The sequence below is a fragment of the Azospirillum baldaniorum genome (assembly GCF_003119195.2).
Taxonomy (GTDB): Bacteria; Pseudomonadota; Alphaproteobacteria; order Azospirillales; family Azospirillaceae; genus Azospirillum; species Azospirillum baldaniorum.
Map to the genome: position 1 here is coordinate 2188558 of NZ_CP022253.1, position 55171 is coordinate 2243728.

52 protein-coding genes and 1 riboswitch (2 of these 53 running past the window's edge) are annotated in these 55171 nt (G+C 69.9%); of the genes, 18 read left to right on the forward strand and 34 right to left on the reverse strand.

What is annotated here, in order from left to right:
* The 3 genes from mog to Sp245p_RS10415 form a co-directional block, all read left to right on the forward strand.
* A protein-coding gene (gene mog / locus Sp245p_RS10405; RefSeq protein ID WP_014240048.1) for a molybdopterin adenylyltransferase crosses the window boundary here: on the forward strand, positions 1–88 show its 3' portion. Its footprint begins 452 nt before the window's first position; only the last 88 of its 540 coding nucleotides appear in the window; the start codon falls outside the window, past its left edge; its stop codon occupies positions 86–88.
* 129 nt (positions 89–217) lie between these two features.
* Positions 218–784 carry a hypothetical protein gene (locus Sp245p_RS10410; RefSeq protein ID WP_014240047.1) on the forward strand — a complete coding sequence of 189 codons (567 nt, stop codon included), beginning with the start codon at positions 218–220 and terminating at the stop codon, positions 782–784.
* Between the two features lie 128 nt (positions 785–912).
* The gene (locus Sp245p_RS10415; RefSeq protein ID WP_014240046.1) at positions 913–2121 is read left to right on the forward strand and encodes an NnrS family protein; all 1209 of its coding nucleotides are present in this window, start codon (positions 913–915) and stop codon (positions 2119–2121) included.
* Here the strand turns inward: Sp245p_RS10415 and Sp245p_RS10420 are convergent.
* Positions 2073–2831 (reverse strand): HAD family hydrolase, encoded by a 759-nt coding sequence (locus Sp245p_RS10420; RefSeq protein WP_014240045.1) that lies wholly within the window; start codon positions 2829–2831, stop codon positions 2073–2075. The two genes, Sp245p_RS10415 and Sp245p_RS10420, sit on opposite strands and share 49 nt — an antisense overlap.
* Positions 2832–2999: 168 nt before the next feature.
* On the opposite strand from Sp245p_RS10420, the gene Sp245p_RS34865 reads away from it, so the two are divergent.
* Together Sp245p_RS34865 and Sp245p_RS10425 are read left to right on the forward strand one after the other, a co-directional pair.
* A complete protein-coding gene (locus tag Sp245p_RS34865; protein WP_158310393.1) occupies positions 3000–3140 on the forward strand; it encodes a hypothetical protein in 141 nt (46 codons plus the stop codon).
* Between the two features lie 166 nt (positions 3141–3306).
* A complete protein-coding gene (locus Sp245p_RS10425) occupies positions 3307–4188 on the forward strand; it encodes a class I SAM-dependent methyltransferase (protein WP_014240043.1) in 882 nt (293 codons plus the stop codon).
* Here Sp245p_RS10425 and Sp245p_RS10430 read toward each other — a convergent pair.
* The 6 genes from Sp245p_RS10430 to Sp245p_RS10455 form a co-directional block, all read right to left on the reverse strand.
* Positions 4160–5155: a threonine ammonia-lyase gene (locus Sp245p_RS10430; protein ID WP_014240042.1), complete on the reverse strand. Its 996-nt coding sequence runs from the start codon at positions 5153–5155 to the stop codon at positions 4160–4162. The genes Sp245p_RS10425 and Sp245p_RS10430 overlap by 29 nt on opposite strands.
* Positions 5156–5158: 3 nt before the next feature.
* Positions 5159–5914 carry an SDR family oxidoreductase gene (locus Sp245p_RS10435; RefSeq protein WP_165359969.1) on the reverse strand — a complete coding sequence of 252 codons (756 nt, stop codon included), beginning with the start codon at positions 5912–5914 and terminating at the stop codon, positions 5159–5161.
* A gap of 6 nt (positions 5915–5920) precedes the next feature.
* Positions 5921–6787, reverse strand: a complete 867-nt coding sequence (locus tag Sp245p_RS10440) for an NAD(P)-dependent oxidoreductase (protein WP_014240040.1) — start codon at positions 6785–6787, stop codon at positions 5921–5923.
* Positions 6788–6898: 111 nt separating this feature from the next.
* On the reverse strand, positions 6899–7819 hold the full coding sequence (locus Sp245p_RS10445; protein ID WP_014240039.1) for a hypothetical protein: 921 nt from the start codon (positions 7817–7819) through the stop codon (positions 6899–6901).
* A gap of 92 nt (positions 7820–7911) precedes the next feature.
* Positions 7912–9030: an NnrS family protein gene (locus tag Sp245p_RS10450; RefSeq protein WP_109138488.1), complete on the reverse strand. Its 1119-nt coding sequence runs from the start codon at positions 9028–9030 to the stop codon at positions 7912–7914.
* Complete coding sequence (locus Sp245p_RS10455; protein ID WP_014240038.1) at positions 9027–9404, reverse strand: winged helix-turn-helix transcriptional regulator; 378 nt, start codon at positions 9402–9404, stop codon at positions 9027–9029. The genes Sp245p_RS10450 and Sp245p_RS10455 overlap by 4 nt, the downstream gene beginning before the upstream one ends.
* Before the next feature lie 131 nt (positions 9405–9535).
* On the opposite strand from Sp245p_RS10455, the gene Sp245p_RS10460 reads away from it, so the two are divergent.
* The 4 genes from Sp245p_RS10460 to Sp245p_RS10475 all read left to right on the forward strand — a co-directional run bounded on the left by Sp245p_RS10460 (position 9536) and on the right by Sp245p_RS10475 (position 12468).
* On the forward strand, positions 9536–10549 hold the full coding sequence (locus Sp245p_RS10460; RefSeq protein ID WP_014240037.1) for a zinc-binding alcohol dehydrogenase family protein: 1014 nt from the start codon (positions 9536–9538) through the stop codon (positions 10547–10549).
* A gap of 138 nt (positions 10550–10687) precedes the next feature.
* Entirely contained in the window at positions 10688–11107 is a 420-nt protein-coding gene (locus Sp245p_RS10465) for a winged helix-turn-helix domain-containing protein (RefSeq protein WP_014240036.1), read from the forward strand.
* 303 nt (positions 11108–11410) lie between these two features.
* On the forward strand, positions 11411–12067 hold the full coding sequence (gene rpe, locus Sp245p_RS10470) for a ribulose-phosphate 3-epimerase (RefSeq protein ID WP_014240034.1): 657 nt from the start codon (positions 11411–11413) through the stop codon (positions 12065–12067).
* A 143-nt stretch (positions 12068–12210) separates the two neighbouring features.
* Positions 12211–12468, forward strand: a complete 258-nt coding sequence (locus Sp245p_RS10475) for a GlsB/YeaQ/YmgE family stress response membrane protein (RefSeq protein ID WP_014240033.1) — start codon at positions 12211–12213, stop codon at positions 12466–12468.
* A 95-nt stretch (positions 12469–12563) separates the two neighbouring features.
* On the opposite strand, the gene Sp245p_RS10480 is transcribed toward Sp245p_RS10475, so the two are convergent.
* The 3 genes from Sp245p_RS10480 to Sp245p_RS10490 all read right to left on the reverse strand — a co-directional run bounded on the left by Sp245p_RS10480 (position 12564) and on the right by Sp245p_RS10490 (position 14765).
* Entirely contained in the window at positions 12564–13343 is a 780-nt protein-coding gene (locus tag Sp245p_RS10480; RefSeq protein ID WP_041810992.1) for a PhyR family response regulator anti-anti-sigma factor, read from the reverse strand.
* A gap of 194 nt (positions 13344–13537) precedes the next feature.
* Positions 13538–13939, reverse strand: a complete 402-nt coding sequence (locus Sp245p_RS10485; RefSeq protein WP_014240031.1) for a thermonuclease family protein — start codon at positions 13937–13939, stop codon at positions 13538–13540.
* 127 nt (positions 13940–14066) lie between these two features.
* Positions 14067–14765: an SOS response-associated peptidase gene (locus tag Sp245p_RS10490; protein ID WP_014240030.1), complete on the reverse strand. Its 699-nt coding sequence runs from the start codon at positions 14763–14765 to the stop codon at positions 14067–14069.
* 140 nt (positions 14766–14905) lie between these two features.
* On the opposite strand from Sp245p_RS10490, the gene Sp245p_RS10495 reads away from it, so the two are divergent.
* Entirely contained in the window at positions 14906–17224 is a 2319-nt protein-coding gene (locus Sp245p_RS10495; RefSeq protein ID WP_014240029.1) for a xanthine dehydrogenase family protein molybdopterin-binding subunit, read from the forward strand.
* A gap of 129 nt (positions 17225–17353) precedes the next feature.
* Entirely contained in the window at positions 17354–18142 is a 789-nt protein-coding gene (locus Sp245p_RS10500) for an EAL domain-containing protein (protein ID WP_014240028.1), read from the forward strand.
* Positions 18143–18147: 5 nt separating this feature from the next.
* Here the strand turns inward: Sp245p_RS10500 and Sp245p_RS10505 are convergent, their stop codons facing one another.
* Together Sp245p_RS10505 and Sp245p_RS10510 are read right to left on the reverse strand one after the other, a co-directional pair.
* Positions 18148–18444: a hypothetical protein gene (locus Sp245p_RS10505; protein ID WP_014240027.1), complete on the reverse strand. Its 297-nt coding sequence runs from the start codon at positions 18442–18444 to the stop codon at positions 18148–18150.
* 207 nt (positions 18445–18651) lie between these two features.
* Positions 18652–21999 (reverse strand): maltotransferase domain-containing protein, encoded by a 3348-nt coding sequence (locus Sp245p_RS10510; protein ID WP_014240026.1) that lies wholly within the window; start codon positions 21997–21999, stop codon positions 18652–18654.
* Positions 22000–22243: 244 nt separating this feature from the next.
* Here Sp245p_RS10510 and Sp245p_RS10515 point away from each other — a divergent pair, with 244 nt between their 5' ends.
* Complete coding sequence (locus Sp245p_RS10515; RefSeq protein WP_014240025.1) at positions 22244–23071, forward strand: polyphosphate kinase 2 family protein; 828 nt, start codon at positions 22244–22246, stop codon at positions 23069–23071.
* A gap of 116 nt (positions 23072–23187) precedes the next feature.
* On the forward strand, positions 23188–24150 hold the full coding sequence (gene ppk2 / locus Sp245p_RS10520; protein ID WP_014240024.1) for a polyphosphate kinase 2: 963 nt from the start codon (positions 23188–23190) through the stop codon (positions 24148–24150).
* 22 nt (positions 24151–24172) lie between these two features.
* On the opposite strand, the gene Sp245p_RS10525 is transcribed toward ppk2, so the two are convergent.
* The 6 genes from Sp245p_RS10525 to Sp245p_RS10550 form a co-directional block, all read right to left on the reverse strand.
* A complete protein-coding gene (locus tag Sp245p_RS10525) occupies positions 24173–25921 on the reverse strand; it encodes a chloride channel protein (protein ID WP_246119758.1) in 1749 nt (582 codons plus the stop codon).
* Positions 25922–26072: 151 nt separating this feature from the next.
* On the reverse strand, positions 26073–27278 hold the full coding sequence (locus Sp245p_RS10530; protein WP_014240023.1) for a hypothetical protein: 1206 nt from the start codon (positions 27276–27278) through the stop codon (positions 26073–26075).
* 148 nt (positions 27279–27426) lie between these two features.
* Positions 27427–28134: an ABC transporter ATP-binding protein gene (locus tag Sp245p_RS10535; protein ID WP_014240021.1), complete on the reverse strand. Its 708-nt coding sequence runs from the start codon at positions 28132–28134 to the stop codon at positions 27427–27429.
* Complete coding sequence (locus Sp245p_RS10540) at positions 28134–29873, reverse strand: branched-chain amino acid ABC transporter ATP-binding protein/permease (RefSeq protein ID WP_244439378.1); 1740 nt, start codon at positions 29871–29873, stop codon at positions 28134–28136. The genes Sp245p_RS10535 and Sp245p_RS10540 overlap by 1 nt, the downstream gene beginning before the upstream one ends.
* Positions 29866–30750: a branched-chain amino acid ABC transporter permease gene (locus Sp245p_RS10545; RefSeq protein ID WP_014240019.1), complete on the reverse strand. Its 885-nt coding sequence runs from the start codon at positions 30748–30750 to the stop codon at positions 29866–29868. The genes Sp245p_RS10540 and Sp245p_RS10545 overlap by 8 nt, the downstream gene beginning before the upstream one ends.
* Before the next feature lie 7 nt (positions 30751–30757).
* On the reverse strand, positions 30758–31912 hold the full coding sequence (locus Sp245p_RS10550; RefSeq protein ID WP_014240018.1) for an ABC transporter substrate-binding protein: 1155 nt from the start codon (positions 31910–31912) through the stop codon (positions 30758–30760).
* A gap of 69 nt (positions 31913–31981) precedes the next feature.
* A riboswitch (TPP riboswitch) is annotated at positions 31982–32079 on the reverse strand.
* A 160-nt stretch (positions 32080–32239) separates the two neighbouring features.
* Between Sp245p_RS10550 and Sp245p_RS10555 the strand changes: the two genes are divergently transcribed.
* Positions 32240–32617, forward strand: coding sequence for an STAS domain-containing protein (locus Sp245p_RS10555; RefSeq protein WP_014240017.1), 378 nt, complete (start codon positions 32240–32242; stop codon positions 32615–32617).
* A 4-nt stretch (positions 32618–32621) separates the two neighbouring features.
* Here Sp245p_RS10555 and Sp245p_RS10560 read toward each other — a convergent pair whose 3' ends face one another.
* Entirely contained in the window at positions 32622–33518 is an 897-nt protein-coding gene (locus Sp245p_RS10560) for a DMT family transporter (protein ID WP_014240016.1), read from the reverse strand.
* A 214-nt stretch (positions 33519–33732) separates the two neighbouring features.
* Here Sp245p_RS10560 and Sp245p_RS10565 point away from each other — a divergent pair, with 214 nt between their 5' ends.
* Positions 33733–35787, forward strand: coding sequence for a phytoene desaturase family protein (locus Sp245p_RS10565; protein ID WP_109138490.1), 2055 nt, complete (start codon positions 33733–33735; stop codon positions 35785–35787).
* A gap of 9 nt (positions 35788–35796) precedes the next feature.
* On the opposite strand, the gene deoA is transcribed toward Sp245p_RS10565, so the two are convergent.
* From deoA to Sp245p_RS10605, 8 genes are all read right to left on the reverse strand, one after another.
* On the reverse strand, positions 35797–37119 hold the full coding sequence (gene deoA / locus Sp245p_RS10570; RefSeq protein ID WP_109138491.1) for a thymidine phosphorylase: 1323 nt from the start codon (positions 37117–37119) through the stop codon (positions 35797–35799).
* Between the two features lie 37 nt (positions 37120–37156).
* Positions 37157–38047, reverse strand: coding sequence for a deoxyribose-phosphate aldolase (gene deoC / locus Sp245p_RS10575; protein WP_014240014.1), 891 nt, complete (start codon positions 38045–38047; stop codon positions 37157–37159).
* Positions 38044–38877: a purine-nucleoside phosphorylase gene (locus Sp245p_RS10580; RefSeq protein WP_014240013.1), complete on the reverse strand. Its 834-nt coding sequence runs from the start codon at positions 38875–38877 to the stop codon at positions 38044–38046. The genes deoC and Sp245p_RS10580 overlap by 4 nt, the downstream gene beginning before the upstream one ends.
* 15 nt (positions 38878–38892) lie before the next feature.
* A complete protein-coding gene (gene cdd, locus Sp245p_RS10585; RefSeq protein ID WP_014240012.1) occupies positions 38893–39321 on the reverse strand; it encodes a cytidine deaminase in 429 nt (142 codons plus the stop codon).
* Positions 39321–40295 (reverse strand): ABC transporter permease, encoded by a 975-nt coding sequence (locus Sp245p_RS10590; RefSeq protein WP_014240011.1) that lies wholly within the window; start codon positions 40293–40295, stop codon positions 39321–39323. Before Sp245p_RS10590 ends, cdd begins: the two co-directional genes overlap by 1 nt.
* Positions 40288–41436, reverse strand: coding sequence for an ABC transporter permease (locus Sp245p_RS10595; protein WP_014240010.1), 1149 nt, complete (start codon positions 41434–41436; stop codon positions 40288–40290). The genes Sp245p_RS10590 and Sp245p_RS10595 overlap by 8 nt, the downstream gene beginning before the upstream one ends.
* Before the next feature lie 115 nt (positions 41437–41551).
* Positions 41552–43087: an ABC transporter ATP-binding protein gene (locus tag Sp245p_RS10600; protein ID WP_014240009.1), complete on the reverse strand. Its 1536-nt coding sequence runs from the start codon at positions 43085–43087 to the stop codon at positions 41552–41554.
* A gap of 165 nt (positions 43088–43252) precedes the next feature.
* A complete protein-coding gene (locus tag Sp245p_RS10605) occupies positions 43253–44251 on the reverse strand; it encodes a BMP family lipoprotein (RefSeq protein ID WP_014240008.1) in 999 nt (332 codons plus the stop codon).
* Between the two features lie 230 nt (positions 44252–44481).
* Here Sp245p_RS10605 and Sp245p_RS10610 point away from each other — a divergent pair, with 230 nt between their 5' ends.
* The gene (locus tag Sp245p_RS10610) at positions 44482–45144 is read left to right on the forward strand and encodes a LysE family translocator (protein ID WP_244439389.1); all 663 of its coding nucleotides are present in this window, start codon (positions 44482–44484) and stop codon (positions 45142–45144) included.
* Between the two features lie 4 nt (positions 45145–45148).
* Here Sp245p_RS10610 and Sp245p_RS10615 read toward each other — a convergent pair whose 3' ends face one another.
* Complete coding sequence (locus tag Sp245p_RS10615; RefSeq protein ID WP_014240006.1) at positions 45149–45826, reverse strand: DedA family protein; 678 nt, start codon at positions 45824–45826, stop codon at positions 45149–45151.
* A gap of 254 nt (positions 45827–46080) precedes the next feature.
* On the opposite strand from Sp245p_RS10615, the gene Sp245p_RS10620 reads away from it, so the two are divergent.
* Entirely contained in the window at positions 46081–47742 is a 1662-nt protein-coding gene (locus Sp245p_RS10620; RefSeq protein ID WP_158310392.1) for a methyl-accepting chemotaxis protein, read from the forward strand.
* A gap of 23 nt (positions 47743–47765) precedes the next feature.
* Here Sp245p_RS10620 and mrdA read toward each other — a convergent pair whose 3' ends face one another.
* The 5 genes from mrdA to Sp245p_RS10645 form a co-directional block, all read right to left on the reverse strand.
* On the reverse strand, positions 47766–49643 hold the full coding sequence (gene mrdA / locus Sp245p_RS10625; RefSeq protein WP_014240003.1) for a penicillin-binding protein 2: 1878 nt from the start codon (positions 49641–49643) through the stop codon (positions 47766–47768).
* A 55-nt stretch (positions 49644–49698) separates the two neighbouring features.
* Positions 49699–50211, reverse strand: coding sequence for a rod shape-determining protein MreD (gene mreD / locus Sp245p_RS10630; RefSeq protein ID WP_014240002.1), 513 nt, complete (start codon positions 50209–50211; stop codon positions 49699–49701).
* On the reverse strand, positions 50208–51077 hold the full coding sequence (gene mreC / locus Sp245p_RS10635; protein WP_014240001.1) for a rod shape-determining protein MreC: 870 nt from the start codon (positions 51075–51077) through the stop codon (positions 50208–50210). The genes mreD and mreC overlap by 4 nt, the downstream gene beginning before the upstream one ends.
* A 90-nt stretch (positions 51078–51167) precedes the next feature.
* Complete coding sequence (locus tag Sp245p_RS10640) at positions 51168–52208, reverse strand: rod shape-determining protein (RefSeq protein ID WP_014240000.1); 1041 nt, start codon at positions 52206–52208, stop codon at positions 51168–51170.
* Between the two features lie 465 nt (positions 52209–52673).
* Positions 52674–53216 (reverse strand): TIGR00645 family protein, encoded by a 543-nt coding sequence (locus Sp245p_RS10645; protein WP_014239998.1) that lies wholly within the window; start codon positions 53214–53216, stop codon positions 52674–52676.
* A 183-nt stretch (positions 53217–53399) separates the two neighbouring features.
* On the opposite strand from Sp245p_RS10645, the gene phoU reads away from it, so the two are divergent.
* Positions 53400–54104: a phosphate signaling complex protein PhoU gene (gene phoU, locus Sp245p_RS10650; protein WP_014239997.1), complete on the forward strand. Its 705-nt coding sequence runs from the start codon at positions 53400–53402 to the stop codon at positions 54102–54104.
* A gap of 176 nt (positions 54105–54280) precedes the next feature.
* On the opposite strand, the gene ilvC is transcribed toward phoU, so the two are convergent.
* Positions 54281–55171, reverse strand: the 3' portion of a protein-coding gene (gene ilvC / locus Sp245p_RS10655) for a ketol-acid reductoisomerase (RefSeq protein ID WP_014239996.1). Its footprint extends 129 nt past the window's final position; 891 of the gene's 1020 nt are visible here — the last part of the coding sequence; the start codon falls outside the window, past its right edge; its stop codon occupies positions 54281–54283.

Below are 55171 nucleotides of genomic sequence, written 5' to 3' on the forward strand. Positions count from 1 at the left end.
GGCAATTCCGTACTGCCTCGATCTGATCGGCGCGGCGCGCATCGACACTGACCCATTGGTCTGCAAGGCATTCCGCCCGAAGTCCTGAGCTTTTGCCTATACCCTTTTTGCGCGTGCGGAGAGGAATACCATACGCATGGCCATGTTGCCTTGCGGGAACCCGTGCTCACCTTTTTCGTTCGAGGGGAGCGGGGTCCCCGATCAAGGTGAGCCAGCCATGCTGTTCGATTTCGAGCCTTCGGGCATCAACGACACCTATCTGCGCCTGACCCGGCGCGGTGTTTCCTGCATCGTCGCTCCGGCCGGGGCGTGGAACGGGTTGCTTCGGGTCAACTACATCGTCGCCGGGTCGCCCGGCGGCGCCGATCCGCACATGATCTACCGCTCCCTGGACATCGGGTGGGACGACGGGCGCTTCTGCTGGAAGGGCCGCGCCGCCCCGGTCATGACCACCTCCGCCATGGTGGACATCCTTCAGGAACGCGGGCTCGTCACCAGTGGCGAGGCCGAGCGGCTGCTGTTCGGCATCAACAGCCCGGCGTCGGGCGGGTCGTCGGACGAGGCGCTGATCGCCCGCGCCATGCTTCTGGGCTGCACCTTCTCGCCGATCTACGAGGACGCGCCGCTGAGCAGCGGCCCGCCGCGCGTGGGCGGTTTCGCCCTGCGCACCCTGGCCGATCCCGGCGCCTTCGTGCTGACCGCCCGCGACGGCCTTCCCGTTCTGGACGCGCCCGCCCGCGACGCGCTGAAGCGCCTGATGGCCGAGAACGGCATCACGGTCTGACCGCGGCTTTTCTCCAACGTGCCAGATTTTTGTTTGGAGGGTTTCTGTTTGACGGCGGTCAAAGAAGGGTGACCGCCCCCGGCGCAGTGTGGCGGCATGACCGATGCCTCAAACGCGCGGGGAACGCCATGACCAGTTCCGTTGCCGACCAGCCCGACCGCTCGCCGGTCCCCCTGATCTTCGCCTATGGGTTCCGGCCCTTCTTCCTGCTCTCCGGCCTTGCCGCACCCGTCCTGCTGGCCGCCTGGATCGCCGTGCTGGCGACCGGGTCCTGGCCGGACGGCGCCGTCCCGGCGGCCTCCTGGCACGCGCACGAGATGCTGTTCGCCTTCGTGGTCGCCGCGGTGGCCGGTTTCCTGCTGACCGCGGTGCCGAGTTGGACGGGCACCAAGGCGCTGTCCGGCCTGCCGCTCGCCGGCCTGACGGCGCTGTGGCTGGCCGGGCGGGTGGCGCTGCTGCCCGTCCTCGGCGTGCCGCTTCCGGTTGCGGCCATCCTCGACCTCGCCTTCCTGCCGGCGCTCGGCGTGGCGCTGGCCGGGCCGCTGGTGGCGGCGGGCAAGATCCGCAACACCGCCTTCCTCGCCCTGCTGGGCCTGCTGACCGCCGCCAACCTGCTGTTCCATCTGGACTGGCTGGGCGTGCTGTCCGGCGGCACCGCGCTGGGTGAGACGCTGGCCATCGGCGTCGTGCTGATGATGATCGCGGTGATCGGCGGGCGCATCGTCCCGGCCTTCACCCGCAACGCCCTGCGGCTGCGCGGGCTGGACGGCACCGTCGTCTCCCGCCCCTGGGTGGAGAAGGTGACGCTCGTCTCGACCCTGCTGATGATCCCCGCCGACCTCGCCCTGCCGGGCACCGCCGTCGCCGGTCTGCTGGCGCTCGTCGCGGCGCTCGCCCACACCCTGCGGCTGGCCGGTTGGCAGCCGGCGAAGACGCTCGACCAGCCGATCCTGTGGGTGCTGCATCTCGGCTACGCCTGGGTGCCGGCGGCGCTGACGCTGAAGGCCGCGCATCTGCTGGGGGCGGGCGTGGAAAGCTCCGCCTGGATCCATGCCCTGACCGCGGGGGCCTTCGCCACGATGATCGTGGCGGTGATGACGCGGGCCTCGCTCGGCCACACCGGGCGGATGCTGGTGGTGACCCGCCCGACCGTGGCCGCCTACATCCTTCTGACCGCCGCCGCCCTGCTGCGGGTGCTGGCCCCCGAGTTGCCGGGCGGCCTCTACTGGACCGCCCTGGAAGGGGCCGGCGCTGCCTGGATCGCGGCCTTCGCCTGCTACCTCTACGTCTACGCGCCTATCCTGCTTGCCCCGCGGGCCGACGGCCGCCCCGGCTGAGACCCACCGGGCTGCAAAAGGCCCATCGCGCGTGGGCTGCGTTTCCCGATGAGGCTGGTGGCGAAGCGGCGCTGGAGGTCTTCCGGATCACGGAAGATCTCCGCGCAGCCGGCCTTGCGCAGATCCTGCTCCGCAAAGCCGCCGCACAGAACCCCCACCACGGTCAGGCCCGCCCGCCCCGCCGCCTTGGCATCCCAGGGGCTGTCGCCGACCACCACCGCCTCCTCCGCCGGCAGGCCAAGCCTCTCCAACGCCGCCTCGAAGATGTCCGGGTGCGGTTTCGACCGCTCCGCGTCGTCGGACGAGGTCTCCACATCCACCAAGTCCGTGATCTCCGCCGCGCGCTTATAACACTCCAGCTCGTCCCCCTTGGCGGAGGAGGCGAGCGCGATGCGCAGCCCCTCGGCGTGGAGATGCTGGAACAGGCCGCGCACCCGGCGGAAGCCGCGGACCTTCGGCATGTATTTGCGGGCGAACAGCTCGTGCCGGAAATGGTCCAGCTCGTCCTCGATGCGGTCCAGATCCTTCTCCGGCACGAAGACCGGCATCAGTTGGTCGCCGCCCTTGCCGATCTGGGAACGCACCGCGTCGAACTCCGCGTGGTAGCCGAAATGCCGGATCGCCTCCACCCAGGCGTGGGCGTGCAGGTCCACCGAGTCGACCAGGGTGCCGTCCACGTCGAAAATGACGGCCTTCAGAACGCCGCTCATCGCCGCCTCCTCAGCATGCTGCATGCGTGTTTTTTGGGGGTATTCCTTCTCGAACAGGTGGCGCCGCCCGGCGTTCCTCGGGCCGGTGTGCGGTGCGATAGAATTTGTCACATGGACCCGTCATAGCTGTGATCCGTTCACCCCCTACACAGATTGGGAAGAACGGACATGCCCAAGACGTTGAAGAGCTACGCCGCCCTCTTCGGTCGCGCCCGCCACGCCGTGAAGCGCTTCGGCCGCCGCCGCGCCCGCCGCGTCCCGATGGAGCATCTCGACCTCGGCCTGTTTCAGAGCGACATCCGGCTCTAACGCCACCCTTTCGGATGACTCCCTATCAACCAGAGGCGCCTCCTTCACGCCGCGCGATCGCGCTCCGCCATAGGACTCCCCCTCCGTCCTAGGCGGGCAAGCTGAATGTTTCCGCCGGGACCGGCGCGCTATCGTCGCGCCGTCCATCCAGCGGAGCGCCAGCCCCATGACCGCCACTTTTGAAACCGCCAGCGTCGAGACCGCCAGCTTCGAAGATCGGTATTTCTCCGGCGCCGCCCTCTACGGCGACGACTTCGACGCGGCCCGGATCGCCGGCTGGTACGGTGTCGAGGCGCGGGACCCGGCGGAGGAGTTTGCGCGGACCGCGCCCGAGAGGCCCGGCTACCGCTACGAATACCACGCGCTGAACCACCGCCACGCCTTCCGCTTCCTGGCCGGACGGCGCTTCCGGCAGGCGCTGGCCTTCGGCTGCGCCGCGGGGGACGACGTGGCGCCGATCGCCGGGCAGGTGGACCGCTTCCTCGCCGTGGAACCCATCGAGCGTTTCTGGCGGACCGACATCGCCGGCACCCCCGCCGAGTACCGCCGTCCCACGCTGGGCGGGCGCATCGACTGCGCGGACGGGGCGAACGACCTGACCGTCTGCTTGCACACGCTGCACCACATCCCAAACGCCGGCGCCCTGCTGGCCGAATTCGCCCGCGTCACCGCCCCCGGCGGGCTGTTCATCCTGCGCGAGCCGATCAGCACAATGGGCGACTGGCGCCAGCCCCGCCGCGGCCTGACCGCCAACGAGCGCGGCTTCCCCGTGGCGTGGCTGGAGGAGCGTTTCGCCCGGTTGGGCTTCACGGTGCGGCAGCGCCGTTTCTGCTCCTTCCCGCTGACCGAGCGGCTGGGGCCGCTGATGGGCGTTTCCCTGCCCTACGGCAACCCGCTGCTGGTGCGGCTGGACGAGGCGGCCTGCGCGCTGACGCGGTGGAACATCGCCTACCACCGCGACTCGGTCCGCAAGAAGTTCGCCCCCGGCGCCGTTTATTACGTGCTGGAGCGCAACGCCGTCACGACGACAACGCCAAAGCGTCCGTAAAGGTCGCCGCGTCGACGTTGCCGCCGCTCAGCACCACGGCGACGGTGCGGCCCGCCGCCGGCAGCTTGCCCGTCAGCACGGCGGCCAGCCCGACCGCCCCGCCCGGCTCAACCACCAGCTTCAGCACGGTGAAGGCGTAGGCCATGGCGGCCTTCACCTCGGCGTCGGTGACGGCGAGGCTGCCGGACAGCAGGTCCTTCATCACCGGGAAGGTCAGGGCGCCCGGCGTCGGGGTCAGCAGCGCGTCGCAGATGGAGCGTTGCCCGGCGGCGTTCTCCACCCGCTCCCCGGCGGCCAGCGAGCGCGCCACGTCGTCGAAGCCCGCCGGCTCCGCCGCCCACAGGCGGGCGTCGGGGAAGCTGTGGCGGACCGCCGTCGCGACCCCGGACATCAGCCCGCCGCCGCTGCACGGCGCGATCACGTCGTCGGGAACCGCGCCGATGGCCTGCGCCTGCGCCGCGATCTCCAACCCGACCGTGCCCTGCCCGGCCATGATCTGCGGGTGGTCGTAGGGCGGCACGGTGGCCGCACCCCGCTCCTCCGCAATGGCCGTGGCGATGGCTTCGCGGCTTTCGGTCCAGCGGTCGTAGAGCACGACCTCGGCGCCGTAGCCGCGGGTGTTGGCGATCTTCAGGGCCGGCGCGTCGCTGGGCATGACGATGACCGCGGGCATGCCGAGCAGCGCCGCTGCTGCGGCGACGCCCTGGGCGTGGTTGCCCGACGACCAGGCGACCACCCCGCCCCGGCGCTCCTCCGGCGTCAGTTGGGAGAGCCGGTTGAAGGCGCCGCGGAACTTGAAGGAGCCGCTGCGCTGCAGGACCTCCGGCTTCAGCAGGACGCGCCCGCCGACCCGCTCGTTCAGCAGGGCGTTCTCCAGCAGCGGCGTGCGCACGGCGAAGCCGTCCAGCCGCGCCGCGGCCTCCACGATGTCCTGGTGGCCGATGGCAAAGGAATTCGACGCGGGCATGGCTCAGCGGCCTCCGGAGACGTTGAGAAGGGCGCCGGTCACGTAGGACGCGGCGTCGGACAGCAGCCACAGCACCGTTTCGGCGACCTCGTCCGCCGTCCCGGCGCGCCCGGCGGGCGGGATCAAGGCGGGGTTGTCGAGCCGGTTGCCGATGCCGGGGATGATCTGGATGTCGGTGTCGATCAGGCCGGGCCGCACGCAGTTCACGCGGATGCCCTCCTTCGCCACCTCGCGGGCGAGGCCGACGGTCAGGCTGTCCACCGCGCCCTTGCTGGCCGCGTAGCCCACATACTCGTTGGGCGAGCCCAGCACGGCGGCGATGGAGCCGACATTGACGATGCTTCCCCCCTTCCCGCCGTGGCGGGTGGACATGCGGCGCACCGCCTCCCGCGCGCACAAGACCGCGCCGGTCACGTTGATGTCCAGCATACGGCGCAGGTCGTCCGGCGCGGCCTCGTCGAGCCGTCCGTAGGGGCCGATGATGCCGGCGTTGTTGACCAGCCCGGCGACGGGGCCGAAGCGGTCCACTGCCGCGTCGAACAGGGCGCGGATGTCATCCTCATGCGCCACGTCGCCCCGCACCGCCTGGGCCTGCCCGCCGGCCTCGCGGATCGCCGCCAGCGTGGCCTCGGCCGCCGCCGCGTTGCCAATGTAGGAGAAAGTGACGGCGTAGCCGCGTTGCGCGGCCATGCGGGCGACCGCCGCCCCGATGCCCCGGCTGCCCCCGGTGACAACCAGGGAGTTGTGTGTCGATGACATGATCCGTCAGCCCTCCTGCGGATTGCCGGCCAGCCGGTCGAAGACCCGGGCGAGCGCGCCGTCGCCCTCGCGCCCCAGCCCGACCGCGGCGGCCATGGTGAAGAGTTGCAGGGCGGAGGCGGCCAGCGGAGTCGGCACGGTCAGCCGCCGCGCGGCGTCCATTACGTTGCCCAGGTCCGCCCCGACGATGCCCAGCGGCCGTTGCGACGGGATGTGGAAGGGACCGGCGGCGAGGATCTCGGCCAGCCGCTGCGGATCGACCCCGGCGCGGACTCCGAAGGCCGTGGCCTCAGCCACCGCGGCGGCGTGGATGCCGGTCAGCATCTGCTCCACCGCCTTCACGGCGGAGCCCTGCCCGTGCTCGGTGCCGACGCGGTGCAGCGTGCCCGACGCGGCGGCGATCAGATCGGCCGCCCGCGCGAAGGCGTCCTCGGGGCCGGAGGCCATCACCACCATGCGCCCCTCCGCCGCCCGCACCGGGCCGCCGCCGACCGGCGCGTCGAGCATCAGCAGGTCCCGCTCGGCGAGGCGGCGGCCGATGGCAGCAGCCATATCCGGCGGGACGCTGGTGGAGAGGACGACCACGCCGCCCTTCGGCAAAGTGCCGGCCACGCCCTCGGCGCCGAACAGCACCTCCTCAGCCTGCTCCGCCGTGGCGACCAGGACGATGACGCGGTCCACCCGGCGCCCGACGTCGGCGGGCGATCCCGCGGCCTCCCCGCCATGGGTGACGAGGCTCATGCATTTGGCGGCGTCGAGGTCGCAGCCGACGACCCGGAAGCCGGCACGGAGCAGCGACAGCGCCACCCCCATGCCCATGGAGCCGAGCCCGACGACGCCCGCGCTGCGGACCGGTTCCAACGCGTCGCTCATGATCCCCCCTTGCGGGTTTGCCCGCCTCTCATGGCCCTCGGTGGAGGCCGTTGCCCAGGAGTGTCGGGGGTTGGGGCGGGAACCGTCAAGCCGTTGCGCAAGGCTTGGCGGTCAGCCGACCTGGGCGTGCGGAGCCGCCAAGTGCGCGATGCCCTCCAGATAGCGCCCCCCGTCGTAGATCAGCCCCAGCGGCTGGTAGCGCTCCAGCTTGTCCGTGCCGGTCAGGTGCAGCAGATCGATCGGCGTGTGGGGGTAGACGGGCGAGCGCCACAGCCCGTCCGCGCCGCGCACCGGCACGGCCATGCTGCACATCCAGTTGGCCGTCGCCGGCAGCAGCAGCGTGTTCCTCACTTGGAACATCACGATGTTGAGGACGATCTGCTCGCACAGGAAGTGGAAGGTGGTCCGCGTCGCGTCGCGCAGGCTGTCCCGGAACAGGTCCCAATGGGGCGCGTCGTGGGGAAGCCCGTAGAAGCCCAGATTGTAATAGGGCAGCGAACCGGCCAGCGCGGCGACCTCCTCCCCGAAGAAGCGCGTGATGAGCTTGGCGCGCTCCGCCACGGACTGGGCGTTGGCGGTGTGTGACGCCAGGAAGGGATAGGCCGCATCGGCCTCGGGGACGATCACGGCGTGCCCGCCGCGCACGCCCGCGACGGCGGCGTCCAGCGCGGCGGAATTCTGAACCCAGATGTCGGCGTCCAGATGCAGGTAGCATTGGAAACCGGGGAAGTAGTCGCGCAGGAACGGGCGGCAGAGCATCGCCTTCCAGAAGGGGATCTGCCGGTCGAGCTGCGCCACGAGCTGCAGGTGCGGCCAGACCACCAGATCGTCCCGCACCGGCGCGATGCGGTCGCAGAGCGGCGCCACATGATCGCGCTGCGCGGCGGTCAGCCCGACATCGATCAGGCAGACCCGATAGCGCCGGCGGTCCAGCGGGCGCAGCGACAGCAGAAGCCCGACCAGAAGCTCGAACACGCCACGGTCGGCGCAGATCACGACAGCGGTCTCGGCCTCGAACGGCAAGGTTTCCATGGAACGCGCCGATCTCAGTTGCACCCGGCGCACCATAGCGATGGCGCTGCGCGAAGACCAGGATCAGAGCGCCAAAAATCAGGGCGCCGAAGTCACGCCCTGATCCGCTTCGGCACGCGCAACAGCACCCACAACACCAGAAGATGCGCCGCCATCCAGGCCAGCGCCGCCGCAGGCATCAGCAGGTCCGGCGCCGTGCTGGCCGCGGCGACGCGCAGCGCGGCGGACAGCCCGACCAGAGCGATGGCGGCGGTGGCGGGCCGGGAGAAATCCGGCGGCAGAGCCTCCCGCTGCAGGGTTGCGCGCACCATCATGGAGGCGGCCAGCGTGCCCAGCGCACCCGCCCCGATGACGTGCCAGCCCGCCCCGCCGGTCAGCGGAGCCAGCCGCTCCACCCCCAGGAACAGCCAACCGAGCCCGAGCCAGCCGTAACCCAGATGCAGGCTCCACAGGTCCGGGCGCTTCAGCACGGCGACCGTCCGCCAGCGCGCCAGACGTGCCCAGGCGGTCACCCCGGCCAGCGCGGCGCCCGCCGCCCCGATCCAGGCCAGCGGGCCGGTCGTCACCCCGGCGGCCACGGTCAGGGCGGCCAGCACCGCCCCGGCGACACCCGCCCATTCCAGGCGCGGCTGCACCCGCTCGACCAGCGTCCCGCCCTGCCTGCGGACTTCTCCCGCCGTGGCCGACGGGATGATTCGCCCGCCCATCACCAGCATCAGGATGCCGACGAGATGCAGCGCGAACAAAGCGCCCGTCCGTCCGCCGTCGCCGCCCCACCAGACCAGCGCCTCGGCCAGCGCGAAGGCGCCGATCACCGGGCCGAACAGCTTGTTGTGGCCGCTCTTGGCGGCGCGCAGGAAGGGCACGCCGGCCACCACGAACAGCGCCACCGGATAGGCCAGCGCCAGCGGTGCCGCGATCTCCGGCGGAAGCCCGGCCAGCACCGCCAGCCGCCCGGCCAGCCACGCGGCGAAGGCGACGGTCAGCGCCATCCCGGACGGTCGCGTCAGCAGAAAGCCGCCGACCACCGCCAGCGCGTAGCCCATCAGCATCTCGTGGGCGTGCAGCGCCGGGGTCCAGCCGATGCCGAGCCAACCGAAATAACCGGCCACCCACAGCGGCACGCTGAGCGCCCCATAGAGCGCGGCGGCGGGGAAGAACAGGCGGTGCCCCCACGGACGCTGCGGGGGCGGCGGAACGAAGGCGCTCATGCGGCGATGACAGCAGAAGCGGTGGCAGAAGCGGCGGCGGCGGGGCGCAGATGCTCCTCGCCCCAGGCCTTCAGCGCCAGGATGATCGGCTCCAGACTCCGCCCGCGCGGCGACAGGCTGTATTCGACACGCGGCGGCACCTCCGCATAGACGGTGCGGACCAGCAGCCCGTCCGCCTCCAGTTCGCGGAGCTGGGTGGTCAGCATGCGCTGGGTGACGTTCGGCACGCGGCGGCGGATCTCGTTGAAGCGCAGCGTGCCGTCCAGCAGATGGTAGAGGATCAGCCCCTTCCACTTCCCGCCGATGAGGGCGAGCACGCCCTCCACCGGGCAGCCCGGCGAGCAGTCCAGGTTGGCGTGGGGAACGCGGGCCATGACGGTATCCTTTTCGACACTATGTGCGTTTCATGTGCATTCTTGCGCCCCGGTGCTGCAAGGCGCAAGTCTGTCGGCAGAGCACACCACGCCGCAACAAGCACCCAACAACAAGCAAAGGACTTCAGGCCATGCGCGCCGTCGCCTTCACCCAATCCCTGCCCATCGACGCCCCCGACGCCCTCATCGACGTCGAGCGTCCCCGCCCCGAGCCCCAGGGCCGCGACCTGCTGGTCGAGATCAAGGCCGTCTCGGTCAATCCCGTGGACACCAAGGTCCGCCGCAACATGCCGCCCGCACCGGGCGCCATGAAGGTGCTGGGCTGGGACGCCGCCGGTGTCGTGGTCGCCGCCGGGCCGCAGGCCACGCTGTTCAAGCCGGGCGACGCCGTCTTCTACGCCGGGGCCATCGACCGCGACGGCACCAACGCCGAGTTCCATCTGGTGGACGAGCGCATCGTCGGGCCGAAGCCGGCCAGCCTCGACTTCGCCCAGGCCGCGGCACTGCCCCTGACCAGCATCACCGCGTGGGAAGCCATGTTCGACCGGCTGGACGTGCGGCGCCCGGTGCCGGGGGCGGCGAACGCCATCCTGATCGTCGGCGGGGCCGGCGGCGTCGGCTCCATCGCCATCCAACTCGCCCGGCAGCTGACCGACCTGACGGTCATCGCCACCGCGTCCCGCAAGGAGACGCAGGCTTGGTGCCGGGACCTGGGCGCCCATCACGTCATCGACCACCGCAAGCCGCTGGCCGCCCAGGTGGAGACGCTGGGCATCGGCGCCCCGGCCTTCGTCTTCTCGACCAACGACACCGGCGCCCACCTGCCGGAGATCGCCGCCCTGATCGCCCCGCAGGGCCGCGTCGCGCTGATCGACGATCCGGCGGGGCTGGACGTCATGGTGCTGAAGCGCAAGAGCGTGTCGCTGCATTGGGAGTTCATGTTCACCCGGCCCGTGTTCGGCACCGCCGACATCGACGCCCAGCACGCGTTGCTCAGCGAGGTGTCGCGCCTCGTCGACGCCGGCACCGTCCGCACGACGCTGGCCGAGACGTTCGGCACCATCAACGCCGCCAACCTGACGCGCGCCCACGCCCTGCTCGAAAGCGGGCGGGCCAAGGGCAAGATCGTGCTGGCCGGCTTCTGATCCGCGCCTTGCCTTTTGGGCGGGGGACGGTCAGTCTCCCGTCCCAAGGGAGCGGAGCGGAGAAGCGGAAATGGCCGGGGTGAAGTGGCTCGGATGCCGGAAGCGGGCCGGCGAGACCGGTGCGTCTTGGGCGGCGCCATGACCCGCCTGCGCATCCGCATCGACTTCGACACCGGCGGCTCGGTCGGGCCGGGCAAGATCATGCTGCTGGAGCGGATCCGGGAGACCGGTTCCATCTCCGCCGCGGCGCGGACCCTGGACATGTCCTACCGCCGCGCCTGGCTGCTGGTCGACGACCTCAACCGCATCTTTGCCGAGCCGGTGGTTTCCGCCGCGGTGGGCGGCAAGCACGGCGGCGGAACCGCGCTGACCGCCTTCGGCGAACGGGTGATCGAGCATTACCGCGCGGTCGAGCGCGACGCCTTCGCCGCCACCACCCCGCGGCTGGAGGCGCTGGAGGGGATGCTCAACGCCGGGTACGGCACGGGAAGCGACCCGGCGGACGATGGGAGCTTCTCCGGCGATCCCGGGCTGAAGCCCGGCTGCAAGCCGGCCTGACGGTTCTTCCGGAACGGCGGAGCGATCGCCGTTGATTCCCCCTCTCCCGCCCCAGGAGAGGATGGCGCTGAAAGCGCCGGGTGAGGGCCGCACAAGGATCAAGGCACCGATTCTCGACGGCACCCTCACCTTTCCCACGCTTTGCGTGGGTCCCTTCCCTCTCCCGGGGCGGGAGAGGGACCATCAAGCGGCTTGGCCCTGAACGGAACGGCGAGAGGGGTTGGGGCGGCGGGGGAGCCGTGGTATGGGAAGGCGGATTTTCCACCGCCCTTTCCCGCATCGCTCACGCCAAGGATTTCCGCCATGCGCCCGGTCAAGATCGCCCCGTCCATCCTCTCCGCCGATTTCGCCCGGCTGGGCGAGGAAGTGCGCGCCATCGATGCTGCGGGCGCCGACTACATCCACATCGACGTGATGGACGGCCATTTCGTCCCCAACATCACCATCGGCCCGGCGGTGGTGAAGGCGCTGCGCCCGCACACGGCGAAGCCCTTCGACGTGCATCTGATGATCGCCCCGGTGGACCCCTACATCGCCGCCTTCGCGGACGCCGGCGCCGACATCATCACCGTCCATGCGGAGGCCGGCGCGCACGTCCATCGCACCATCCAGCTCATCAAGTCGCTGGGCAAGAAGGCCGGCCTGTCGCTGAACCCGGCCACCCCGCTGGAGGCCGTCGATTATCTGCTGGAAGACCTCGATCTGGTTCTGGTCATGACGGTCAACCCGGGCTTCGGCGGGCAGAGCTTCATCGCCAACCAGCTTCCCAAGATCCATGAGCTGCGCCGCCGCATCGACGCGCTGGGCAAGCCCATCGACCTCCAGGTCGATGGCGGAATCAACGGCGAGACCGCCCGCATCGCCATCGAGGCGGGCGCCGACGTTCTGGTCGCCGGAACCGCCACCTTCACCGGCGGGCCGGACCGCTACGCCGCCAACATGCGCGCCCTGCGGAGCTGATCTCCGGCCCTGCCCTCTCCCTCCCGGCCATGCTCCAGGTGGGTTTATCCGCAAGAGGGTCCTCCTTCGGGCAGAACCAAACGCCGTTCTGGGCGTTATGGCTGCGTGGGATCGAGGACATCGATACTGGAGGGAGAGAGGTTATGGGTATTCTGTGGACGATCATCATCGGCTTCCTGGCCGGCATCGTCGCCAAGTTCCTGATGCCGGGCCGTGATCCGGGCGGCTTCATCATCACCACGCTGCTCGGCATCGCGGGTGCCTTCGTCGCCACTTATCTGGGCGAGGCCGTTGGCTGGTACCGGGCGGGCGAAGGGGCCGGCTTCATCGGCGCCATCGTCGGCGCCATCATCATCCTGGCCATCTACCGCATGATCGCCGGGCGCCGGACCACCGTCTGAGACAGCGGCACACCACACCGCACACGCAAAGGGCGGCCCGACGGGGCCGCCCTTTCGCTTTTCCATCCGGACCGCAGATCACCGGACCACAGTCGTTACGCCAGGGCCACCGGGCTCGGCATGAAGACCGCGCGCGAGATCGCCGCCTGGATCGCCTCGTTGGTGAAGGGCTTGCGGACAATCTGGCCGAGATGGCGGGCGTCCGCCTCCTCCAGGTCGCCGTCGAAGGCCGTGACAAAAATGGTCCGCATGGCGCGCTTCTGGCGCAGCCGGCGGGCGACCTCGACCCCGCTGCCGCCATCGGCCAGCCGGACGTCGAGCAGGGCCAGCGTCGGCTTCTCGGCCTCCAGCAGTTCCAGGGCCTCCTGCTCGTTGTTGGCGGTCCCGCAGACGACATGGCCCATGTCTGTGACCAGCGAGCCGATCTCCATCGCCAGGATCGGGTTGTCCTCGACCACCAGCACCCGCTGGGTCAGCGCGTTGCGCACCTTGTCGCGGGCGATGGTCAGCCGGTCCTGGCCCTCCGGCGCGGGGATCTGCAGCACCTGGGCGGCTTCGGGAACCGTCAGCCCCTCCAGCGTGATCAGCAGATACATGCGCCGCTCGCCTTCCGGCAGGGACGCCAGCGCCCGTTCGATGGGGTGCGGCGACGGGGTCGGCAGCCCGCCCCCGTCCTCGTCGAACAGCAGATTCAGCAGGGCGTAGAGCGGTACCCGCGCCCCGGCTTCCAGCCCGAAACGGGACGGGGCCATCACGGCGACCTCGACGCAGCGCGTCACGAGATCGTCACCGCGTTCGGTCGCTCCAGTCAGCGCGCGCGCGTAGCGGCGCAGGTAGGGGAGATGATCGTAAAGCTGGCGTGCGTAGACTCGCATGACCCGTTCTTCCGCGCCGGTGGGTGGGTCCGTCCGGCCTTCGGCACCGAAGGGCGCTGGCCGGTCGGCTTGATTCATAACTTGTTAACACTCTGAAACACTATCACGCCCCCCAAGGAGGGCGAACCGAAAAAAAGGCCGAGTCCCCCTTCCCCCGTTGGCAGAGGCCACATGGCCGAGCCGCATCGCTGGGCCTACCGCGCCTGCTCCCGCTGCTGGCGCGACCGCCACTGCCAGGGCTTCTCCACCTGCCCCGCCCACAGGCCCAGCCGGCGGCTCTGCGCGAAGGCCTCGCTGGAGGCGTAGGCCGGCGACAGGCTGCGGTAGGCGAAGGCCCAGCCGCGCGCCACCATGGCCGCCCCCAGATCGACGCCGAGCACCCGGCATTCGCCCAATTGCTGGCCATTGCGGTCGCGTTCGGCGATGGTGCAGGTCACCTCCTGGTCCTTGATCAGGCTGGCCAGCACCGCGGTGGCGATGCGGAAGCAGTCCAGCTCATGCCCGTAACGGTTCCGGCATTTCTGCCCGACGTCCGGGGCGTCGATCCCCATCAGGCGAACCGGCGTGCCCTTGATGGACAAGGTATCGCCCTCCATGGCGACACCCTGTCCTTTTAACGTTTCATTGGGGGTGTTGGCGACCTTGCCTTTGGTCGTCCCTCCCTGGGCATACGCCGTTCCGGTTGAACACAGGACGAGAAGCGCCACCAAAGGAGCGAGCCACTCAGAACAAGGTCGGCGCGTCATCGGGCGGTGCATCGTCCAAGGGAGCCGCGCACGCCTCGTCGTCGTTGCGCACGTTGTTGACGCGCGGTCCCACCGGGTGGGCCTCCAGCAGCGCGTCGGGTGCCGGCTTCAGCAGCCCTTCCAGCACCGGCAGCGGGGCGGCGGGGTCCAGCCACAGGTCCCAATTCGTCTCGTCGAGGATCACCGGCATGCGCTCGTGCAGCGGCTTCAGCACCGCGTTCGCCGTGGTGGTGACGATGGTCAGCGTCTCCAGGGGCTCCGCAGGGGCCGGGCCGCCCTTCGGGCCGTTCCAGCGCTCCCACAGGCCGGCGAAGGCGAAGGGCGCGCGGTCGCGGCGGCGGATGGCGTAGCCCTGCTTGCGCTTGCCCTCCGCCTTCCACTCATAGAATCCGTCCACGGGAACCAGGCAGCGCCGCTTGCGGAACGCCTCCCGGAAGGACGGCTTCTCGGCCAGCGTCTCCCCACGCGCGTTGATCAGCCGCGCCCCGATGGACGGCTCGTCCGCCCAGAAGGGCACAAGGCCCCAGCGCAGGCTGACCAGATGGCGCCCATCCTCCTCCCGCCGCACGGCGGGCACCGGCTGGGTGGGGGCCACGTTCCAGCGGGGCTGGAGGTTCGGCAGTTCGGGGAAGCCGAACAGCCGCTGAACCTCCGCGGCCGGCGTGGCGAGTATCATGCGTCCGCACATGGCCTAAGAATAGGTGGCCCGGCGCCCCCACGCCACCGCCGGCTTATGCCCAACCGAGGGTTTTCGCCGGCCAAGGCTCCGCCTATCTTCTCCGGGTGTCTCTCCACGCGATAGGAAAGCCCCGCCCCATGATGAAGTTCGGCATCGGCCAGCCGGTCCCCCGCACCGAAGACGCGCGCCTGCTGACCGGCGGCGGGCGCTACACCGACGACGTGTCGCTTCCCGGCCAGACCCACGCGGTCTTCGTGCGCTCCCCCCACGCCCACGCCGACATCCGCGGCATCGACGCGGCGGAGGCGGCGGCGCAGCCGGGGGTGCTCGGCGTCTTCACCGTCGCCGACCTGGAGGCGGACGGCGTCCAGCCGATCCCCTGCGCCGCAGCGCTGACCCAACGCGACGGCTCCCCCTACGTCGCCCCGCCCCGCCCGGCGCTGGCCAAGGGACGCGTGCGCCACGTCGGCGATCCGGTCGCCGTGGTGGTGGCCGAAACGCTGGACGCCGCCCGCGACGCGGCGGAGCTGGTGATGGTCGATTACGACGACCGGCCCGCCATCGCCGGCACGGCCGAGGCGCTGGAGGCGGGCCGACCGCAGGTGTGGGACGAGGCGCCGGGCAACCTCTGCTTCGACTGGGAACAGGGCGAGGAGGCGGCGGTGGAGTCGGCGATTGCCAAGGCCGCCCGCGTGGTGGAGTTGGAGATCGTCAACAACCGCGTCGTCGCCAACCCGATGGAGGGCCGTGCCTGCCTCGCCGCGGTGGAGGCGGAGACCGGGCGGCTGGTCATTTACGTCACCAGCCAGGGCGTGCATGGGCTACGCAAGCAGTTCGCCCAGCTCTTCGGCCTGCCGGAGGAGAAATTCCGCGTCATCACCACCGACGTCGGCGGCGGCTTCGGCATGAAGCTGTTCAACTACCCGGAATACATGGTCTGCCTGTTCGCCGCGCGCCGCCTGAACCGGCCGGTGAAATGGGCGGCGGAGCGGACCGAGGGCTTCCTCAGCGACGACCACGGGCGCGACCATGTCAGCCGCGCCCGGCTGGCGCTGGACGGCGACGGGCGCTTCCTCGGGCTGCGGGTGGACACCGTCGCCAACCTGGGGGCCTACCTGTCGAACTATGGCCCCTTCATCCCGACCGACGCCGGGTCGGCGATGCTTGTCGGCTCCTACACCACCCCGGCGGTCTATGTGCGGGTGAAGGGCGTCTTCACCAACACCCAGCCGGTGGACGCCTACCGCGGCGCCGGCCGGCCGGAGGCGGCCTATCTGCTGGAGCGGCTGATCGACCATGCCGGGCGCGTCACCGGCCTCGGCCCGGCGGAGATCCGGCGGCGCAACTTCATCCCGCCCGCCGCCATGCCCTACGCCACGCCAATGGGCCAGACCTACGACACCGGCGAGTTCGAGCAGAATCTGCGCGACGGGCTGGAGCTGTCCGACCACGCCGGCCTGCCCGCCCGCAAGGCGGCGGCGAAGGCGCGCGGGAAGCTGCGCGGGGCCGGGATCGCCACTTACATCGAGGCCTGCGCGGGCGGCGGCGCGGAGCAGGCGACGGTGCAGGTCAACGGCGACGGGCGCATCATCCTGATGATCGGCACCCAGACCAACGGCCAGGGCCACGAGACCGCCTACAAGCAGATCATCGCCGACCGGCTGGGCGTCCCGCCGGAGGATGTTGAGGTGATCCAGGGCGACACCGACCGCGTGTCCTGGGGAGCCGGCACCGGCGGTTCCCGCTCCGTCCCGGTGGGCGGGGCGGCGCTGGCCGAGGGTGCCGCGCGCGTGGTGACCAAGGCGACCGAGGTCGCCGCCGACCTGCTGGAGACCGCCGCAGTGGACGTCGAGTTCGTCGAGGGCCGTTTCAGCGTCGTCGGCACCGACCGCAGCGTCTCCTTCAAGGAGGTGGCCGCCAAAGCCGCCGCGCAAGGTCCCATCGCCTTCACCGAGGTCGCCCGTTGGACCCCACCGGCCAACACCTTCCCCAACGGCTGCCATATCGCGGAGGTCGAGGTCGATCCCGACACCGGGGTGGTCGAGGTCGTCGGCTACACCGTCGTGGACGATTTCGGCACGGTGGTGAACCCCTTGCTGGTCATGGGACAGGTCCATGGCGGCGTCGCCCAGGGCATCGGGCAGGCGCTCCAGGAGCGGGTGGTGTTCGACCCGGACAGCGGCCAGCTGCTCAGCGGCTCCTTCATGGACTACCAGATGCCGCGCGCGGTGGACGTGCCGGACATCCGCATCAAGCTGAACTGCGTGCCCAGCACCACCAACGCGCTGGGCATGAAGGGCGCCGGCGAGGCCGGAGCCATCGGGGCTCCGCCCGCGGTCATCAATGCCCTGGTGGACGCGCTGTCGGACTATGGAATCGAGCACATCGACATGCCGGCGACCCCGCTGTCCGTATGGACCGCGATCCAGACGCGTAGTAAAGCCGCTGCGGAATGATGAAGAACGGAGTAACGACGTCATAGGCCCTATTTCCAGACCCGATGTCACAGCTTGCATCGAATAAATTTGAGACAATATACGTGTTATAATGAATTAACATAGAATCACCCCACGAAAGAAACGGGCATGACGGCGGAGCGGATCAAGGGCGGCGGGTGCGGCGGGCAGTGCACCGAGGGATTGGGGTTCGACTTCACCATGGCCTTCCAGCCGATCGTCGATGTCGGCGGCGGCGGACGGCCGTGGGCGCACGAGGCGCTGGTGCGCGGCCTCGACGGCCAGGGGGCCGGCTGGGTGCTGGGCCAGGTGACCGAGGCCAACCGCTACGCCTTCGACCAGGCCTGTCGGGTCAAGGCCATCGAGCTGGCCGCCAGCCTCGGCATGGGCCAGCAGCCTGACACCCGGCTGTCGATCAACTTCCTGCCCAACGCCGTCTATCAGCCCGAAGCCTGCATCCGCGCCACGCTCGCCGCCGCCAAGCGCACCGGCTTCCCGCCGGAGCGCATCATCTTCGAGGTGACGGAGAACGAGCGGGTCGTCGACGGCGCCCATCTGAAGTCGATCTTCACCGAATACAAGCGCCAGGGCTTCCACACCGCCATCGACGATTTCGGATCGGGCTATTCCGGCCTGAACCTGCTCGCCGAGTTCCAGCCGGACATCATCAAGCTGGACATGGAACTGACCCGCTCCATCGACACCGACCGCGCCCGCCGCAGCATCGTCAGCGCCATCCTCACCGTGTGCCGCGACCTCGGCATCACCCCGGTGGCCGAGGGCATCGAAACGCCCGGCGAGGCGAAGGCGCTGCGCGATCTGGGGATCACGCTGATGCAGGGCTATCTGTTCGCCCGTCCGGCGGTGGAAACGCTGGTGGCGACGCCCGCCATGGACTTCGAATTGGCGGTGGCCTGAGCGGACTACAGCATCCGCGGGCGGCGCACCGTCCGCGGCCGGGGGGCGGCGTAACGGCCCCTTTGCTCGGTCGCGAGGGTCAGCGCCTCGTGCGCGATCAGGCGGCGGTAGTCACCGTCGACCCGCGAGAACATGGCGAAGGCGAATTTGACCGCGTCGGGGGTGGGGCTGGTGGCGGCCTCGCGGAGCGCGTTGCGCAGCATGCGCAGTTCCAGCACGCCTTTGACGCAAATGCGCTCGACCGCCTGAGCCAGGATGTCGATCGAACACAGGGACGCCTCGTCATCGAGTCGGTACTGCACCCGTCCCCGCCAGGAAGAACCGTCACGGACCGGCGCGGTTCTAACTTGGGCTGGGCGGGAATGCCAGCGTTTCGGTGGGGTGGTGGGGTGGGGAGTGGTTGCTACGAGCCCCCCTCCCGACCTCCCCCCGCTGCGCAGGGGGAGGAGTTAAGCCCTCCCCTGCAAAGCGGGGGAGGGTTTGGGTGGGGGCCCTACGCTCCCCCCTTCTCACCGCCCCGGCGGGCGGATGCGCCAGATCGCCGCCGGGTTCTGCTGCGGGTCCAGCCAGACGTGCTGGAACTTGCCGATCCAGGTGAAGCGCTGGCCGGTGAACAGATCCTCCACCTGGACATGCGCGCCGTCGTCCAGCCCCAGTTCCCACAACGGAACTTCGATGGTGCCGCCATGGCCGTTGTGCGGGTCGAGGTTCACCGCGATCAGGATCACGTTGTCCTTGCTCTCCGTCATCTTGCCGTAGAGCAGGATGTTGTCGTCATAGGCGTTGTAGAACTTCAGGTTCGTGAACTTATGAAGCGCCGGGTTCTCCGCACGGATCCTGTTCAGCCGCGTAACGTAATCGACGATGTTGCCGGGCTTGTTCCAATCCCAGTGCCGGATCTCGTATTTTTCGGAGTGGTTGTACTCCTCCTTGCCCGGATAGGGGTCGGCCTCGCAGACGAAATACGGGGCATAGAGGCCGTAGACACCCGACAAGGTCCCGGCCAGCACGGCACGCATCATGTGGGCGGGCCGCCCGCCATGGACCAGGATCGGCGGCAGGATGTCCGGCGTGTTGGCGAAGAAGTTGGGCTGCATGTAGTCCTTGGACTCGCCCTGGGTCAGCTCCGTCAGATACTCGGTCAGCTCCGCCTTGGTGTTGCGCCACGTGAAGTAGCTGTAGGACTGGGTGAAGCCGATCTTCGCCAGCCGCCGCATCAGCTTGGGCCGGGTGAAGGCCTCAGCCAGGAACAGCGCGTCGGGGAAGCGGTCCTGCACCTCGCGGATCATCCATTCCCAGAAGGGGAAGGGCTTGGTGTGCGGGTTGTCGACGCGGAAGATGCGCACCCCCTCGTCGCACCAGAACAGCACCACGTCGCGCAGCGCGTACCACAGGTCCGGGTAGGATTCGCGGTAGAAGCTGACGTTGACGATGTCCTGGTACTTCTTCGGCGGGTTCTCGGCGTAGCGGATCGTGCCGTCGGGGCGCCAGTAGAACCACTGCGGGTGCGATTTGATCCAGGGATGGTCGGGGGAGCACTGGACGGCGAAATCGAGCGCGATCTCGATGCCGTGCCGCCGCGCCTCCTTGACCAGCCGGCGGAAGCCCTCGAAATCGCCGATCATCGGGTCGATGTCGGCGTGCCCGCCCTCCGAGGCACCGATGGCGTAGGGCACGCCGGGATCGTTCGGGCCGGGGTTCAGCGTGTTGTTGCGCCCCTTGCGGAAGCTGCGACCGATCGGGTGGATCGGCGGAAAATACAGCACGTCGAAGCCCATGCCCCGGATGAAGGGCAGCATGGTCGACACGTCGTCGAAGGTGCCGGGCCGCGACGGGTCCGGCGAGGCCGAGCGCGGGAAGATCTCGAACCACGCGGAGTAGCGGGCCGCGGTGCGGTCCACATAGACCTCCAGGTCGCAGCCGTAGCGGGACAGATACTGCCGCTCGCCATACGTCGCCATGGCTTGGCGCGGTTCGTCCGACAGGGCGTAGGCGGTCAGCTCCGCTCCCTGGAGGCTGTTCATCCGCTCGACCACCCGCTCCAGCGCGGCGCGGCCCTCCCCCTCATTCAGCCCGACCGCGTGCTCGACGAAGCGTCGGCCCTCGATCAGCTCCAGCCCGACGTCCAGCCCGGCGTCGTTCTTCTTCTTGAAGTCGGCGCGCCAGCTCTCCCACACGTCGCGCCACGCCAGGATGCTGTACTGGTAGCGCGTGTTGCGGGTCAGCGGCAGCTTGCCCATCCAGCGGTCGTTGTCGACGAAGGTCATGGGCACCTCGCGCCATTCCTCCTCGTCGACCGGGCGGTAGGTCACGGCGGCGCCCAGGACGAAGGTGCCGTCGGTGTAGATGTCGGCCCACACCTCCATCACGTCGCCGACCACCCGCTTGACCGGGAAGCGCCCGCCGTCAAGCTCGGGATAGACGTTCTCGATGGTGACGCGGCGGGAGGCCAGCTCGTCCATCCAGGCGCGGGTGGCGGAGTCGTGCTCCGCTCCGCGCTCGCCCAGATGGTTCAGCTCGATGGGGCGGCTCTGCGCCGGTCGGGCGCGGAAGACGCGCATCTCCAGCGGGCGCAGGCGCAGGTCGCGGCCCGGCTCGAAGGGCAGCGGTGCCGCCTCCGGGGTCACGTCCTCGAAGTCGGCGAAGCCGCCGCCGGTGCTGGCCAGCAGCGGGCCGGGGTCGATGGCGTGCGGCTGGTTCTCGTCGGGGTTGATGAGCAGGACGGAGCACCCCTCCCCGCTCCCGTTGGCCCAGCCGCTGGTCTCGCGGATCAGCCCGATCACCGGGTTGTGGGGCGAGGTCACGCGGCGTTGCGGCCCTTCGACGTTCAGCGCCGGGCTCTCGGCCTTCATGGCGTTGACCGCGCCGATGAAGCCGGTCAGGTCCAGCTTCGGCTGCTCCCAATCGTCCGGCGTCGTGTTCACCACGTCGAGCTTGCGCGTGAAGCCGTATTCGAACCCCACCGGCATCATTACGCCGGTCGAGAAGGAGGCGGCGAACAGGTAGTGCATCTTCAACTGGGCGGCCAGCCGCTCGGTGTCCTGGCTGCCGACCTCCGCCGCCAGACGGTCGGTGTCGTGGCTTTCCGGAAAGGCGATCGACGGAGCGATCCAGCGGAACTCGTCGTACTGGTCGAGCAGCCAGTCGGACTTGAAGTCCCACCATTTGGCGCTGTTGAACAGGAAGTCGAAGCCCGCGCCGCAGAGGTCGCGCACCTGTTCCACCGTGCAGCCCAGCGTCTCGGCGAAGAACTTGACCTGCGGGTCAACCTCGCGGGAGCGCTCGATCAGCGTCTTCCACACCTCCGCCGGGATCTGGTAGGCGGCGTCGCAGCGGAAGCCCTTCACCCCGAGCCCGATGTAATGGCGCAGGTACCGCGTCCAATAGTCGGTCAGCCCCGCCCGGACCTCCGCCCGCTCGTAGTCGAGCATGGCGAGGTCGCCCCAGATGGTCACCCGCGACGGGTCCACCGGGTCGACGGCGCGCGGGCTGTAGAGGTCGCCGTTGGCGTCGCGCCGGTACCAGTCCGGATGCTCGCCGACCAGGATCGCGTCCTTGGCGGTGTGGTTGATGACGAGGTCGAGCATCACCGACTGGCCGTGCCGCCCCGCCTCGGCGATGAAGCCGCGCAGCAGCTCGTCCGGATGCTCCGGTGCGCCGCCCTGGATGCGGTCGTGCAGCCGGTAGTAGTCCTTCACGGCGTAGAGGCTGCCGGAAAAGCCCGGATAATGGATCGGGTTCAGGAACAGCCAGTCGAAGCCCATGCCCTGGATGCGGGGCAGATGCCCGGCCCAGTCGCGCATCGGGCCGACGAGCGTGGGAAACAGGTTGTAGATGCGCGGTCCGGCGGTGGCCATCGGGGAATTCCTCCTGGTCGGCAGCGGCACGCCAGCCGGTCGCCGCTGGTTGACAAGCGTGGCGCCTCCCGTGGATCGTCCAGAAGACCGTCACCGGCCGAAGGACCATCACCGGAAGGACCATCGCGAGGTTGCAACGCGCGCCCTGCGGGGCGCACGCGCTCAACCCCTGCGAAGCGCGAAGGTTCCGAAACCTGACACTTGGGCCAGAACACTTGGGCCAGACATTTCGAAAGGTGCGTGCATGGGCAACGGAAACGGCAAGATCCGTCTCGACAAGCTCGATATGACGGCGGAAGGCATCGGCAGCAAGGACGACTACGAACGCCGCCTCGCCAAACTCCAGAAGGACCTGCTGCACATCCAGCAGACCTATTGGCACGAGAAGCGCCGGGCCATCCTGGTGTTCGAGGGCTGGGACGCCGCCGGCAAGGGCGGCTGCATCCGCCGCCTGACCGAGCCGCTCGACCCCCGCGGCTTCCACGTCTGGCCGATCGGCGCCCCGGCGGCGGACGAGCAGGGCAAGCACTACCTCTACCGCTTCTGGACCAAGCTGCCCGCCCCCGGCACCTTCGCCATCTTCGACCGCTCCTGGTACGGCCGCGTGCTGGTGGAGCGGGTGGAGGGCTTCGCCGAGAAGGAGCAGTGGAAGCGCGCCTACGACGAGATCAACCAGTTCGAAAAGATGCTGACCGACGACGGGGTCCGCATCATCAAGATCTTCATGCACATCACGCCGGACGAGCAGCTCAACCGCTTCCGCGAGCGGCTGAGCAACCCCTACAAGCGCTGGAAGCTGACCGAGGAGGATTTGCGCAACCGCGCCCGCTGGGACGACTACAGCAAGGCCATCGAGGCGATGTTCGAGAAGACCTCGACCGAGGCGGCACCCTGGCAGGTCGTCCCCGCCAACTCCAAATGGCACGCCCGCCTGAAGGTGATGGAGATCGTGACCGAGGCGCTGAGCCGCGGCGTCAACGTCGCGCCGCCGCCCATCGACCTGACCGTCGCCCGGATCGCCGCGGAGGTGCTTGGCGTCCATCTGACCTTCGACGCGAAGGAGAAGGACTGACCGCCGGTGCCCTTAGCCTCGGTCACTTCGTCGCGGTGGGCGTGCGGGCGGTTGCCTGACGCGCCGGCATCTCCTAGCGTTGGTTCGCGGGTAAAACAATAAGCAGGGTGCGTTCGATGGACGAGGTCAAGACGGGTGCCGAGGCCGGGGCGGAGGACAAGCCGCGGAAGAAGCGCAAGGCGCTGAAGCTGAAGGACCTCGGACTCGGGGTGCCGGCCACCGGCGGCGAGGTGCTGCGCGACGCCAAGGAGGTCGCGGCCATCGAATCCCACTGGCGCGACCTCGGTGGCGGCAAGGCGGCGAAGGGCGGCAAGAAGGTCAAGTACATCGACGAACTGGCCCGGCTGCAGTTCGAGCTGATCAAGCTGCAGGAATGGGTGCGGGTCAACGGCCTGAAGGTCTGCGTGCTGTTCGAGGGGCGCGACGCCGCCGGCAAGGGCGGCGTCATCAAACGCATCACCGAGAGCCTCAACCCCCGCGTCTGCCGGATCGTGGCGCTCGGCACGCCGACCGAGAAGGAGCGCGGGCAATGGTACTTCCAGCGCTACGTGGCGCAGCTTCCCGCCAAGGGTGAAATCGTCCTGTTCGACCGCAGCTGGTACAACCGCGCCGGCGTCGAGCATGTCATGGGCTTCTGCACCGACGCGGAGTACCAGGAGTTCCTGCGCGCCTGCCCCCTGTTCGAGGAGATGCTGGTCCAGTCGGGCATCATCCTGATCAAGTATTGGTTCTCGGTCAGCGACGAGGAGCAGGAGAAGCGCTTCACCGAGCGGATGCGCAATCCAATCAAGCGCTGGAAGCTCAGCCCGATGGACCTCGAATCACGCAAGCACTGGGTCGAGTATTCCAAGGCCAAGGACGCCATGCTGGAGCACACCGACAAGAAGCTGACGCCCTGGTACATCGTCGACGCCGACGACAAGAAGAAGGCGCGGCTGAACTGCGTCCACCATTTGCTGCAGCAGATCCCCTACCAGGACATCGCCCCGGTCGAGCTGGATCTGCCGCCGCGGCAGAGCGACGACGGCTACAAGCGGCCGAAGAAGTCGAAGCAGAACTGGGTGCCGGAGGTCTACTGACCACCGCCCCAAGGGACAGCGGTCAGTCCCGCCCGTAGAGGCTGCGTTCGCCCAGCTCCTCGCCGCGCTGCCGCTCCAGCTCCTGGCTGTAGCGGCGCAGGGCATAAGCCTCGGTGACGTAGCCGACGATCCGGCGGTCGGTGGGCGACGTCACGACCGGCAAGGCCTCCACCTCGGCGCTGCAGAAGCGCTGGAGCACGCTGCGCACGTCGTCGCTCGGCCGCAGGAAGTCATCGGCGTGCTTGGCCAGTTCGCCGACCGGCGTCTTCGCGTCCTCGTCGCCGAGCGACGGGTCGTGCACGGCGCCCATGTCGATGATGCCGGCGTAGGACCCGTCCGGCTCCACCGCGAAGACGGTCTTGGCGGCGCCCAGCGGGTGCAGGCGGCGCAGCGTGTCCAGGGTCTGGGTGGTCAGGATCGTCTTCACGTCGCCGCGCATCAGCCGCATCGCCGTCAGCTCCGATACCCAGCCGACGTCGTAGGCGCCGCGGATCGGCACGCCACGCAGGTGGAAGCGCCACGTCGCGAAGGAATAGCCGAAAGCCTGCCGGACCACGGTGGTCGACACCACCACGCCGATAAGTACGCCGGACGCCGCCCAGAAATCCTGCGTCGCCTCCAACACCAGAAGCACCATGGTGACCGGCGCGCCGATGATGCCAGCGGCGACCGCCCCCATGCCGGCCAGCACCAGCAGCATCCGGTCGAGCCCCAGCCCCGGCACCAGCAACTCGACCACCCCATAGGCCAGCCCGCCGAACAGCCCGCCGAGAAGCAGCGAGGCGCTGAACAGCCCGCCGCGGAAGCCCGAGCCGAGCGACAGGGCCGACGCGACGATCTTGGCGACCAGCAGGATCGCCATGGCCTCCAGCCCACGGGCGAGCTGCGACGGATCGGCGCCGGGTCCGGCCCCCAGCACCTGCGGCACCACCAGGGCCAATGCTCCCAGAGCGAGCCCGCCCAGCGCCGGGCGCGCCCAGACGGGGATGGGCAGCGCGCGGAAGCCGCGCTCGGCCACCGTCACCGCCTGCATGGCGAGGATGCTGAGCCAGCCCGCCAGGAAGCCGAGGACCCCGCAGGCCACATAGTCCCAGCCCTCCACCGCCACCGGGCGGCCGAAGAACAGGACCGGGGACGGGTCGGTCAGCCAGTGGGCCACCGCCACCGCGGCGACCGAGGCCGCCCCGATCGGGGCCAGCGTGGCGATGGTGTAGCCGCCCATGACCAGCTCGAAGGCGTAGAAGGCGCCGGCCAGCGGCGCGCCATAGGCGGCGGAGATGGCCGCCGCGGCCCCGCAACCGACCAGCGTGCGGAGGTCCGCCCGCCGCAGACGGAGCTTCTGCCCGAGCGTCGAGGCGATGCCCGACCCCGCCTGGGTGTAGGCCGCCTCCATCCCCACCGACGCGCCGGAGCCGTTGGACAGCAGGGTCGCCAGGGTCAGGCGCAGGCTGTCGATCAGGGACATCTTCCCGCCGTAGAGCGCGTTCGCCTCGACCGGGTCGACGATGTCGTTGGAGCGCCAGCGCCGCACCAGCTTCACCATCACGCCGAGCAGCAGGCCGCCAACGGCCGGGACCAGCAGGGTCCGCCAGGGGTCGGACAGCGCGGCCTCACCAAGATCCTGCCCATGGGCGACCGAAAAGACGAAGGACTGCGTCCAGACCACGGCCTCGTGCAGCATGGCGACGGCCAGCCCGACCCCGGCGCCGATGGCCCCGGCGAGCATCAGCACGCCCAGGACGCTGTCGCGCAGGCTCCGCCGTGTCAGCACCCTGAGGAACCGCCGGCCGGGGTTTCGTGCTCTGGTCAGGGCGCCCGCCGCATCCCCTGCGACGCCCCGGATTCCCGTCATGTCGTCCGGCATGCCGGTCAATGTGTGCCCTGCCTCCGCCCCGTCAACCGCGCGGCGCGGACCTACCCCCTTAGGGCTTGCCCGTCTGGGCCGGCGCCGGAGAGGTCGGCGCCTGAGCCGAAGGCTGGGCCGACGGCGGGTTGACGGCGAGGCGCCGCAGCACCTCCGCCAGATTGTCGCGCACCTTGTCGGCCAGCCCGATGTCGGCCTCCTGCGCCTCGTGGAACAGGATCGTGAACAGGCGGCCCGGCGACAGGAAGAAGGTCAGCGAGACGTGCATCTTGCCCTCCTTCAGCGCGCAATCGACCGATCCGGTGCGCAGCATCAGGCCGGGCAGGTCCTCGACGGCGCTCAGCGACGCGGCCGGCGTGCCGCCCTCGCAGCGCTTCTTCATCGCGTCGACGTAGCCGGCCGACAGGTCCTCCAGCTTGGAGCCCTCCTCGACCATCCGCTCGCGGATACCGCCGACGATCGGGCCGATGCGCCAGGCCATGTCGGCGGGGCGCTCGCCCTTCGGCACATTCTCCAGCGACACGCGCTTGACGTCGCGCACGCCGGCCGCCTTCAGCAGGTCGGCCAGCCCTTCCGGCAGCTCGTCGGGGCGGGTCGCGACCTTCTTGGTGCGGGTGTCGATGGGCGGGACGGCGCCGGCCTTGTCCACGCAGGTCTTCAGGTCGGTGAGCACCTTCTTGGTGCCCTTCAACGCGAAGGCCATGCGGTCAGCGTCGGAGGAGAACACCACCTCCTTGCCGTTCATCAAGGCAGTGTAGAGTTCCTCGTCCTTGCCGTTGGGGATGACCAGCATGTCCGGCTTGGGCGCCAGAGCGCGGCGCTCGCGCGTCAACTTGCCGTCCACCACGACCTTGACCTTCCACTGCTCGCTGCCCGGCAGCTCCGCGCCCGGGATGCCCATGCCGAGATTGACCTCGCCCTTGACGTTGCGCGCGATCATCAGGACATGGCCGGTGTCGAAGCGGCCCTCGATGGCGCAATAGGCGAACTTGCCGTCCCGGTCGCGCGACGGGCCGCCTTCCCAGCCGTCCTCAAGCTCGGCCGGTCCGGTCTTCTCGGTCGGATCGGCGGCGGCCGGAGCCGACGGCGCCGAAGGAGCGACGGTGCGGGGCGCCGGCGCGGGTCCGGAGGACGGCGCCGGGTAATACATGGTCGGCGGGTTCACGGGGACCAGTTCCGCCACCTGCGCCCCATCGGCGTGGGCGGCGGCGGCGCCCAGCAGAAGAAGGGAGGAGAGTGCAGCAGCGACGGCTTTGTCCAGCATGGCAGAGGTAATCCTTACGGGCAGGGCGACGCCGGAAGCTAGCCCCACCATCCGGGATCGGCAAGCGCAAGACGAGAAAGTCACGACAAAGATCCCGGCCTGTTGCCGCAATGCCGAATTGCGTCCGGCGCCACCCGGCGAGCGCGGATCAGCCTCCCAGAAAGGCGTCCCGCAGCGCGTCGGCGGGCAGGCTTTCCACCGGCCCGTCATGGACCGACCGACCGAGGCGCAGCAGCACGACGCGCCCGGCGGCTGACAGGGCGCGGGCGGCGCTCTGCTCGGCGACCAGCACCGCCGTTCCGGCGGCGGCGATGGCGCGGACGGCGGCGAAGACCTCCCCGGCCAGTTTGGGTGACAGGCCGAGCGACGGCTCGTCGAGCAGCAGGACCCGCGGGCGGCCCATCAGCGCGCGGCCCACCGCCAGCATCTGCTGCTGCCCTCCGGACAGGCGCCACGCCCGTTCCTCCGCCTTGCCCTCCAGCGCCGGGAACAGGGCGAAGACGCGCTCCAGGTCGCGGGCGCGCCCGGCCCGGCCCAGCCGGCTCGCCACCTCCAGATTGTCGCGCACGCTCATGCCGGGGAAGACGCGCCGGCCCTCCGGCACATAGCCCAGGCCACGGCGCACCCGCTGCTCCGGGGCAAGGGCGCCGATCTCCTCGCCCGCCAGCCGGACCCGGCCGCCCGTCGCCGGGACGAGGCCGAGGATGGCCTTGAGCAGCGTCGACTTGCCCGCCCCGTTGGCGCCCAGCAGGGCCACCGCCTCCCCCGCCGCCACGGACAGCGACAGCCGGTCCACCGCCACCGCCCCGCTGTAGCCGGCGGTCAGCCCCTCGACCTGCAACAGGGGTTCGTTCATCACGCGCCCTCGCCCAGATAGGCGGCGACCACGGCGGGGTCGCTGCGCACCCCCTCCGGCGGGCCGGCGTAGAGCGGGCGCCCCTGGTCCAGGCACAGCACATGACCGGCGAGCGGCAGCAGGAAGCCCATGTCGTGCTCCACCACCAGCAGCGCGGTACCTGTGGCGGCGATGGCGTGCAGGTGACTGGCCAGTTCCGCCTTCTCCCCGTCGGTCAGCCCCGCCGCCGGTTCGTCGAGCAGCAGCACGGCGGGCTGGCGGGCCAGCGCGCGGGCCAGTTCCACCCGGCGGCGCAGCGCCGCGGGCAGACCGGCGCAGGGCTTGGCGGCGAGGTCCGCAGCACCCAGCCGCTCCAGCGCCCACAGGGCGTGCGCCTCGGCCTGGGCGATCGAGCCGTCGCGCTCCAGCCGCGCCGCGGCCACGGCGGCCAGAACGCTGGCGCCCTCGGGCAGGCTGACGGCCTGGAAGGTGCGGGCGATCCCGGCGCGGGCGATGCGGTCTGGCCGCTTTCCAGCGAGATCCGTCCCGCCCATCAGCACCCGCCCGCCGTCCGGCGTCTCAAGGCCGGAGATCAGATTGACCAACGTCGTCTTGCCGGAGCCGTTGGGGCCGATCAGCCCGGTGATGGTCCCGGCTTCCAGCGTCAGCGACACCCCATCCACCGCCCGCACCCCGCCGAAGCCCTTGGTCAGCCCTTCCACCCGCAGCAAAGGCCCACCTGGAATGGCCATTTCCGGCGGAGCTTCGGGCTTCGGCAAGGGCACCGGGCGGGCCGGGAACAGCCGGTCGAGCAAACCGGTCAGCCCGTGCGGCGCCAGCACGATGGTGGTGAGCAGGGCCACCCCATAGACGATCAGATAGCTGCGCTCCAGGAAACGGAACCACTCCGGCAGGTGGAGCAGCAGCACCGCCCCCAGGATCGCCCCGGCCACCCGCCCCCGCCCGCCGACCACGGCGATGGTCAGGACGGAGACCATGACGGGGAACTCCAGCACCTCCGGCGAGACGACGCGCTGGGTGTGCACGGCCAAGGCGCCTGCCGCTCCGGCATAGACGGCGCTCAGCGCGAAGGCGGCCAGGCGCAGCCCGCCGACGTCCAGACCCAGCGTGCCGGCGGCCAGCGGGTCGTCGCGCACCAGCGTCAGCGCCCGCCCCCAGCGCCCGTGCGCCAATCTCCAGGCGAGCAAACCGCCCAGCGCCACGAAGCTCCAAACCACCGCCGCCAGCGGCAGACCGCGCGGCACCGCCCAGCCGAACAGGACGATGCCCGGCACCCCCGGCAATCCGTTGGCGCCACCGGTCAGGCCGGGGCTGTTGACCGCCAGCAGATGGACGACTTGCGCGATGCCCAGCGTCGCCAGCGCGAAGTAATGGGATTCCAGCCGCAGCACCGGCAGTCCGACCAGCAGGGCCAGCAGCAGCGGCACCAGCAGCGAGACCGGGAAGGTCGCCGCGAAGCCAAGCCCCCACTGGCTGCCCAGGATGCCGGTGGCGTAGGCCCCGATTCCGAAGAAAGCGCCATGGGCCAGCGACAGCGCCCCGCCCAGCCCGAAGACGATCTGGAAGCCGATGGCGGCCAGCGCGTACACCCCCGCCACGGTCAGCACGCGCAGCCCGTAAGGCGACGCGTACAGCAGCGCGTACGCCACCAGCACCGCAAGCATCATTCCCTCCCCCGCCCAGCGGGGGAGGGTCAGGGTGGGGGCCAGCGCCCGCAACTTGCGCACGCCCTTACGCACGGCGCCGCGCCGCCTCCCCGAACAGCCCCTGCGGACGGGCGACTAGGATGACCAGCAGCGTGGCGTAGAGCAGCCCCAGCGCCACCGGATAGGACAGCACCGACGACACCCCCACCTCGAACAGCGCGATCAGCAGCGCGCCGGCCACCGCTCCGGGGACCGAGCCCCAGCCGCCGATGGTCACGGCGATGTAGGCCTTGAGGATCAGATCGCCGCCCGCCGTCGGCGTGACGAAGTAGCGGTTGGCGAGCAGCAGCCCCGCCGCCCCGGCGAAGGCGGTGCCCAGCGCGAAGGTGATCAGGATCATCGCCGTCACCGGCACGCCACAGGCCCGCGCCATCTCGGGGTCCTGCGCCGTGGCGCGCAGGCGGCGGCCGAGCTGGGTCCGCCCGAACAGCCATTGCTGCCCGGCGATCAGCAGAGCGGCGACGGCGATGATCGCCAGCGACTGCTCCGCCACCACCAGCCCGCCGAGGTCCAACGTCCCCCCGCTCAGCAGCGGCGGGGCCGCCCGCGGTTCCGGTCCGAACAGGACGGAGGCGCCGTTCTGCAGGATGATGCCCGCCGCGATCGTGCTGATGAAGACCGCCACCGGCGGGCGGCGGCGCAGCGGAAGATAGGCCGCCGCCGCCAGCAGCAACCCAAGCCCGGCCATCAGCACCAGCACCACCGGCAGCAGAAGCAGTCCGGGCAGCGGCAGATACCCCGGCAGATGCGGCGCCAGCGCCACGCCGAGCAGACCGCCGGCCATCACGAGATCGCCCTGCGCAAAATTCACCGCCGCGGTGGCGTTCAGCACCAGCACGAAGCCGAGCGCGACCAGCGCGTAGGCCGCACCCAGGGCGAGGCCGTTGACGAGAAGCTGCAGGGTGATCAAGGCTTGCTCACTTCACCATGCCGGTCACCACGCCGGTCAGGTTGTCGTAGCGCTTGGCGATCGCCGGCACGCGCGAGGCGCCGTCGTAGCAGACGATCACCGCGGAATGCGCCATGTTGCCCTTGCCGTCCGATTTGTAGGTCATGGCGAGGCCCTGGTGAGTCCCGCCGGACAGGGCCTTGCGCACCGCTTCCGCGTTGTCCGCACCGCCCTGCACCGCCGCCAGCACCATGCGGATGCCGTCATACTGGCCGAGCGCGAAGGCGTCCGGCTCCGCGTTGAAGGCGGCGCGGTAGGCGGCGGTGAAGGCCTCCACCTCCGGGCTGCCGCCGGAGATCGGCGAGGCCGCCGTCTCGGCGCAGACGCCCTTCAGCTCGGCCGGTTCCAGAAGCGCCGCCGTGCTCGGCTGGTGCATGGCGGAGCCGGCGACGATCGGCACCGCCACCCCGTTGGCCGCCGCCTGCCGGATGAACAGGGCGGTCGGGCCGGAATGCAGATGCAGCACCAGCACGTCGGGCTTGGCGGCCAGCGCCTTGGTCAGGACGGGCAGCAGATCCTTGGCGGCGGGGTCCACGCCCTCCTCGAACACCGGCTCGACGCCGAGCTTCTTGAAGGCCTGCTCCAGATGGGCCTTGCCGCTCTGCCCGTAGGCCGTCGTCTGGTAGATCACCGCCGGGCGCTTCTTGCCCAATTCCTCCGCCACGTAGCGGGCATGGGCCTCCTTGGTCACCGCGTCGCCGGGGAAGAAGCGGAAGACCCAGGGGTTGCCCTGCTCGGTGATGCTTGCCGTACCCGACACGGTGACCAGCGGAATTTTGTAGTCCTGGGCCAGCGGCAGCATCGCCAGCATCTGCGTGCCCAGCATGCTGGCCGCCACCGCGGTGACCTTGCCGCCCGCCGCACGCTCCAGCGCCGTGACCGCGGCCTCCGGAGAGGTGCCGGTGTCGATCACCTCCGACCGCACCGCCACACCCGCGGGCGCGTCCTTCAGCGCCAGGACCGCGCCGTTGCGCTGGCTCGTGCCCTCCAGCGACAGGAAGCCGGTCAGCGGCACCAGCACGGGGACCGACGCCTCGCCCGCCCGCGCCGCGCCCGGGAGGAGCGACGCCGAAAAGACCGCCGAAATGGCCGTTGCCGAGAGGATGGAAAGGAAGCGCCGCATGGATGTGTCTCCTCCTGCCCGGCGAAGAACCGCGCGAGGACGAGGAGGCCAGGGAAGTAGCGGCGGCACAGCCTCGAACGCTTGGCTCCCTTCGCTGGCATGACCCAGATCAGGTTCGATGGGTGTGGTCTCAGCCCGCCTTGCGGCAGGCACCCCAGCCGTTCGTGTGCACAGTGTGAGCCCGGCGCGCGGCTGTCAAGCGGCGGCCCGGCGCCTTTTCACAATTTCGCAACGCAACAGACACCGGAGAGTCGTGCTTCCCGTGGTTCCTTCCGCCGCCCCCGGCCCGCGCCGGACCGTCGCCCCAACCGGAAGTCGCCCCGAAGCATGCGGCCCACCCCGTCGCACAGCACCGTCACCCTCAACCCCTTCGCCACGGCGCAAGGCGGATGCGAGTTGCGCGCCGTCCTGTCAGGGCGGATCGACCACGCCGCCCTGCCCGGCCTGACGCCCCTGCTCCGCCGCGTCGCGGAGGCACGGGCGCTGACCCTGCGCGTCGATCTGGGACGGGTGGAGTTCCTCGATTCCTGCGGCATCGGCATTCTGCTGGCGCTGCGCAACGCGGTGCTCGACTGCGGCGGCGCTATCGCCTTCGAGAATCACCCGCCGCGGATCCGGCGCGTGCTGGAGCGCAGCCGGATCATCGCCCTGACGGCCTCCCCGCACGCCGTCGACGGCGGGTTGACGCTTCCCGCCGCCGCCTGACCCGTCAGTCGCCGCGGCGCAGCGTTTCCCGATAGAGGATGTAGAGCCCGCTGGCGATGATGATCCCGGCACCGGCCAGGACCGTGGGAGTCGGCACGTCGCCGAAGACCAGGAAGCCGAGCAAGGTCGCCCAGATCATCCCCGTGTATTCGAAGGGCGCCACCACCGCGGCACGGCCCAGGCGGAAGGCCTGGGTCATCAGCACCTGCGCCGCGCCGCCCAGCGTGCCGACCAGAAGCATCAGCCCGAGGTCGAACCCGCCCGGCTGCACCCAGTCGGGAATCGCCGCCACGCCACTCACCACCGTGGTGGTCAGCAGCAGATAAACGACAATGGCGGTGTTGCTCTCCGTCCGCGACAGGCCACGCACCGCGATCATCGCCAGCGCATAGAAGAAGGCCGCAGCCACGCCGACGACAATCGGCAGGAGCGGTGCGTCGGCCTCCGGGCGGGCCATCACCACCACGCCGCCGAAGCCGACCAGCACCGCCGCCCAGCGCCGCCAGCCCACCGGCTCGCCGAGCAGCGGCATCGACAGCGCCGTGATGAACAGCGGCCCGGCGAAGCTCAGCACATAGACCTCGGCCAGCGGCAGATGCTTGAAGGCGTAGAAGAAGCAGCCCATCGACAGCAACCCGGCCAGCGAACGGAAGACGTGGGCGACCGGGCGCCGCGTGCGCATCCCACCCCAGCCGCCGCGCGCCACCGAAATGCCGCCGACCAGCACCACCGCCACCAACGACCGCGCGAACATGAGCTGCGCCACCGGATAGCCGCTGCTCAAGTATTTGATGAGCGTGTCCATGCCCGCGAACAGGAAGATGGCCAGCACGAAGCAGCCGATGGCACGGCGGGTGTCGTCGCTGGCGGCAGCGGCGGGAAGAGCGGCGGCTTGGGTCATGATTGCACAGTATATGAGCAGCCCGGACGCTGCCCAATGCCGCAACCGCAGGTCTGGCCCGCGCCGCATCGCCTGGAGAGTGCGTCGGCGATTCACGCTTCGTGAATCGCCGGGCGGACGTTTGGCGAAGCGACCCCGGCCTTTCGCGGATCGGCGCTGGCCCCGGCCGATGCGGTGGACAGTCTGGCGGGCGTCACCACCGCAAGGGTCCACCATGCTCCTGTCAAAGCCGATACCCCAATCGATCCGCATCCTCGTCGGCTTCTCGCCCTGGATCGCTTTCGGCGCTCTGCAACCGGCGGGCCATGCGGCGGCCGTGCTGGCGGCGCTGCTGCTCAGCCTGACGCTCTGCGCCCATGATTGGCGTGCCCGATCGCCGAAGGCGCCGGAACTGGTCGCCGCCGTCTTCTTCGCCCTGTTGCTCCTCATCGGACCGCTGGAGCGTATGGGGATGACCGTTCATCTCGCCCTGGCCGGCATGGCCTTCGCCTCGCTCGCGCTCGGCCGTCCCTTCACCCTGCCCTACGCCCGTGAGACGACACCGCCCGGCCTGTGGCACTTGCCGCAGTTCGTCGCCGTCAACAAGGCGGTCACCGCGCTGTGGGGCGTGGTCTTCCTGGCCGGCGCTGCCGGCTTCGCCGTCACGACGGAGGTCGGCGTCGTCACCTCCGCCCTCGCCACGCTGGCCGGCATTCTGGGGAATCGCCACTTGCCGGACTGGCTGGTCAACCGGGCCGTCGCCCGCCGTCTGGCCGAACGGGAGCCTTACCCCTGGCCCGCGCCCGCCGTCCTCGGACAAAAGGACGGTGTCGTCGTTGTCGGCGCCGGCATCGGCGGGCTGACCGCGGCGGCCCTTCTGGCGGAGGCCGGGGTCCGCGTCTCCGTCCTGGAGGCGCACGACCGCCCAGGTGGCTATTGCTCCTCCTGGGACCGCAAAGTGCGGCTGCGCGACGGGACGGTGGGGCGTTTCACCTTCGACGCCGGGGTGCACGACGTCAGCGGCACCCATCCGGATGGCCCGGTCGGGCATTTGCTGCGCACGGTCGGCGTGGCGGACCGCGTGTGCTGGCAGCCGGTGCACCGCGCCATCGTCCGAAACGGCGTCCCTCAGCCGTTGCCCGGCGACGCCGCGGGTCTGGCCGCCCTGATCGCGCGGGAGCATCCCGGCAGCGCCGCCGGGGCCGCCGCCTTTGTGGAGGAGATGCGCGGCGTCTACCGCGACCTCTACCGCGGCTGCGCCGAGACCGGCCTTCCCCACATCCCGCGCGACGTCGCGGCGATGCGCGCCTACCCGCTGGAGTGCCCGCAGGCCTTCCGCTGGCAGGACCGCGGCTTTCTGGAGATGCTGGAGCATTACGTGCCCGACGCCGGGGCCCGCGCCCTGCTGTCCAGCCTGACCGGCTACCTGTCGGACCGCCCGGAGCGGCTGGGTGCCACCCGGATGGCGCCGATCTTCGGCTACTTCTTCGACGGCGGCGCCTATCCGGAGGGCGGATCGCAGCGGCTCGCCGACGCTCTGGTCGAGGCGATCCGCGCCAAGGGCGGCGAGGTCCGGCTGCGCACCCCCGTCCGCCGCATCCTGGTCGAGGACGGCCGGGCCGCCGGGGTCGAGACCCTGGACGGCAAGCGCATCGCCGCCGCCGCGGTGATTTCCAACGCCGACACCCGGCGGACCCTGCTGGAGCTGGTGGGGGAGGAGCATCTGCCCGCCGGCTGCGCGGAGCATTATCGCGCACTGCGCCCCTCGACCTCCGCCTTCCTGGTCACACTGGCGCTGGACATCCGCCCCGACCTGCCGGCCATGACCTTCCTGAGAGATGACGGGATCGCGCTGGCCCTGCCTTCGGCCCATGACGCCAGTCTGGCGCCGCCGGGCTGCGCCTCGCTGACGCTGATGCGGCTGGAGCCCGCGGGCGGCACCTGGGACCGCTCCGCCCCCGACTATCGCGAACAGAAGACGCGGGAGGGCGAAGCCATGATCGCCACCGCCGCGACCGTGATCCCGGATCTTGAGCGCCACATCCTGCACCGGCAGGAGGCCAGCGCCGCCACCTTCGCCCGCTACACGCTCACGACGGACGGGGCGATCTACGGCACCGACCCCGCGCTCCCCGCCAAGTCGCCGGTGCCCGGCCTGCTGTTGGCCGGCGGCGGGGTCTTCCCCGGTCCGGGGGTGGAGGCTTGCGTCATCTCGGGCCGCCTTGCCGCGGAGGCTCTGGTCGGGCCGGTGCGGGCGCGGCAGGCCGAGGACGGACGCCGCGCCGCGTGAAGCCGCCTCCTACAGCCGGATGCGGTCGGCGATCAGCGGCCCGGCCGGCGGAGCGCTGTCGGCCACGGTGAAGGCGCGGCGGAGCAACGCCGCCGCGTCCTCCGCCTGCGCCGCGCTGCGGGCGTGGACGACGGCGAGCGGGCGCTCCGCCGGCCCCACCGAAGCGCCCAGCCCGGCGACGTCGGCCAGCCCGACCGCGAAGTCGATGGGATCGGTCGTCTTGGTCCGCCCGCCGCCCAGGGCCACCACGGCGATGCCGACCGCCCGCACGTCGATGGCTGCCACCACGCCCGCCCGCTCGGCGAAGACCGGCTGGACGACGGGGGCGGCGTCCAGATAGCGGTCCGGCGCGTCCAGCAGGTCCGCCGGGCCGCCCAGCGCGTGGACCATGCGGGCGAAGCGCTCGGCGGCCTGCCCGCTCGCCATCGCCTGGTCGAAGCGGGCGCGGCCGGCGTCGGCGTCGGGGACCAGCCCGGCCAGCACCAGCAGCTCGGCGGCCTGGGCCGCGGTGACCTCGTAAAGCCGGGAGTCGGGCTTGCCGCCGCGCAGGATGTCGATGCACTCCCGCATCTCCAACGCGTTGCCGGCGGTCAGGCCCAGCACCTCGTTCATGTCGGTCAGCAGCGCGACGGTGGGCAGCCCGGCGCCCTCGGCCACGGTGACGAGGCTGTCAGCCAGTTCCCGCGCCTTGGCGATGTCGGGCAGGAAGGCGCCGGAGCCGAACTTCACGTCCATCACCAGCGCGTCCAGCCCCGCCGCCAGCTTCTTCGACAGGATCGAGGAGGTCAGCAGGTCGATGGTCTCCACCGTCGCCGTCACGTCACGGATGGCGTAGAGCCGGCGGTCGGCGGGGGCGATGTCGTCGGTGGCTCCGATCACCGCGCAGCCGACCTCCTTCACCACCCGCTCCAGCGTCGCCCGGTCGGGCTTGGCGCGGTAGCCGGGGATGCTCTCGAACTTGTCGAGCGTGCCGCCGGTGTGGCCCAGCCCGCGCCCCGACACCATCGGCACGAAGCCGCCGCAGGCGGCCAACGCCGGGGCGAGGATCAGGCTAACCTTGTCGCCGACGCCGCCGGTCGAATGCTTGTCGACCACCGGTCCCGGCAGGTCGAGATGGTCCCAGCGCATCACCGTCCCGGAATCCCGCATGGCCAGCGTCAGGGCCACCCGCTCCTCCAGCGTCATGCCGCGGAAGAAGACGGTCATGGCGAAGGCCGCTGCCTGCCCTTCGCTGACGGAGCCGTCGGTGATGCCGCGCACGAAGGCGCCGATCTCCGCCGCGTCCAGGCGTGCGCCGTCGCGCTTCTTGCGAATCAGTTCTTGGGGAAGCATCCGTGCGTCCGTTCCGTGGTCGAGTCTGTCGCGCGGATCAATAGCCGGCGGTGGCCGGCTGGGCAACCGCTCCACCGCCCTTGCCGTCACCCTTGCCGTCTTTGGCGTCCTTGTCCTTGCCCTCGCCCTTTCCCTCACCCTTGCCGCCATGGCCGGCGGTGGCGAGCAGCGAGTCCAGCAGCGCCGACGCGCCGAAGCGGAAGGTGTCCGGCTTGGCCCAGCCCTTTCCCTGGATCGCGGTGGCGAGCGCGAGGAAGGCCGCCGCCCCATCGGCGTCGCGGATGCCGCCCGCCGCCTTGAAGCCCACCGGCTTGCCCGACTCGTGGATGACATGCAACAGCAGCGCCGCCGCCTCCAGCGTCGCGGCCGGCTGCACCTTGCCGGTGGAGGTCTTCAGGAAATCCGCCCCGGCGGCGATGGAGTCGCGGGCGGCCCAGGCCAGCAGCTCCGGGTCGGGGAAGCAGCCGGATTCCAGAATCACCTTCATCGTCACATCGGTCCCGCAGGCCTCGCGGCAGGCGCGGATCACGTTCATCGGCTGGGTGCGGGCGCCGTCAATGAAGGCGCGGTAGGGAAGCACCACGTCGATCTCGTTCGCGCCGTCCTTGATGGCCGCCTTGGTTTCCGCCGCCACCGTCGCCGCGTCGGCCTCCCCTGAGGGGAAGTTGACGACGGTGGCGATCTTCACGCCGCTGCCCTTCAGCGCCTTGCGCGCGGTCTTGACGAAGCGCGGCCAGACGCACACCGCGGCGACCTTTCCGGCGGGGGTGACGGCGCGCTTGCACAGCGCCTCCACCGTCTGGTCGGTGTCGTCGTCGTTCAGGCTGGTCAGGTCGAGCAGGCCGACGGCGCGGCCGGCCCCCTTGGCGTCGGCCTTGACGGCGGCCGCGGTGTCGAGCGCCCGTTGCAGATCGGCGGGAAGTTTCATGACCGGCGTCCTTCGTCTATGTTCAGCCCGTCGAGAAAGCCGGTCAGCAGCCGCTCCAGGTCGGAGGCGGCGGCCGAGGCGGCGCGCAGGGTCTGGTCATGGTCCACCGGCCCGTCGCCGAGTCCCACCCCCAGGTTGGTGATGACCGCGCAGCCCACGACCCGCAGGCCGCAATGCCGCGCGACGATGCATTCGGGCACCGTGGACATGCCGACCGCGTCCGCCCCCAGGACCTTCAACATCCGGACCTCGGCCGGCGTCTCGAAGGAGGGGCCGGGATAGGCGGCGTACACGCCCTCGACCAGATCGATGTTCAGCTCCAGCGCCCGGCGCCGCATCAGCGCGCGCAAGGCGGGGTCCCAGGCGTCGGTCATGCTGGGGAAGCGCGGGCCGAAGCTGTCCTCGTTGGGGCCGGTCAGCGGGTTGGCGCCCAGCATGTTGATGTGGTCGGAAATCGCCATCAGCCGCCCCGGCCCGACCTCCACCCGCAGCGAGCCGGCGGCGCAGGTCAGCACCAGCGTGTCGCATCCGGCCAGCTTCAGCGCGCGGACCGCCGTCTTCAGCGCGTCGAAGCCGTTGCCCTCGTATGCGTGGACGCGCCCCTGCATGCAGGCGACGGGCTGGCCGCCGAGATGGCCCAGCACCAGCCGGCCCATATGCCCCTCCACGCTGGGCAGCGGGAAGCCGGGCAGGTCGCCGTAGGGCATGACGGTCGCCCCCTCGATCCGGTCGGCGACCCCGCCCAGGCCGGAGCCGAGCACGATCCCCACCCGCGGGCGGAAGCCGGGGACCCGGTGCAGGATTTCCGCGGCGGCGCGTGCAGCGGTCATGGCGGTCAGTTCCCCTCAGAAGTCGAGATTGTCGGGGCCGAAGGAATGCGGCAGCAACTCGTCCAACCGAAACGTTTGCCGAAGCCCTTCCGGTCCACAGACATGAATCGGCGTGTCGGGTTTGGCGAACTCGCGCAATCGCTGGCGGCAGCCGCCGCAGGGCGTGCACAGCCGGCCGTCGCCGCTCTGGCCGCCCATCACCGCGATCGCCCGGATGCTACGGTCCCCGGCAAGGATCATCGCCCCGATGGCCGAGGCCTCGGCGCATTGGCCCTGCGGATAGGCGGCGTTCTCCACATTCGCCCCGGCGTGGATGCGCCCGGATTCGCCCAAAATGGCCGCACCGACCGAAAAATGGGAATAGGGCGCGTAGGCCTGCGCCATCGCGTCGCGGGCAGCCGCGATCAGGGAATCGGCGATCAGGGAATCCTGCGGGTCGCTCATCAGCGCTCCTTCACGTAGGGGACGCCGCTGGCCTTGGGCGCCACCGCCCGGCCGACGAAGCCGGCGAGCAGAAGCACGGTCAGCACATAGGGCAGCATCTGGATGAACTGCACAGGGATCACCCCCACCACCGGCAGCGGCACGCCCTGCAGGCGCACCTGCACCGCGTCGGTGAAGGCGAACAGCAGGCAGGCGAACAGCGTTGGCCAGGGCCGCCACTTTCCGAAGATCAGCGCGGCCAGCGCCAGATAGCCCTTGCCCGCCGTCATGTCGCGCACGAATCCGGCGCCGTGCGCGGTGGACAGGTAGGCGCCGGCAATGCCGGTTAGCACCCCGGTGATGATCACCGCCTGATAGCGCAGCCGCGTGACCGACAGGCCCGCCGTGTCCACCGCCGAGGGGTTCTCCCCCACCGCCCGCAGCCGCAGCCCGAAGCGCGAGCGGGTGAACACCCAATGGGTCGCCACCACCAGAAGAACGGTCAGCCAGATCAGCACGTTGGCGTCGTCGATCAGTTCCCGGTAGACGGGACCGAAGACCGGAATCCCGGACAGCGCCTCGACCCCCGGCAAATGGATCTGGGGCAGGCGCGCCTCTCCCGGCAGCAGCGGGGTCTGGCCACCCTGGCGGAACCAGGCGTAGGCGAGGGTCGGCGCCAACCCGGCAACCAAAATGTTGATCGCCATGCCCGACACCACCTGGTTGCCCTTGTGGGTGATGCAGGCGAAGCCATGGACCAGCGCCAGCGCCACCGAGGCCGCAACGGCGGCGCCCAGGCCCAGCCAGGGGCTGCCGGTGTAGGAGGCGACGGCAGCGGCGAAGAAGGCTCCGGCCAGCATCTTGCCCTCCAGCCCGATGTCCACCACCCCCGCCCGCTCGCTGTAGAGCGCCGCGAAGGCGGCGAGCACCAGCGGGGTCGCCACGCGGATGGTGGCGTCGGCCAGCAGCAGGACGACGAGCAGGGCGTCATCCATGCGCCGCCCCTCCCCTGCGGCGGCGGAACAGCGCCTCGACCCGCGGCTTGAACAGGTTCTCCAGCGCCCCGGCGAACAGGATGACGAGTCCCTGGATGACCATCACCAGCTCCCGGTTCACGGTGGGGTATTCGAAGGATACCTGCCCGCCCCCCTGCGCCAGCACGCCGAACAGCAGCGCCGCCAGGATGATCCCCACCGGATGGTTGCGCCCCATCAGCGCCACGGCGATGCCGACGAAGCCCACCCCGCCGGTGAAGTTCAGCAGAATGCGGTGCTGCACCCCCATGATCTCGTTCACGCCGACGAAGCCGGCAAGCGCCCCGGAGATCGCCATGGCGAGGATGATGTTCCGCGCCGGGGAGATGCCGGCGTAGACCGCCGCCCGCTCGTTCCGCCCGACCGTGCGGATCTCGTAGCCCCAGCGGGTCCGCCACAGGAACAGGTAAAACAGCGCGCAGCAGGCCAGCGCCCACAGGAAGGACAGGTTCAGAGGCGAGACCGGGATGGCGACGCCGATCCAGCCGACCGCCCGGTCCATGGTCGGCAGCCAGACGCCGGGATCGAACTCCCGCGTTTCCGGCGACTGCGATCCGGGGCGGATCAGCACGTCGACCAGCAGGTAGGTCATGATCGCGGCGGCGATGAAGTTGAACATGATCGTCGTGATGACGATGTGGCTGCCGCGCTTGGCCTGGAGCCAGCCGGGGATTGCCGCCCACACCGCCCCGAACAGCGCCGACAGGGCCACCGCCCCCAGCGCCGCCACCGGCCAAGGCCAGCCGGTCAGCGCCAGCCCGACGAGCCCGGCCCCCAGCCCGCCGAGATAGGCCTGCCCCTCCCCACCGATGTTGAACAGCCCGCAATGGAAGGCGATGGCGACCGCCAGCCCGGTGAAGATGTAGCTGGTCGTGTAGTAGAGGGTGTAGCCGATGGCCTCGGGATAGCCGACCGCCTCGGTCACCAGCAGCGCCAGCACGTCCAGCGGATTCTCGCCGATCACCAGGATGACCAGCCCGGACAGGACGAGGGCGGCCAGCAGGTTCAGCAGCGGCAGAAGAGCGTAGCCGACCCAGCCGGGCACCTCGCCCGGCCGGCCGAAGCCCCGGCCCGTCACCCCCTGCGCCGCGTCCTGCGCCATCCCGGCTCCATCCCTGGTCACGCCCGTTCACAAGCCGGACGGCTCGAACGTCCCTGCCCACTGGAAAGTGCCCCGCGCACGGGACCAGCGCAAGCGGGAGCGTTCGGGGTCAACCTTACGCTGCCTCCGCCACCCCGGCCATCATCAGGCCGAGACGCCGCTCGTCCGCCTCGCCCGGGGCGACCTCGCCCACCAGACGGCCGTCGAACATGACCAGGATGCGGTCGGACAGGGCGCGAATCTCGTCCAGCTCCACCGACACCAGCAGAATCGCCTTGCCCTGGTCGCGCAGCGCCACCAGACGGCGGTGAATGAACTCGATGGCGCCGATGTCCACGCCGCGGGTGGGCTGGCCGACGAGCAGCAGGTCGGGATTCCGCTCCATCTCGCGGGCCAGCACGATCTTCTGCTGGTTGCCGCCGGAGAAATTGGCGGCGGGCAGGCGCGGGTCGCGCGGGCGCACGTCGTAGGCGTCCATCTCCGACGCACAGCGGTCGAACAGCGCGCGGCGGTCCATCAGGAGCCGCCCGTTGAAGGCCGGATCGCCCTGATGGCCGAGGATCGCGCACTCCTGCGCCTCGAAGCCGGTGACGAGGCCGACGCGCTGCCGGTCCTCCGGCACATGGCCGACGCCGAGCGCGCGCAGCCCCCGCGCCGTGAAGCGGTCGGGCGTGGCGGTCAGTTCTTCCCCGCGCAGGCGCACGGAGCCCTCCGCTGGCGGGCGCATCCCGGCCAGCGCCTCCAGCAGCTCGGACTGGCCGTTGCCGGAGACACCGGCGATGCCGACGATCTCCCCGGCGCGCACGGTCAGGCCGATGCCCTTCACCCGCTCCACCCCGGCGCCGTCGCGCACGCACAGGCCGGAGACCTCCAGCACCGCCGGGCCGGGCGTGGCCGGCACCTTCTCCACCCGCAGCAGCACCTTGCGCCCAACCATCAGCTCGGCCAGTTCCTCGCGGCTGGTGCGGGCGGTGGCAACATTCGCCACCACCTGCCCGCGGCGCATGACCGTCACGTTGTCGGTCAGCTCCATGATTTCGCGCAGTTTGTGGGTGATGATGACGACCGTCTTCCCCTGCTCGCGCAGCGCGCGGAGGATGCGGAAGAGATGGTCGGTCTCCTGCGGGGTGAGGACTCCCGTCGGTTCGTCGAGGATCAGGATGTCGGCGCCGCGGTAGAGCGCCTTGAGGATTTCCACCCGCTGCTGCGCCCCCACCGGCAGCTCGCCGACCGGGCGGTCGAGGTCGACCTCCAGCCCGTAGTCGCGGGCGAGCCGGGTCAACTCCGTCCGCGCCCGCGCCATCCCGGCGGCCAGGGTGACGCCGCCCTCCGCCCCCAGCAGCACGTTCTCCAGCACCGTGAAGGGATCGACGAGCATGAAATGCTGATGGACCATGCCGATCCCGGCGGCCAGGGCGTCGCGCGGGCTCCGCACCGCCACCGGGCGGCCGTCCACCAGGATCGTCCCGCCGTCGGCGGGCAGATAGCCGTAGACGATGCTCATGATCGTCGACTTGCCGGCGCCGTTCTCGCCGATCACGCCGTGGATGGTGCCCTTCGGCACGGCCAGCGACACGTCGCGGTTGGCGTGGTTGGCGCCGAACCACTTGTTGACGCCGCGGGTTTCCAGGGCGGGAGGGTGTTGGGGCATGGGGACTTTCATGATTGGAAGGTCCTTGCCCCCACCCTTCCCACGGCTTCGCCGCGGGCCCCTTCCCTCCCCCGCTGACGCAGGAGAGGGAGTTTCAATCCCCTCCCCTGCGTCAGCGGGGGAGGGTTAGGGAGGGGGCAATGCTCGGCGACGCAGAAAATCAGCTCACGGCTGATACGGCTTCACCGCCAGCTCGCCCGCGATGATCTTGCGCTTGGCGTCCTCGACGGCCTTCTCCATCTCCGCCGTGACGAGCTTGCGGTTGTTCTCGTCGAGCGCGTAGCCGACGCCCTCCTCCTTCAGCCCGACGACGCGGTGCCCGGCCGTCCAGCTGCCGTCCTTGGCCGACTTCATGCAGTCGTAGACGGTCACGTCCACCCGCTTGACCATCGAGGTCAGGATCTTGCCCGGGTGGATCCAGTTCTGGTTGCTGTCCACCCCGACGCCCAGCTTGCCGGCGTCCGCCGCGGCCTGGAGCACGCCCAGCCCGGTCGCCCCGGCCGCCGCGAAGACCACGTCGGCGCCGCGCCCGAACTGGCTCTTGGCCAGCTCCGCCCCGCGGGTGGGGTCGTTCCAGGCGGCGGGGGTGGTGCCGGTCATGTTGGTGAAGACCTCGCCATCCGCCTTCACATGCTTCACGCCCTGCTCGTAGCCGGTCAGGAAGTTGCGGATCAGCGGGATGTCCATGCCCCCGATGAAGCCGACCTTGCCGCTCTGCGAGGCCAAAGCCGCCAGCATGCCGACGAGGAAGGAGCCCTCATGCTCCTTGAAGGTCACCGACTGGACGTTCGGCAGGTCGAGCTTGTCGTCGATCAGGCAGAATTTCGTGTTGGGATACTCCCGCGACACCTTGTCCACGGCGGCGGACTGGGAGAAGCCGACCGCCGTGATGACGGTGGCGCCGCGCCGCGCCATGTTGCGCAGCGCCTGCTCGCGCTGGCTCTCGCTGGTGACCTCGAACTCGCGGTAGACGATCCCGGTCTCCTTCTTGAAGCGCTCCGCCCCGTTGTAGGCCGCCTCGTTGAAGGACTTGTCGAACTTGCCGCCCTGATCGAACACCACCGCCGGCATGAACTCGTCCGCCGCCAGGGCCGGGCCCGCGGCGGGAACGGTCGCCGCCGTCAGCGACAGGGCCAGGATGGCCAGAATGCGCGTCATCGTCATCGTTCCGCTTCCCCGTTCCGGTGCGCCCGCTTGCCGGGTCGTGGCGGTCAGGATAGCCGCTCCTCCCGCCCCGTGACAGGGGGCACATGGCGTGGGGAATTCCGCCGCAGGTCACAGCCCGTATGGGACCTCCTCCCGCGACGCCGGTTGACGGAAGGGCGGTGGCCCGCTATCACGCCCGCCATTGCCCGGAGGAGGGGCCCGGAGGAGGGAATCGCAGATTGGACGAGGTGATCGGCGTGCATGGTCTGGTGGTGCTGCTGCAGGGCATCGTCCTTGGAATCGCCATCGCCGCCCCCGTCGGTCCCATCGGCCTGCTCTGCATCCGCCGCACGCTCCAGCACGGGCCGCTGATGGGCTTCTTCACCGGCTTCGGTGCCGCCGTGGCCGACACCATCTACGGCGCCATCGCCGCCTTCGGCGTGTCCGCCGCCCTGGACTTTCTTCAGGGGCACGAGATCGCCTTCCAGCTCGTCGGCGGCATCTTCCTGCTCGTCGTCGCCATCCGCACCTTCCGCCAGAAGCCGGAGGACGAGGAGCGCGAGGCCGCCAGCGCGCCCGACACGCCGTCCTTCCTCGGCGGCTTCATGACCGGCCTGTCGCTGACCTTGACCAATCCGGCGACGATCATGGCCTTCATCGCCATCTTCGCCGGCTTCGGTCTGGGTGGAAATCTGGGTCGGGTGGACGCCACCACGCTGGTGGCCGGCGTCTTCATCGGCGCCTCGCTGTGGTGGTTCACCCTGTCCATGGGCGTCGCCGCCGTGCGCCACCGCATCTCCGACCGCGGACTGACCCGGCTGAACCATTGCACGGGGGTGGCGCTGGCGGCCTTCGGCCTCTGGGCGCTCGGCATGGCCTTCACCGGCATGGCCGGCTGGGCCATGGGGTAATCTCTTAAGGGCTGAGCGGGGCCCCCGCCACCGGCGGGTCGCCGTCCGGCCCACGCGACGACTTCTGGGCGCGGCGGATGCCGTGGAAATGGCTGATAAGCCGGTACAGGTAAAGCCCGACCAGGACCACCAGCAGCCCCACCGTGAAATAGCCCACCAGACTGTGCGCGAAGGGCCAGCGGGACAGCATGTAGCCGGTCCAGGCGAGCAGCAGGGTCCACAGGATCGACCCGACCCCGGAATAGAGGCAGTAGAGCGGGATCGACATCCGGCAGGCCCCCGCCGGGATCGAGATCAGCGTCCGCACCCCCGGCACCGGCTGGGTCAGGAAGACGGCGATCCCGCCATGCTTTCCAAACCACTCCGTGCTTCGTCGGACCTTCCTGGGGTGGATCGTCAGCCAGTGGCCGTAGCGTTTTAAAAAGGCTTCCAGCCGGTCGCGGCCCATCAGGCGGCTGGGCAGAAACCAGACCAGTTGCCCGGCCAGCGAGCCCAACCCACCGGCCAGGGCGACGCCGAGCAGATTGTACTCGCCCTGCGCCGCCGCGATGCCGGCCAATGGAATGACCGATTCCGCGGGAACCGGCGGGATGACCCGCGCCAGGACCAGCAGCAGGAAGATGCCCACGTAATTCATCGTGTGCATCACATCGACCAGCCAATTGGTCAGTCCGCCAGCCATTTCCGCCCACCCAGATTTTAATCCTTCGAAAAACAAGCCGGCGGGCCATCGGTTCCTGAACGATGTCGCGGCGCAAAACCGCATGTCACATTCAGATGATAAATGTTTGGATATAAAATAGGTAAGAGACTTACACACCCATGTATGCAGTCGAGGGTCTCCGTTCGATACCTGCCATGGCGCATCCAATCCGCCATGTCAAAAAAGAGAGAACCGCCATGCTTCTAAGCAACTTCAAGATATCCACGAAAATCTTGTCCATCATCATCTTGCTGGGAGCCATCTGCGCGGGCATCACGGCGACGTCGGTTTCCGGATTGGACGCGCTGAGCCGCGCCACCGACGAGATCAAGGCTTCCGGCGATGACATGAGGGTCGGCGCGCGGCTGAATCGCTTGGTGGTCGAACTGCTCCGCGACGAATACCGCCTTGCCGCCAACCCGGCCGATCTGCCGGTGGTCCTGCCCTCCATCACGACGGGCCGCGAAACGCTGTCCACGAACCTCACGAGGGTCAAGGAAACCGCCGACCCCGAGCAGAAGCGCCTGCTGGCAGACTTCGAAGCGGCGCTGTCGCTCTACAAGGCCCAATTGGAGCAGACTCTGGCCGTCGCCCGTCAGATCAACGCGAAGGGCGCCGTCGGATTCCATCAGGACATTCTCTCTTCGGTCGAGAACAGCGCCGTCGCCGCGCGGAAGCTCCAGGATCTGAGCGTCAAATACACCGCCTACACCGACGACAAGGCGGCACGGCTGTCCGACGACGCCTCCCAACTGGCGGAGCGGCGGGCCGTCCAGCTCATCGCGGCGGCCGTGGTCGGCATTCTCGTCGGGCTGCTGCTGGGCTGGCTGATGTCGCAGTTCGGCATCGTCCGCCCGGTGACCGCCATCGTCGCCTGCCTGCGCGGGCTGGCCGACGGCAAGCTGGACACCGAGGTGTACGGCACCGACCGCAAGGATGAAGTCGGCGCGATCGCGGCCACCGCCGACGTGTTCAAGCGCAACCTGCTCCACAGCCGCGCGATGGAGCGCGAGGCCAAGGAGGCGGAGGCCCGGTCCCAGGCGGAGAAGCGCGCGTCGATGCTCGCGCTGGCTGGCCGCTTCGAATCGCAGGTGGGCGTCATCGTCAACGACGTCGGCGGCGCTGCGACGGAGCTTCAGGCCACCGCGGCGCAGCTCGCCTCCGCGGTCGAGGAGGTCGGCGCCCAATGCAACGCCGTGGCCGGCGCGTCGGAGGAGGCCAGCGCCAACGTGCAGACCGTCGCCTCGGCGTCGGAGGAGATGTCCGCCTCCATCCACGAACTGGCCGAGCGCGTGACCCGCGCCGCGGCCCGCTCCAAGGCCGCGGCGGAGGGGGCCAATCTGGCCCAGACCCAGCTCGATTCCCTGTCCGCCGCCATCGAGCAGGTCGACCAGATCGTCGCCTCGATCAACGCCGTCGCCGCCCAGACCAATCTGCTGGCGCTGAACGCGACCATCGAGGCCGCCCGCGCCGGGGAGGCCGGCAAGGGCTTCGCGGTGGTGGCGAGCGAAGTGAAGAATCTCGCCAACCAGACCCACGCGATGACCGAGCAGATCGGCAACCAGATCGCCGCGGTGAAGAACGCCTCCGGCCGGACGGTGGACGCCATGCGTGCCATCATCACCCAGGTCGAGGACATCGACCGCTCCACCGCGGAGATGGCCGCCTCCGTCGAGCAGCAGAGCGCGGCGACCGGCGAGATCAGCCGCAACGCCCAGCAGGCCGCCAACGGCACCGCGGAAGTGTCCAGCAACGTCGCCGGCATCCAGCAGGCGGAGTCGGAAACCAGCGCCGCCACCCACAGCGTGAAGGAGGCGGCCGACCAGCTGGCCGAACGCGCATCGAGCCTGAAGCGCGAGGTGGATCAGTTCCTGTCCGAAGTGCGCGCGGCCTGATCGGCCGCGCGTCTCCAAAGCCCCTAGCCCCGGGTGCCGCCCGGCGGCGGGGGCGGCGGGGCGCTTTCCGCCACGGCGGCGCGGCCCGGATCGCGCTTCTGGCATTCCAGCAGGATGTCGCGCGCGATCGGCGCCGCCGCGGTGGACCCGCCGCCGCCATGCTCAACGAACACCGCGCAGGCGTAGCGCGGGGAACTGACCGGCGCGTAGGAGATGAACAACGCGTGGTCGCGCTCCCGCCAGGGCAGGTCCTCGTTCTTCTTCACGCCGGTGCTGCGCTCCGCCATGGTGATGCGGCGGACCTGGGCGGAGCCGGTCTTGCCGGCCATCTCATAGCCGGGTTCGGTGATGCGCGACTTGTAGGCGGTGCCGTTCGGCGCGTTGGTCACCTCGTAGAGGCCGCGCAGGACGAGGTCGAGGTTCTCCTTCTTCACCCCGATCGGCGGCCAGCTCGTCTGCTCGCCCGACAGCGCCTTGATCTGCTTGGTCAGGTGGGGCTTCACCGCGAAGCCGCCGTTGGCCAGCCGCGCCGTCATGGCGACGAGCTGCATCGGCGTGGACAGCACATAGCCCTGCCCGATCGCCGCGATCAGCGTCTCGCCCTGCGCCCAGGGCTTGCCCAGGGCGCCCTTCTTCCAGTCAATGGAGGGGATCAGGCCCGGCCGCTCGTGCGGCAGGTCCAGCCCGGTCAACTGCCCCATGTCGAAGCGGTTGGCCATCTCGGCGATGCGGTCGATGCCGATGCGCCGCGACACGTCGTAGAACCACACGTCGCAGGAATGGCGCAGCGCCCCCACCACGTCCACCGTGCCGTGCCCGCCCTTCTTCCAGCAATGGAAGCGGTGGTCGCCGAGGTCCATGTGGCCCGGGCAGAACACCGAGTGGTTGCGGCTGATCAAGCCGGACTCCAGCGCCGCCAGGGCCACCACCGGCTTGAAGGTCGAGCCCGGCGGGTATTGCCCGGCCACCGCCTTGTTGTTGAGCGGAGTCGCCTGGTTGGACAGCAGCTCCTCCCACAGCTCGGCGCTGATGCCCATGGTGAACTGGTTGGGGTCGTAGCTGGGGTGGGAGCACAGGGCGTAGATGCCGCCGGTGTGCACGTCCATCACCACGCAGGAGGCGCTGACCTCCTGCGCCAGCCGCTGCTGCACGAATTTCTGCAACCCGATGTCGATGGTCAGCTGGACCTCGCGGCCCGGCTGTCCCTCGTCGCGCGACAGCTCGCGGATGACGCGCCCGACGGCGTTGACCTCGAGCTGGCTGGTGCCCGCCGTGCCGCGCAGCGCCTTCTCGTGATACTTCTCCATCCCGGCCTTGCCGATGCGGAAGCCGGGCAGCGACAGCACGGGGTCGCCGTTCAGCTCCGCCTCCGACACCGCGCCGACATAGCCCAGGATGTGGGCGGTCGCCTCCGCCTCCGGGTAATGGCGGATCTCGCCGACCTCGATGGCGACGCCGGGCAGGTCCGGCGTGTTCATCTCGATGGTGGCGACCTGTTCCCAGGTCAGGTTCTCGCGCACGGTGACCGGCACGAAGCGGCGCTTGCGGTGCAGCTCGCGCATCACGCGGCGGCGGTCGCCGTCGGTCAGCGGGACGATCTTGGAGATCTTGTCGAGCGTGTCCTGGATGTTGCGCGTGCGCTCCGACACCACGACGACGCGGTAGTTCTGCTGGTTCACCGCCAGCGGCGCGCCGAACCGGTCGACGATGGTGCCGCGCGACGGGGCGACCAGCCGCAGGCTGATGCGGTTCTCCTCCGCCAGCATGGTGAAGCGCGCGGATTCCACCACCTGCAGGTAATAGAGCCGCCCGACCAGAGCGGACAGACCGGCGAGCTTCAGCCCGCCCAGCACGGCGGCGCGGCGGGTCAGCAGGCGGTAGCGGTCGGTGTCGCGGTCCATCGCAGTCAAAGGCTCACATCCCCTGCCAGATCATCCTTGCCCTCACGCCCGCCGATCACCCCTGCAGAAACGCCCGGTGGACGCGGATCAGCATCCAGGCGATCGCCGGGAAGAAGGCCATGGTCAGCAGCGCCTGGAACAGCGCCGGCCGGAACGGCAGCACCGTTGCCTGAAGCGCCGAAAAGGCCAGCCACTGGATGCAGGCCACGCCCATCATGACCAGACCGAAGCCGAACCACATCAGGGCGAAGGTGCTGGACACCAGCACGCGCCGCTGGCTGGACACCGCCCAATGGACGAGCACCAGCACCAGAGCGTTCACCCCCAGCGGTCCGCCGGTCAGCAGGTCCTGCAGCAAACCGATCAGGAAGGCGGTGCCCGGCCCCATCAGATCGGGCCGGTGGATCGCCCAATAATAGACGGCGACGGCGGTCAGGAAAGGCGCCACCGACGCATAGCCGGGCAGCGGGACCGGGATCATCCCGGCCAGCGCCAGCATGACCGTCACCGCGAACGGAGCGAGATTCCGCCCCGTCTTGTCCAGCCGCTGCCACAGGGTCAGCGTCATTTCGACTCGGACGACGGTTCCGTCTCGCTTCCCGGCAGGGTGAACTCGACCAGCTGCAGGTGCTCCACCCGCGACAGGTCGACGTTCGGCTGCACCCGGACGCCACGTTCACCGGCCGAGGACACCACGCCCACCGGCAGGCCCGGCGGGAACTGCCCGCCGTGACCGGAGGTCACCACCCGCTCGCCCACCTGCACCGGCGCTTCCGGCGGCAGGTAGAGCAGCCGTGTCTGGTCGGAATTGTCGCCCGCCATCACCGCCCGCTGGCGCGAGCGCTCCAGAACCACGGGGATGCGGGTGTTGATGTCGGTCAGCAGGAGGACGCGGGCCGACCATTCCCCGACCTCGATCACCCGGCCGACCAGTCCGCTGCCGGCGATGGCCGCCTGCCCCTTGCGCACCCCATCGCGGCGGCCGGCGGTGACCACCAGCGTGCGCAGGAAGGAGCTGCCGGGAGCGGCAATGACCCGCGCCGTGATGAAGGAGGAGGACGGCTCCGGCGTCGCCTTGAGAAGGGAGCGCAGGCTGATGTTCTCCGCCTCCAGCCGCAGCGCCGCCTGCTTCCACTGCAGCAGCCGCGCGTTCTCCGCCTTCAGCCGCTGGTTCTCCTCGAAGGCGTTCTGCACCTCGACCACCGACTCCACGACATGGGCGGCGGTGGCGGCGGGGCGGGAGATCGCGTCGAGGATTGGGGCGAAGGCGTCGGTCACCCGGGCGCGCGCGCTGTCCACCGACAGCGCGTCGATCCGGCCCACCATCATCAGGGCGACGGAGGCGAGCACCAGCAACAGGAAGGAGAAGCGCTGGGCGAGCGCCCGCAGCGGGGCGGCAAGGCGCACGACGGAACCGGAATTGCGAGGCTTCACAGGATCATCCCGTCCAGGTACGCGATCCGCCCCCGGCTACGCCGGCGAATGGACGAACCACCGGGGGAACCCAACCGAGCAATACACCAATCAGTAGGCGCTGACCAAGACGTTTCGCAGCGTCTTCATCTCCTCCAGCGCCCGCCCGGTGCCCAGCGCGACGCAGGACAGCGGGTCGTCGGCGATCGACACCGGCAGGCCGGTGGCGTGGCGCAGGACGAAGTCCAGGTTGCCCAGCAGGGCGCCGCCGCCGGTCAGCACGATGCCCTTGTCCACGATGTCCGCGGCCAGTTCCGGTGCCGTGTGCTCCAGCGCGACCTTCACCGCCTCGACGATGGCCGACACCGGCTCCGCCAGGGATTCGGCGATCTGCCGCTCGGAAATGATGAGTTCCTTGGGCACGCCGTTCATCAGGTCGCGGCCCTTGATCTCCAGGATCCGGCCCTCGCCGTCTTCCGGCGGGCAGGCCGAGCCGATTTCCTTCTTGATCCGCTCCGCCGAGCCTTCGCCGACCAGCAGATTGTGGGTGCGGCGGATGTAGCCGATGATGGCCTCGTCCATCTTGTCGCCGCCCACGCGGACCGAGCGGGAATAGACGATGCCGCCCAGCGACAGCACGGCCACCTCGGTGGTGCCGCCGCCGATGTCCACGACCATGGAACCGGTCGGCTCCGTCACCGGAAGCCCGGCGCCGATCGCGGCGGCCATCGGCTCCTCGATCAGGAAGACGCGGCGGGCGCCGGCGGCCTCCGCCGATTCCTGGATCGCGCGGCGCTCGACGGCGGTGGAGCCCGACGGCACGCAGATGATGACCTGCGGGCTGGCGAAGCTGCGCCGGTTGTGCACCTTGCGGATGAAGTGCTTGATCATCTCCTCGGCGACTTCGAAGTCGGCGATGACGCCGTCGCGGAGGGGGCGGATGGCCTGGATGTTGCCGGGCGTGCGGCCCAGCATCATCTTCGCCTCGTCGCCGACGGCCAGCACCTGCTTCTTGCCGCGGACGTTGGCGATGGCCACGACCGAGGGTTCGTTCAGAACGATGCCGCGGCCCTTGACATAGACCAGGGTGTTGGCCGTCCCCAAATCGATCGCCATGTCGGCGGAAAGCACGCCGAGGAGTTTGGAAAGCATGGACCCGACTAACTCTTCAATGCGGTTGAGACGGCCTTGCCGGCGATGTGCCCGCTCCGGTGCGGAGGGCCACGCCCGCCAACGGTTCCATAGACGAATGCCCCTTCGCGCTCAAGCGGAGAGTGCAACCGGCACGCCTTGCCGAGCCCTGTTGCCGGCGCCCGTGGGGCGGTCGCCGGCGCCGGTCCGGCGCTCTGGTCGATGGGAGGCGGTCCTTGAGGCAAGGCCGGTCCCGGCGGAATGTCCAGTCCCCGAAGTGCTGGCGGAACGCCGTCCTCCGGTGCCCGCCACACTGCCGCGTCAGGGTTAATTTTCCGTCAACAGGAGGCGGAAACCTCCGGCGTCCGGCCAAACCGCCCCGCTCGCGGCGGGGGTATCCTTAGGCTGATTCCCAACCCGCCGCAACGGCTTTGTGTCGGGTTTGAAACCGCTCCGGCGCCTCGGTGCCGCCCCATTCCGGCGGCCTCAATGATGGTCGGATTTCGCCGCGGCCGCGGCCTTGCCGTGCGCTCCGTGATGGCTCCCCTCCAGCCGGTCCATCAGGGCCAGTAGCACGCCCGACACCACGAAGGTCATGTGGACGATGACCATCCACATCAGGTTCTCCTTGCTGGTGTTGTCAATGTTCATGAAGCTCTTCAGCAGGTGGATTCCGGAGATCGCCACGATGGAGGCGATCAGCTTCAGCTTCAGCCCGCCGAAGTCGACCTTGCCCATCCAGTCCGGACGGTCCTTGTGGTCGGCCACGTCGATCTTCGACACGAAGTTCTCGTATCCCGAAAAGATCACCATCAGCAGCAGGTTGCCGGCCAGCGACAGGTCGATCAGGGTCAGCACGGCCAGCAGCACGTCCTTCTCCTGCATCTCCAGCACATGCGGGACGATGTGGAAGATCTCCTGGGTGAACTTCGCCAGCAGGAGCACCAGCGACACGACGAGCCCGAGATAGAAGGGGGCGAGAAGCCAGCGGCTGGCGAAGATGATCTGTTCGAAACGGCGTTCGATCATGACGGTCGGCGTCCGTGAATGGTCATAAGGGGTAGGAGCGCCGGACTCTTGCCATTTCGCACATGCGAAATCAACCGTTCCCATGCCGCGCCCGCCATGTCGCCCTGTGGCGAGAGCACTGGCCTGCGGGGCTGCGAAACGGTAACGTTCCCGGCCGTCCGCCGCACCGATAAGGCCAGTCCCATGAAGCACCCCGCCCCGCACATCGTCACCGCGTTCGAAGACGCCATGAAGCGGCTGAAGGCCAGCATCGTGCAGATGGCGGGCGCCGCGGAAACCCAGCTCGACGGCGCGCTGACCTGCCTGACCCAGCGCAACCCCGAGCAGGCCCGCGCCATCGTCGAGTCCGACGCACGCCTCGACAGCTACGAGCATGAGATCGAGGCGAACTGCATGCGCATGCTGGTGCTTCGCCAGCCGGTGGCCGACGACCTGCGCGAGGTGATCGCCGCCCTGAAGATCGCCGGCAACCTGGAGCGGGTGGGCGACCACGCCGCAAACACCGCCCGCCGCGCCGTCGCCGTGGCGGAGTTTCCCGAGTCCCCGGCGATGAGCACCCTGCCCAATCTGGGCCGCCTCGTGCGCCAACGCCTGACCACGGCGGTGGACGCCTATGTGGACGGGGACGTCGAGCTGGCGCTGCGCGTCTGGCGCACCGACGACGAGGTGGACGCGCTCTACACCAGCCTGTGCGAGAGCATCAACCAGTCGGCGGCCCGCCTGCCGGAGATGTTCACCGCCCACATGCACCTGCTGTTCATCGCCAAGAGCCTGGAGCGCATCGGCGACCACGCGACCAACATCGCGGAGGTGGTGCATTTCGTGCACACCGGCCGGCCGCTGCTCGACGAGCGTCCGAAGGCGGACCGCTCGCGGGGGGATGTGTGAGCGTGCTGCGGCGCTTGCCCCCACCCTGACCCTCCCCCGCTTCGCAGGGGAGGGAATTTTCTCCTCCCCTTGCGAAGCGGGGGGAGGTTGGGAGGGGGGCAAACCACTGCGGAACTCTCCACAAACGAAAAAGCGCGCCTCGCGGCGCGCTTTTCCATGTCCAGTCCAGGAACCGATCAGTTCTTGGACTTGTCGACCAGACGGCGCTCGGCGATCCACGGCATCATGGCGCGCAGCTTCTCGCCGACCTGCTCGATCGAATGCTCGGCGTTGCGGCGGCGGGTCGCCTTGAAGGACGGCTGGCCGGCCTTGCACTCCAGCATCCAGTCGCGGACGAAGCGGCCGGTCTGGATGTCCTCCAGAACGCGCTTCATCTCGGCCTTGGTCTCCGGGGTGATGATGCGCGGGCCGGTCTTGTAGTCGCCGTACTCGGCGGTGTTGGAGATCGAGTAGCGCATGTTGGCCATGCCGCCCTCATACATGAGGTCGACGATCAGCTTCACCTCGTGCAGGCACTCGAAATAGGCCATCTCCGGGGCGTAGCCGGCCTCGGTCAGCGTCTCGTAGCCGGCCTTGATCAGCTCGGTCAGGCCGCCGCAGAGCACGGCCTGCTCGCCGAACAGGTCGGTCTCGCACTCTTCCTTGAAGGTCGTCTCGATGATGCCGGCGCGGCCGCCACCGATGGCCGAGGCGTAGGACAGGGCGATGTCCAGCCCGTTGCCCGAGGCGTTCTGGTGCACGGCCACGAGGCAGGGCACGCCGCCGCCGCGCTGGTATTCGCCGCGGACGGTGTGGCCGGGGCCCTTCGGCGCGATCATGAACACGTCGAGGTCGGCGCGCGGCTCGATCAGGTTGAAGTGCACGTTCAGGCCGTGCGCGAAGGCCAGGGCGGCGCCTTCCTTCAGGTTCTTGGCGAGGTCGTCGCGGTACAGGTCAGCCTGCAGCTCGTCCGGGGTGAGGATCATCACCACGTCGGCCCAGGCGGCGGCCTCGCCCGGAGCCATGACCGTGAAGCCGGCGGCCTCAGCCTTCTTGATGGTGGCCGAACCCGGGCGGAGGGCGATGCG

Bases quoted from the DNA above. Each gene is read 5' to 3' on its own strand.
- Sp245p_RS10435 (WP_165359969.1), bottom strand. From the start codon at position 5,914: ATGTCATCGACACACAACTCCCTGGTTGTCACCGGGGGCAGCCGGGGC.
- Sp245p_RS10640 (WP_014240000.1), bottom strand. From the start codon at position 52,208: ATGCTTTCCAAACTCCTCGGCGTGCTTTCCGCCGACATGGCGATCGAT.
- Sp245p_RS10465 (WP_014240036.1), top strand. From the start codon at position 10,688: ATGACCCGCCTGCGCATCCGCATCGACTTCGACACCGGCGGCTCGGTC.
- mrdA (WP_014240003.1), bottom strand. From the start codon at position 49,643: ATGGACCGCGACACCGACCGCTACCGCCTGCTGACCCGCCGCGCCGCC.
- cdd (WP_014240012.1), bottom strand. From the start codon at position 39,321: ATGAGCGACCCGCAGGATTCCCTGATCGCCGATTCCCTGATCGCGGCT.
- Sp245p_RS10460 (WP_014240037.1), top strand. From the start codon at position 9,536: ATGCGCGCCGTCGCCTTCACCCAATCCCTGCCCATCGACGCCCCCGAC.
- Sp245p_RS10410 (WP_014240047.1), top strand. From the start codon at position 218: ATGCTGTTCGATTTCGAGCCTTCGGGCATCAACGACACCTATCTGCGC.
- Sp245p_RS10645 (WP_014239998.1), bottom strand. From the start codon at position 53,216: ATGATCGAACGCCGTTTCGAACAGATCATCTTCGCCAGCCGCTGGCTT.
- Sp245p_RS10595 (WP_014240010.1), bottom strand. From the start codon at position 41,436: ATGGCGCAGGACGCGGCGCAGGGGGTGACGGGCCGGGGCTTCGGCCGG.
- Sp245p_RS10440 (WP_014240040.1), bottom strand. From the start codon at position 6,787: ATGAGCGACGCGTTGGAACCGGTCCGCAGCGCGGGCGTCGTCGGGCTC.
- Sp245p_RS10495 (WP_014240029.1), top strand. From the start codon at position 14,906: ATGATGAAGTTCGGCATCGGCCAGCCGGTCCCCCGCACCGAAGACGCG.
- Sp245p_RS10415 (WP_014240046.1), top strand. From the start codon at position 913: ATGACCAGTTCCGTTGCCGACCAGCCCGACCGCTCGCCGGTCCCCCTG.
- Sp245p_RS10420 (WP_014240045.1), bottom strand. From the start codon at position 2,831: ATGAGCGGCGTTCTGAAGGCCGTCATTTTCGACGTGGACGGCACCCTG.
- Sp245p_RS10580 (WP_014240013.1), bottom strand. From the start codon at position 38,877: ATGACCGCTGCACGCGCCGCCGCGGAAATCCTGCACCGGGTCCCCGGC.
- deoC (WP_014240014.1), bottom strand. From the start codon at position 38,047: ATGAAACTTCCCGCCGATCTGCAACGGGCGCTCGACACCGCGGCCGCC.
- Sp245p_RS10590 (WP_014240011.1), bottom strand. From the start codon at position 40,295: ATGGATGACGCCCTGCTCGTCGTCCTGCTGCTGGCCGACGCCACCATC.
- Sp245p_RS10530 (WP_014240023.1), bottom strand. From the start codon at position 27,278: ATGCTGGACAAAGCCGTCGCTGCTGCACTCTCCTCCCTTCTTCTGCTG.
- Sp245p_RS10445 (WP_014240039.1), bottom strand. From the start codon at position 7,819: ATGGAAACCTTGCCGTTCGAGGCCGAGACCGCTGTCGTGATCTGCGCC.
- Sp245p_RS10560 (WP_014240016.1), bottom strand. From the start codon at position 33,518: ATGACCCAAGCCGCCGCTCTTCCCGCCGCTGCCGCCAGCGACGACACC.
- Sp245p_RS10605 (WP_014240008.1), bottom strand. From the start codon at position 44,251: ATGACGATGACGCGCATTCTGGCCATCCTGGCCCTGTCGCTGACGGCG.
- Sp245p_RS10425 (WP_014240043.1), top strand. From the start codon at position 3,307: ATGACCGCCACTTTTGAAACCGCCAGCGTCGAGACCGCCAGCTTCGAA.
- Sp245p_RS10555 (WP_014240017.1), top strand. From the start codon at position 32,240: ATGCGGCCCACCCCGTCGCACAGCACCGTCACCCTCAACCCCTTCGCC.
- Sp245p_RS10475 (WP_014240033.1), top strand. From the start codon at position 12,211: ATGGGTATTCTGTGGACGATCATCATCGGCTTCCTGGCCGGCATCGTC.
- Sp245p_RS10535 (WP_014240021.1), bottom strand. From the start codon at position 28,134: ATGAACGAACCCCTGTTGCAGGTCGAGGGGCTGACCGCCGGCTACAGC.
- Sp245p_RS10500 (WP_014240028.1), top strand. From the start codon at position 17,354: ATGACGGCGGAGCGGATCAAGGGCGGCGGGTGCGGCGGGCAGTGCACC.
- rpe (WP_014240034.1), top strand. From the start codon at position 11,411: ATGCGCCCGGTCAAGATCGCCCCGTCCATCCTCTCCGCCGATTTCGCC.
- Sp245p_RS10615 (WP_014240006.1), bottom strand. From the start codon at position 45,826: ATGGCTGGCGGACTGACCAATTGGCTGGTCGATGTGATGCACACGATG.
- mreD (WP_014240002.1), bottom strand. From the start codon at position 50,211: ATGACGCTGACCCTGTGGCAGCGGCTGGACAAGACGGGGCGGAATCTC.
- Sp245p_RS10480 (WP_041810992.1), bottom strand. From the start codon at position 13,343: ATGCGAGTCTACGCACGCCAGCTTTACGATCATCTCCCCTACCTGCGC.
- Sp245p_RS10485 (WP_014240031.1), bottom strand. From the start codon at position 13,939: ATGGAGGGCGATACCTTGTCCATCAAGGGCACGCCGGTTCGCCTGATG.
- Sp245p_RS10430 (WP_014240042.1), bottom strand. From the start codon at position 5,155: ATGCCCGCGTCGAATTCCTTTGCCATCGGCCACCAGGACATCGTGGAG.
- phoU (WP_014239997.1), top strand. From the start codon at position 53,400: ATGAAGCACCCCGCCCCGCACATCGTCACCGCGTTCGAAGACGCCATG.
- ppk2 (WP_014240024.1), top strand. From the start codon at position 23,188: ATGGACGAGGTCAAGACGGGTGCCGAGGCCGGGGCGGAGGACAAGCCG.
- Sp245p_RS10550 (WP_014240018.1), bottom strand. From the start codon at position 31,912: ATGCGGCGCTTCCTTTCCATCCTCTCGGCAACGGCCATTTCGGCGGTC.
- Sp245p_RS10600 (WP_014240009.1), bottom strand. From the start codon at position 43,087: ATGCCCCAACACCCTCCCGCCCTGGAAACCCGCGGCGTCAACAAGTGG.
- Sp245p_RS10565 (WP_109138490.1), top strand. From the start codon at position 33,733: ATGCTCCTGTCAAAGCCGATACCCCAATCGATCCGCATCCTCGTCGGC.
- Sp245p_RS34865 (WP_158310393.1), top strand. From the start codon at position 3,000: ATGCCCAAGACGTTGAAGAGCTACGCCGCCCTCTTCGGTCGCGCCCGC.
- deoA (WP_109138491.1), bottom strand. From the start codon at position 37,119: ATGCTTCCCCAAGAACTGATTCGCAAGAAGCGCGACGGCGCACGCCTG.
- Sp245p_RS10510 (WP_014240026.1), bottom strand. From the start codon at position 21,999: ATGGCCACCGCCGGACCGCGCATCTACAACCTGTTTCCCACGCTCGTC.
- Sp245p_RS10515 (WP_014240025.1), top strand. From the start codon at position 22,244: ATGGGCAACGGAAACGGCAAGATCCGTCTCGACAAGCTCGATATGACG.
- Sp245p_RS10450 (WP_109138488.1), bottom strand. From the start codon at position 9,030: ATGAGCGCCTTCGTTCCGCCGCCCCCGCAGCGTCCGTGGGGGCACCGC.
- Sp245p_RS10455 (WP_014240038.1), bottom strand. From the start codon at position 9,404: ATGGCCCGCGTTCCCCACGCCAACCTGGACTGCTCGCCGGGCTGCCCG.
- Sp245p_RS10490 (WP_014240030.1), bottom strand. From the start codon at position 14,765: ATGATACTCGCCACGCCGGCCGCGGAGGTTCAGCGGCTGTTCGGCTTC.